This is a genomic window from Acidicapsa ligni, assembly GCF_025685655.1.
In the GTDB taxonomy this organism is placed as follows: Bacteria; Acidobacteriota; Terriglobia; order Terriglobales; family Acidobacteriaceae; genus Acidicapsa; species Acidicapsa ligni.
Genome location: NZ_JAGSYG010000005.1, coordinates 1 through 57,671, shown reverse-complemented (window position 1 = coordinate 57,671; position 57,671 = coordinate 1). Strand labels below are relative to the sequence as shown.

General features: G+C 54.2%; 42 protein-coding genes (1 of these 42 running past the window's edge). 23 read left to right on the top strand and 19 right to left on the bottom strand.

From position 1 onward, the window contains the following. From OHL19_RS17145 to OHL19_RS17130, 4 genes are all read left to right on the top strand, one after another. Positions 1 to 256 carry the 3' portion of an ArsR/SmtB family transcription factor gene (locus tag OHL19_RS17145; RefSeq protein ID WP_263359000.1) on the top strand. The gene continues 68 nt to the left of window position 1, outside the view, so 256 of the gene's 324 nt are visible here — the last part of the coding sequence; its start codon lies beyond the left edge, outside the window; it ends in the stop codon at positions 254 to 256. Beyond that, the gene (locus OHL19_RS17140) at positions 253 to 684 is read left to right on the top strand and encodes an SRPBCC family protein (RefSeq protein ID WP_263358998.1); all 432 of its coding nucleotides are present in this window, start codon (positions 253 to 255) and stop codon (positions 682 to 684) included. The genes OHL19_RS17145 and OHL19_RS17140 overlap by 4 nt, the downstream gene beginning before the upstream one ends. Before the next feature lie 2 nt (positions 685 to 686). Then, positions 687 to 1,082 carry a DoxX family protein gene (locus OHL19_RS17135; RefSeq protein ID WP_263358997.1) on the top strand — a complete coding sequence of 132 codons (396 nt, stop codon included), beginning with the start codon at positions 687 to 689 and terminating at the stop codon, positions 1,080 to 1,082. 488 nt (positions 1,083 to 1,570) lie between these two features. Then, positions 1,571 to 3,409: an ABC-F family ATP-binding cassette domain-containing protein gene (locus tag OHL19_RS17130; RefSeq protein ID WP_263358995.1), complete on the top strand. Its 1,839-nt coding sequence runs from the start codon at positions 1,571 to 1,573 to the stop codon at positions 3,407 to 3,409. 93 nt (positions 3,410 to 3,502) lie between these two features. Here the strand turns inward: OHL19_RS17130 and OHL19_RS17125 are convergent, their stop codons facing one another. The 5 genes from OHL19_RS17125 to OHL19_RS17105 all read right to left on the bottom strand — a co-directional run bounded on the left by OHL19_RS17125 (position 3,503) and on the right by OHL19_RS17105 (position 11,348). After that, positions 3,503 to 3,694: a Thivi_2564 family membrane protein gene (locus OHL19_RS17125; RefSeq protein WP_263358994.1), complete on the bottom strand. Its 192-nt coding sequence runs from the start codon at positions 3,692 to 3,694 to the stop codon at positions 3,503 to 3,505. 142 nt (positions 3,695 to 3,836) lie between these two features. Continuing rightward, positions 3,837 to 5,009 (bottom strand): MlaD family protein, encoded by a 1,173-nt coding sequence (locus OHL19_RS17120; protein ID WP_263358992.1) that lies wholly within the window; start codon positions 5,007 to 5,009, stop codon positions 3,837 to 3,839. Between the two features lie 8 nt (positions 5,010 to 5,017). Next, complete coding sequence (locus OHL19_RS17115; protein ID WP_263358991.1) at positions 5,018 to 5,833, bottom strand: ABC transporter ATP-binding protein; 816 nt, start codon at positions 5,831 to 5,833, stop codon at positions 5,018 to 5,020. A 63-nt stretch (positions 5,834 to 5,896) separates the two neighbouring features. After that, positions 5,897 to 6,685, bottom strand: coding sequence for an MlaE family ABC transporter permease (locus tag OHL19_RS17110; RefSeq protein ID WP_263358990.1), 789 nt, complete (start codon positions 6,683 to 6,685; stop codon positions 5,897 to 5,899). 250 nt (positions 6,686 to 6,935) lie between these two features. Continuing rightward, positions 6,936 to 11,348: an NHL repeat-containing protein gene (locus OHL19_RS17105; RefSeq protein WP_263358989.1), complete on the bottom strand. Its 4,413-nt coding sequence runs from the start codon at positions 11,346 to 11,348 to the stop codon at positions 6,936 to 6,938. Between the two features lie 338 nt (positions 11,349 to 11,686). Here OHL19_RS17105 and OHL19_RS17100 point away from each other — a divergent pair, with 338 nt between their 5' ends. Then, a complete protein-coding gene (locus OHL19_RS17100; RefSeq protein ID WP_263358988.1) occupies positions 11,687 to 16,429 on the top strand; it encodes a 2-oxoacid:acceptor oxidoreductase family protein in 4,743 nt (1,580 codons plus the stop codon). 117 nt (positions 16,430 to 16,546) lie between these two features. Continuing rightward, positions 16,547 to 18,376, top strand: a complete 1,830-nt coding sequence (locus tag OHL19_RS17095; RefSeq protein WP_263358987.1) for a phosphoenolpyruvate carboxykinase (GTP) — start codon at positions 16,547 to 16,549, stop codon at positions 18,374 to 18,376. A gap of 313 nt (positions 18,377 to 18,689) precedes the next feature. Here the strand turns inward: OHL19_RS17095 and OHL19_RS17090 are convergent, their stop codons facing one another. After that, positions 18,690 to 22,139: a TonB-dependent receptor gene (locus OHL19_RS17090; protein ID WP_263358986.1), complete on the bottom strand. Its 3,450-nt coding sequence runs from the start codon at positions 22,137 to 22,139 to the stop codon at positions 18,690 to 18,692. A gap of 235 nt (positions 22,140 to 22,374) precedes the next feature. Between OHL19_RS17090 and OHL19_RS17085 the strand changes: the two genes are divergently transcribed. Continuing rightward, a complete protein-coding gene (locus OHL19_RS17085; protein ID WP_263358985.1) occupies positions 22,375 to 23,559 on the top strand; it encodes an MFS transporter in 1,185 nt (394 codons plus the stop codon). Between the two features lie 103 nt (positions 23,560 to 23,662). Beyond that, positions 23,663 to 25,744, top strand: coding sequence for a PP2C family protein-serine/threonine phosphatase (locus OHL19_RS17080; RefSeq protein WP_263358984.1), 2,082 nt, complete (start codon positions 23,663 to 23,665; stop codon positions 25,742 to 25,744). Between the two features lie 25 nt (positions 25,745 to 25,769). Here the strand turns inward: OHL19_RS17080 and OHL19_RS17075 are convergent, their stop codons facing one another. From OHL19_RS17075 to OHL19_RS17055, 5 genes are all read right to left on the bottom strand, one after another. Further along, positions 25,770 to 28,373, bottom strand: a complete 2,604-nt coding sequence (locus OHL19_RS17075; protein WP_263358983.1) for an Ig-like domain-containing protein — start codon at positions 28,371 to 28,373, stop codon at positions 25,770 to 25,772. 260 nt (positions 28,374 to 28,633) lie between these two features. Further along, positions 28,634 to 28,855: a UBP-type zinc finger domain-containing protein gene (locus tag OHL19_RS17070; protein ID WP_317890588.1), complete on the bottom strand. Its 222-nt coding sequence runs from the start codon at positions 28,853 to 28,855 to the stop codon at positions 28,634 to 28,636. An 89-nt stretch (positions 28,856 to 28,944) separates the two neighbouring features. Next, on the bottom strand, positions 28,945 to 29,682 hold the full coding sequence (cobA, locus tag OHL19_RS17065; RefSeq protein WP_263358981.1) for a uroporphyrinogen-III C-methyltransferase: 738 nt from the start codon (positions 29,680 to 29,682) through the stop codon (positions 28,945 to 28,947). Between the two features lie 8 nt (positions 29,683 to 29,690). Next, the gene (locus OHL19_RS17060) at positions 29,691 to 30,317 is read right to left on the bottom strand and encodes a precorrin-2 dehydrogenase/sirohydrochlorin ferrochelatase family protein (protein ID WP_263358979.1); all 627 of its coding nucleotides are present in this window, start codon (positions 30,315 to 30,317) and stop codon (positions 29,691 to 29,693) included. Between the two features lie 220 nt (positions 30,318 to 30,537). Continuing rightward, positions 30,538 to 31,890 (bottom strand): hypothetical protein, encoded by a 1,353-nt coding sequence (locus OHL19_RS17055; RefSeq protein ID WP_263358977.1) that lies wholly within the window; start codon positions 31,888 to 31,890, stop codon positions 30,538 to 30,540. Positions 31,891 to 32,043: 153 nt separating this feature from the next. On the opposite strand from OHL19_RS17055, the gene OHL19_RS17050 reads away from it, so the two are divergent. The 3 genes from OHL19_RS17050 (at position 32,044) to OHL19_RS17040 (ending at position 35,483) form a co-directional block, all read left to right on the top strand. Next, entirely contained in the window at positions 32,044 to 33,276 is a 1,233-nt protein-coding gene (locus OHL19_RS17050; protein ID WP_263358976.1) for a GumC family protein, read from the top strand. 148 nt (positions 33,277 to 33,424) lie between these two features. Then, positions 33,425 to 34,510, top strand: coding sequence for a GDP-mannose 4,6-dehydratase (gene gmd, locus OHL19_RS17045; protein WP_263358975.1), 1,086 nt, complete (start codon positions 33,425 to 33,427; stop codon positions 34,508 to 34,510). Next, positions 34,494 to 35,483 carry a GDP-L-fucose synthase family protein gene (locus OHL19_RS17040; RefSeq protein ID WP_317890587.1) on the top strand — a complete coding sequence of 330 codons (990 nt, stop codon included), beginning with the start codon at positions 34,494 to 34,496 and terminating at the stop codon, positions 35,481 to 35,483. Before gmd ends, OHL19_RS17040 begins: the two co-directional genes overlap by 17 nt. Here the strand turns inward: OHL19_RS17040 and OHL19_RS17035 are convergent. After that, on the bottom strand, positions 35,456 to 35,671 hold the full coding sequence (locus OHL19_RS17035) for a hypothetical protein (RefSeq protein ID WP_263358974.1): 216 nt from the start codon (positions 35,669 to 35,671) through the stop codon (positions 35,456 to 35,458). The two genes, OHL19_RS17040 and OHL19_RS17035, sit on opposite strands and share 28 nt — an antisense overlap. A gap of 39 nt (positions 35,672 to 35,710) precedes the next feature. Here OHL19_RS17035 and OHL19_RS17030 point away from each other — a divergent pair, with 39 nt between their 5' ends. From OHL19_RS17030 to OHL19_RS17000, 7 genes are all read left to right on the top strand, one after another. After that, positions 35,711 to 35,944, top strand: coding sequence for an acyltransferase (locus tag OHL19_RS17030; protein WP_263358973.1), 234 nt, complete (start codon positions 35,711 to 35,713; stop codon positions 35,942 to 35,944). After that, positions 35,931 to 36,878 (top strand): NAD-dependent epimerase/dehydratase family protein, encoded by a 948-nt coding sequence (locus tag OHL19_RS17025; protein ID WP_263358971.1) that lies wholly within the window; start codon positions 35,931 to 35,933, stop codon positions 36,876 to 36,878. Before OHL19_RS17030 ends, OHL19_RS17025 begins: the two co-directional genes overlap by 14 nt. Then, positions 36,854 to 38,062: a glycosyltransferase family 4 protein gene (locus tag OHL19_RS17020; protein WP_263358970.1), complete on the top strand. Its 1,209-nt coding sequence runs from the start codon at positions 36,854 to 36,856 to the stop codon at positions 38,060 to 38,062. The genes OHL19_RS17025 and OHL19_RS17020 overlap by 25 nt, the downstream gene beginning before the upstream one ends. A gap of 42 nt (positions 38,063 to 38,104) precedes the next feature. Further along, positions 38,105 to 38,929: a glycosyltransferase family 2 protein gene (locus OHL19_RS17015; protein WP_263358969.1), complete on the top strand. Its 825-nt coding sequence runs from the start codon at positions 38,105 to 38,107 to the stop codon at positions 38,927 to 38,929. A gap of 138 nt (positions 38,930 to 39,067) precedes the next feature. Next, the gene (locus OHL19_RS17010; RefSeq protein ID WP_263358968.1) at positions 39,068 to 40,387 is read left to right on the top strand and encodes a hypothetical protein; all 1,320 of its coding nucleotides are present in this window, start codon (positions 39,068 to 39,070) and stop codon (positions 40,385 to 40,387) included. A 1-nt stretch (position 40,388) separates the two neighbouring features. Next, on the top strand, positions 40,389 to 41,609 hold the full coding sequence (locus tag OHL19_RS17005; protein ID WP_263358967.1) for a glycosyltransferase: 1,221 nt from the start codon (positions 40,389 to 40,391) through the stop codon (positions 41,607 to 41,609). A gap of 65 nt (positions 41,610 to 41,674) precedes the next feature. Next, a complete protein-coding gene (locus OHL19_RS17000) occupies positions 41,675 to 42,601 on the top strand; it encodes a glycosyltransferase (protein WP_263358966.1) in 927 nt (308 codons plus the stop codon). A 65-nt stretch (positions 42,602 to 42,666) separates the two neighbouring features. Here OHL19_RS17000 and OHL19_RS16995 read toward each other — a convergent pair whose 3' ends face one another. The 4 genes from OHL19_RS16995 to OHL19_RS16980 are packed head-to-tail and all read right to left on the bottom strand — an operon-like array spanning position 42,667 to position 47,815. After that, the gene (locus tag OHL19_RS16995; RefSeq protein ID WP_263358965.1) at positions 42,667 to 44,097 is read right to left on the bottom strand and encodes a cytochrome c3 family protein; all 1,431 of its coding nucleotides are present in this window, start codon (positions 44,095 to 44,097) and stop codon (positions 42,667 to 42,669) included. 18 nt (positions 44,098 to 44,115) lie between these two features. Continuing rightward, on the bottom strand, positions 44,116 to 44,499 hold the full coding sequence (locus OHL19_RS16990; RefSeq protein WP_263358964.1) for a c-type cytochrome: 384 nt from the start codon (positions 44,497 to 44,499) through the stop codon (positions 44,116 to 44,118). Beyond that, on the bottom strand, positions 44,489 to 46,834 hold the full coding sequence (locus OHL19_RS16985) for a hypothetical protein (RefSeq protein WP_263358963.1): 2,346 nt from the start codon (positions 46,832 to 46,834) through the stop codon (positions 44,489 to 44,491). Before OHL19_RS16985 ends, OHL19_RS16990 begins: the two co-directional genes overlap by 11 nt. A gap of 27 nt (positions 46,835 to 46,861) precedes the next feature. Further along, positions 46,862 to 47,815, bottom strand: a complete 954-nt coding sequence (locus tag OHL19_RS16980) for a DmsE family decaheme c-type cytochrome (RefSeq protein WP_263358962.1) — start codon at positions 47,813 to 47,815, stop codon at positions 46,862 to 46,864. A 439-nt stretch (positions 47,816 to 48,254) separates the two neighbouring features. On the opposite strand from OHL19_RS16980, the gene OHL19_RS16975 reads away from it, so the two are divergent. The 4 genes from OHL19_RS16975 (at position 48,255) to OHL19_RS16960 (ending at position 51,890) form a co-directional block, all read left to right on the top strand. Continuing rightward, the gene (locus tag OHL19_RS16975) at positions 48,255 to 48,905 is read left to right on the top strand and encodes a Crp/Fnr family transcriptional regulator (protein WP_263358961.1); all 651 of its coding nucleotides are present in this window, start codon (positions 48,255 to 48,257) and stop codon (positions 48,903 to 48,905) included. A gap of 472 nt (positions 48,906 to 49,377) precedes the next feature. Beyond that, on the top strand, positions 49,378 to 49,620 hold the full coding sequence (locus OHL19_RS16970) for a hypothetical protein (RefSeq protein ID WP_263358960.1): 243 nt from the start codon (positions 49,378 to 49,380) through the stop codon (positions 49,618 to 49,620). A 169-nt stretch (positions 49,621 to 49,789) separates the two neighbouring features. Further along, on the top strand, positions 49,790 to 50,782 hold the full coding sequence (locus OHL19_RS16965) for a bifunctional enoyl-CoA hydratase/phosphate acetyltransferase (RefSeq protein ID WP_263358959.1): 993 nt from the start codon (positions 49,790 to 49,792) through the stop codon (positions 50,780 to 50,782). A 76-nt stretch (positions 50,783 to 50,858) separates the two neighbouring features. Further along, the gene (locus OHL19_RS16960; protein ID WP_263358957.1) at positions 50,859 to 51,890 is read left to right on the top strand and encodes a zinc-dependent alcohol dehydrogenase; all 1,032 of its coding nucleotides are present in this window, start codon (positions 50,859 to 50,861) and stop codon (positions 51,888 to 51,890) included. A gap of 133 nt (positions 51,891 to 52,023) precedes the next feature. Here OHL19_RS16960 and OHL19_RS16955 read toward each other — a convergent pair whose 3' ends face one another. After that, the gene (locus tag OHL19_RS16955) at positions 52,024 to 53,079 is read right to left on the bottom strand and encodes a HoxN/HupN/NixA family nickel/cobalt transporter (protein ID WP_263358955.1); all 1,056 of its coding nucleotides are present in this window, start codon (positions 53,077 to 53,079) and stop codon (positions 52,024 to 52,026) included. Positions 53,080 to 53,218: 139 nt separating this feature from the next. On the opposite strand from OHL19_RS16955, the gene OHL19_RS16950 reads away from it, so the two are divergent. After that, positions 53,219 to 55,735: a TonB-dependent receptor gene (locus OHL19_RS16950; RefSeq protein ID WP_263358954.1), complete on the top strand. Its 2,517-nt coding sequence runs from the start codon at positions 53,219 to 53,221 to the stop codon at positions 55,733 to 55,735. A gap of 41 nt (positions 55,736 to 55,776) precedes the next feature. Here OHL19_RS16950 and nikR read toward each other — a convergent pair whose 3' ends face one another. Together nikR and OHL19_RS16940 are read right to left on the bottom strand one after the other, a co-directional pair. After that, positions 55,777 to 56,217, bottom strand: a complete 441-nt coding sequence (gene nikR, locus OHL19_RS16945) for a nickel-responsive transcriptional regulator NikR (RefSeq protein WP_263358953.1) — start codon at positions 56,215 to 56,217, stop codon at positions 55,777 to 55,779. Positions 56,218 to 56,377: 160 nt separating this feature from the next. Next, positions 56,378 to 57,319, bottom strand: coding sequence for a hypothetical protein (locus tag OHL19_RS16940; RefSeq protein WP_263358952.1), 942 nt, complete (start codon positions 57,317 to 57,319; stop codon positions 56,378 to 56,380). Between the last annotated feature and the right edge of the window lie 352 nt (positions 57,320 to 57,671).

Sequence of the window (57,671 nt, the reverse complement as noted above, 5' to 3'; positions counted from 1 at the left end):
CCTCGCCCGCGATGGCGAACAGACCGTACACGCTCTGACCGTCCATGCCGGCGTTTCGCAGCCGATGGTTTCCAAGCATCTCACGGCACTCAAGCGCGCAAGGTTGGTACATCATCGGCGCGACGGACGCGAGACGCATTACAGCGCCCAGCCTCAGGCTCTGGCCCCTCTGGTCGACTGGATGAATCTCTATGCTGCCTTCTGGCGCGACCGATTTGATCAACTCGAAAACCTGCTCGAAAGGATAGACAAATGACCGATCAAATGACCGATCCCACCACACAAACCCTCGTCATTGAACGCGAAATGCCGCATTCCCCGGAAAAGATCTGGCGCGCCCTCACGCAAAGCTCCCTGATAGAGCAGTGGTTGATGAAGAACGATTTCCAGCCGGAAGTAGGTCACGAGTTCAGCTTCCGCGCCACGCCCGTGCCCAATTGGAACGGAGTCATAGACTGCAAAGTTCTGGTCGTCGAACCGAATTCACGTCTCTCTTATAGCTGGGGTTCTTTCGGTTTGGAGACCGTAGTCACCTGGACGTTGACTCCATCCAAGAACGGCACGCATCTCCGCATGGAACAATCCGGTTTCCGTTCAGAAAAAGATGCCAGCTACAAGGGAGCGACTTACGGATGGCAACGGTTCATCGCCAGCCTTGAGCATGTCGTTGCGGAGGCCAACTAACCATGCAAACAAAAGCCATTGCCTATTGGATTACGACCATACTCGTAGCGTTTTTTATCGGAAGCGGGGGAGTTGTCCAGATGGTGCAATTTCCCGGCAACTCTCATGGCGTGGTGCCGGTTCTCGGCTACCCAATGTACTTCATGGCCATCCTGGGATTTTGGAAAGCGCTTGGAGCCATCGCGATCCTCGTGCCGCGTTTTCCGCGCCTCAAAGAATGGGCGTATGCCGGAATCTTCTTTGACCTGACAGGCGCAGCCGCATCCTGCGCAGCGGTTGGCGGCTACGGCGTTTACGCCTTTCACATCATCGCCCCTCTCATACTGGCCGGTTTTACTGTGGCATCGTGGGCGCTACGGCCACAGAGCCGCATCCTCGGCGCCCTCGCCCGTCAGTGAGAGCGCCAAAGATCGATCGGAATAGCACCAGGTAAAGCACGATTCCGAGAGTTCCACCTACCGTGAACAACCATCCAACCGCCTTGCACCATGCCATCCCGAATCGCTTACCAAAGGGCGGTTCAGCTCCGAAAGTAAAGATCCGCAACGCGCGTTCAGGTGCCATGATCATGTACCAGCCAAATCGTGCGGCAGCAGCGGCAAAGATAAGCATCAGAACGTGAGCAAATGCGGATTGCATAGAACCTATTTTAGATGACTCCCGAAAAGCCAGCCTGTCGAAACGAGGGTGAAAAAAACTTTGTTCAAGGTGCACAAGAGATTGGGCATTCGACGATCTGTCGACGCGCGAATCGAGTGCCTACGGATAGCGTAAATACATTGGAAAGCAGTTGACAGGTAGAATTGAAATAGACACTGGATTTTGTGGCTCTTCAGCTATGAGCCGGAATACTAGTCGGGAATTTCTAGAGAGAGAGCAAAACACTTTGGCAACATTATTGAACGGACAGGGACTGACGAAGTCCTTTGGGGCTACTGCGCTCTTTCGTGAAATTGGATTTGTGGTAGATGAAGGCGATCGCATTGGCCTCATCGGACCGAACGGTTCGGGAAAATCGACGCTGCTCGGCGTGCTGGCGGGAGTGATCGATGCCGACGACGGCGAGGTCGCACGCAAGAAGCTGACCAAGCTGAGTTATGTAGCGCAGGTCTCCGAGTTTCCAGCAGGAGTAACCGCGCGCGATGTCGTGCAGCAGGCGCTGAAGCGCGCAGGCGTTCACGAAAGCGAGTGGGAAGGCCGCACCGCGGAGACGCTGGGACGCGCCGGCTTTGAAGATTTTGACACCGAAGCCGTGACCTATTCCGGCGGATGGAAGAAGCGGCTTTCAATTGCGCAGGCGCTGGCGCAAAAGCCCGACGTACTGCTGCTGGATGAGCCGACCAACCACCTCGATCTGGCAGGCATTGAGTGGCTGGAAGAGTTGCTGGCGGGCGCTGCTTTTGCCTGCGTCGTGGTCAGCCATGATCGCTACTTTCTGGAGAACGTAGCGACGGAAATAGTAGAGCTGAACAAGCAGTATCCCGAGGGATTGCTGCGCGTGCATGGAAATTACAGCGAATTCCTTGAGCAGAAAGAATTGTTTCTGGAGTCGCAGGCCAAGCGGCAGGAGTCGCTGGAGAATCGTGTCAAGCGAGAGATGGAGTGGCTGCGCCGAGGCCCCAAAGCGCGTACGACAAAGAGCAAGGCGCGCATCGGCAGTGCAAATGAGTTGATTGGCGAGCTGAAAGAGATGAAAGGCCGTGGGCAGGTTTCGAGCGCCGGCATTGATTTCTCAGCAACCGAACGCCAGACGAAGCGGTTAGCCGAACTGAAGGATGTACGCTACAGCATTGGCGAAAAGACTCTGCTGAATAAGCTGAACTTCAACATCAGCGCCGGTATGCGCGTCGGTCTCGTTGGTCCCAACGGAAGCGGCAAAACAACTCTGCTGCGCTTGCTGCTCGGGCAGGCCAAGCCTGACTCGGGTGAGATCAAGCTGGCGAATATGCTGCGCATTGTCTACTTCGATCAGAGCCGCGTACTCAATGAAAAAGTCACACTGCGACGCGCACTGGCGCCCGAGAGCGATTCGGTCGTCTATCAGGATCGCGTGATCCATGTTGCTTCGTGGGCGTCGCGCTTTCTGTTTACGGGCGAGCAGTTGAATCAACCCGTAGAGCGGTTAAGTGGTGGAGAGCGTGCTCGTGTCTTGATCGCAAATCTGATGCTGCAGCCTGCGGATTTGCTGCTGCTGGACGAGCCCACGAACGATCTCGATATTCCTACGCTTGAGATTCTTGAAGAGAGTCTGCTGGAGTACACCGGCGCATTAGTGCTCGTCACCCATGATCGCTATATGCTGGACCGCATTTCTACTGTAGTGCTCGGACTCGACGGCATGGGCGACGCAGAGCGGTTTGCAGATTACTCGCAATGGGATCAATGGCAGTACAAGCAGAAGCAGATCGCGGCAAAGGGAACAGGAAATTCTTCTCGAGCCGCCGCTGCATTGCAGCCGGTGAACGCGGAGCAAAGTGCGGGAGAGCCTGGAAAGAAGAAACTCTCTTACATGGATGCGCGGGATTACGCGACGATCGAGGCACGCATCGCAGATGGCGAAGAGTTGGTTGCCACCAGGCGCGCAGTCCTCGAACAGCCGGATGTGGTAGTTGATCCCGTTCGACTGCAAGCGGCGATTGGAGAGATGGAAGCCGCGCAGACAGCTCTCGATACTCTCTATACGCGATGGGCCGAGTTGGAAGCAAAGCAATACGAACAGCCCTGAAGACGCGTGCTGCAAGCAGCTTCGCGTATTTCAGGGCTGTCCATGATCACTTCGTAATTCTTGATCCCTCTATCTATCCATTCCCTTCGGCGGTCAATGCCCGACGCGAATGGTAGATAGCTGCGAAATCAATCCAAAAATCTGCAAAAGCCAAAGCACAACAACGATCACAACCACGGCATTCAATATGCCCTTGATCGTCGATTGCATTGGGATAAAGCGGTTGACAAGCCAAAGTAAAACACCGACTACGATCAGTACCAGCAACACATGAATCAACGGCATAATTTTCCCTTTCAAGTGAAACGAAGACTGACCGGGGTCCAGAATAGTTCTGGTCAGATAGCGCCGGTCAGTAGTTGAAATTGATATTCCATACAATGAGAAGCAGGTTGCGGCAAAAAGGCAGCTTCGCGGTTGATTGTTCTTACTTCTGCTCGGTCTTCGGCGGAGCATCCGTTGGCGTAGGTGCTGGTGATTTCGATGGCGACTTGAGAGCAGGCATCGCAGTGCCTGGCGGATAAATGAGAATCTTGATTTCACCCCAATCGTCCTTGGAGTTTGTGCCACCCTGCTTGCCGACGGAGATCGTTTTGAGCTTCGTATCATCAAAGCCGTAATGCTGCACAAGATAGTCGCGAATGACCATAGACCGTGCCTGTGTAAGCTTGACCAGGTCGTCCGAGTTGCCTATCGTGCCGGCCGATACCTGGATGACAGCGGCACCGAAGTCTTCGTTGGCGAGAGCCTCGCCTGCTTCCTTCAATGACTTTTCGTTCTTGAGTTTAGCTGAGTCCGGCTTATCGAATAAGTGCTTCGCAGAGAAGGTGAAGTCTTTGCTCGTCGCCACGCTCGGCAGGCTCACGATTTCATCTCGCCCGAGATCGCTTGAATCCTCATAACCACGGTTTTTGAAGTAGCCGCGCAACAGGAAGTTATGCTTGAGCGCTTCCATGTTGTCCTGAAAATCGGTGATGCCTGTCTGTGCTGCGGCAACTGTGCTCTTCGCTTCTGCGCTTGTTGCTTCGAGATTGTTATAGAGTGCGCGATCGTTGACGAGAGCGCCCGCAGTTCCCTGCCCGTGATCGACTTTGGCGCTGACGGATTTAAGATTTTCAGTCACGGATGCAATGTTGTTCATCGCCGTTTGGCCCGTCGCCAGAAGACTGTTTGCCTTGTCCAGAATCGCCGCCATTTCCAACGGAGGAACGCTGTTGATGATCTGCCCGTCCTTCACGTCTGCCTGTCCAGGCGAGCCAAAGGAGAGTGATACAAACTGATTTCCCAACAGGCCTTCGGTTTGAATGGAAGCGATTGAATCCTGTTTTACGATGGTATGAGTAGCCTTGTTCAGCTCCATTGTTACCGTGACTTTATCCGCCGGATTCGTAGGCAGATCGATAGAGCGGATCGTGCCGCTATGCACACCGCCGATAAGCACATCCGCACCGGATTGCAGGCCCGCCACGTTCGCGAATTTTGCTCGCAACGTATAGGTCGGTGTGAACAGATATTTTTTGCTTCCAATGATAAAGATGCCCAGGACAAGGACAGCAAGTGTTCCAAGTATGAAGGCTCCTAGCCGCGCGGTTCTTGACATAGTTTCTCCTACGAGTCCCGATGCAGAAATTTCGATACGAATGGTTCGTCGCTCTTTTGCAGATCCTCAAAACTTCCTTCAATGACGATCTTTCCTTTATCCAGCAACGCAATGCGCGTCGAGATACTGCGAGCACTGATCAGGTCATGCGTAACCACGATTGAAGCCATCTGGTGCTCCTGTTGCAACTTCACAATCAACTCATCGATCTCGCCGGAGCCAATTGGATCGAGGCCGGCAGTGGGCTCATCTAGCATCAGAATGACTGGGTCAAGCGCCAGTGCTCTTGCCAGGCCAACTCGCTTCTGCATGCCACCTGAAATGTTAGATGGCATCTTGTTGAGATGCCCCTCCAGGCCTACTTCTTTAAGCAGCATTTCAACCCTGTCATGCACCTCTGCCTTGGCGATATCCGGGCGGTGATGGATGAGAGGAAATGCCACATTTTCTTCAACAGTTAGAGAGTCGTACAACGCCGCATGTTGAAAGAGAAAACCCATCTGTACGCGGACTGCGCGTAGCTGATCCGGTGTCGCTTCGGCCATGTTCTGGCCGAGGATTGTAGCCGCCCCTTGATCCGGTTTTTGCAGACCTACGATGATGCGCAACAGAACGCTCTTGCCCGTGCCGCTGCGCCCCAGCACCGCCATCGTCTCTCCTCTGCGAATAGTGAATGAGACCCCATCGAGCACCTTCTGTTCACCAAAAGATTTATGAACGTCGTCGATAACAATCGCGTCGACGAACCCCTCTGCGTCTTTATGTCTGGCCTGAGTTAGCACCGCGGGAGTTAAAGCCGCCGGGTTATCCGAATTCACTTGCATATTTCTCCCGCTATTTCTGGTGCCATTTCTGACTCGTTGTTTCTGACACGTAAGATCGAACACCTACGGAAAGATAAGGATGATCAGCTTGACGAGAACCACGTCAGCCAGAATCACGAATAACGAAGACAGCACTACGGACGTTGTGGCAGAGGTTCCAACACCCTCAGCTCCCCCCCTCGCCCGCATCCCCTGGTAGCACGCGATGAGGCCAATGATCAGGCCAAAGACACAGGTCTTGAATGTCGGCGGAAGAAAGTCTTTGAAGCTCGCGTTGTTGAATCCGGTATTGATAAATCGCATCAGCGAAATGGGCTCGATCAGCGTATTCGTCACCCATCCCATCAGCACTCCGCAGAACGATGCGGCAAGTGTCAGCAGTGGAAGCGCGAGGATACAAGCAGCAATGCGTGTAACAGCGAGCAGCTTGTATGGATCGACTGCCGATGCCTCAATCGCGTCGATCTGCTCAGTTACTTTCATCGCAGCCAACTCAGCGCCGATGCCTGCACCAACACGGCCACTGACCACGAGGCCCGTGATGATGGGACTCATCTCTGTGACTACAGCAAACACGATTGTTGTAGGCAGCAGTGACTTGGCGCCGAAACGCACCAGGCTATATCGGGTCTCAAGCGCGAGAACAACTCCAATCGCCGAGCCCGCAAGGGCTACGAGTGGAAGTGATCTCGCGCCGATTTCATCTAACTGACGAACAAACTCAGACCACTCAAACGGCAGCGTAAAAGCTGCCTTGAGAACCTGTGCAGTGAATATCCCTAACTCACCGAACCACTCCAACACCGCAGAGATTGGGTTGGTGCGCATCTGGATTGAGGGGGATGTAGCCATCGCATTTGTCCGCTTTTGAATTCACTTGAGAGCAACTGGAATTGTGGCGCGTCCTCTTGCGTGGTGCGTGAGGGGCGGTCGTTTGTAAGCTATCTGACTGTAATAAACGCATAAACCCCTGTCTGACCAATACGGCTCACTGCTTAGTGAGTTTCATTCGCGATGCAATCAAAGGTAATGCCTTTTGCAATTAAACAAGCAGGGTCGCTGTTTCTCATACGCATTGAAGGCTCGACAAGCGTGTTCAAAGTTAATTAGCAGACTGAAACTGCCATTCGCCCCAGAGATTAGGCACAAGCTCTGCTTCGCTCGGCACATCGGATGTTATGCCTGTAGCCTTGTTATTCCAGTAGACACGCTGTGTCGTCTGCGTTCCATTACCGCGCAGAATTCCCACATCAGCCTTGATCTTTTCACCTGCGACAGGCTTGAGTCCGATGGTCTTAAGGGGGATGGAGAAGGTGTAATTGCCAGCACTGGAAGATAGCTCCACGAGACCACTTACATCCTCTACCTGGTCGAGCGTGATCGTTCGCGATGGAGATGAGAACGGCACTGGATCTTTTGTCCCCGATACGACAGCGCGATACAGCATTGCCTTGGTCTGTCCTGCAACTTGATAAACCAGCAGGCGAATATCACCCGCAACAGGCGACTGGCGTTGTGGATTTGCATTGGGGTTGGCTCCGATCATGAGATCAAGCGCGCCACCAGTCTTGAATGGAGCATTGGCTACACCACCCGCGTTTTGCAGCAGTTTGGGATCGCCGGAGTGAAAGGACGCGAACAGACGATCGCCTGCAATCGTGATAGCGGCCTCGACAAGATCCGGTTTTTGGCTCCAGCCTACCTGGGTAATGCGGCGATCTATGGTTGCCCACTTCGCATCTTTCATCTTGCTCGCGACTGCATCCAGCGTGGGTGTTGAACCTGTGCGAACAGTTACCTGCAGGGAGTTCTCTCCGGAGGCCTGCTGCCGCGCCAGTTCATGCTGCGTCATGTATCTCTGGGCATCGAGTAACTGTCCGGATGTTAGATCGAGAGAGAACGTAGGCAGATGACGCATCGTGTTCAGCCCATCGACACGCACAATGCTGGTTCGCCCACCGTCGATTACATATACGTTGCCATCGGGAGTCTGTGTCAGTGTTGGAAAAAAGTTCTCATCATGCAGCGTTAGATCGTTCAAAAGCATATTGCGCTGGGGCGCGGGCATGGCCCATGACTTACCCGATCTCGAATCCTGAAAGAGTTGTGTAATAAAGAAACCATCTGCAGTAAAGAGATACATATCTCCAGCGTTGCTGTTGATTCCCCACACCGGGCCTACGTCCGGTGTAGATGGATGAATGAAGTCTCCAAGCAGGCGCGTCGTTCCAATGAGTTCGCCTGGGCGATCAGGCACAGGAGCGCTGTGAGAAGGATGCAAGCCGGGCCACAGGCTGGGATAACTCCAGCGATGGTTATGGCTATCGACACCACCTACACTCTCGCCTGCAAAAGGCAGCGGTGCCGTGGTGAGGACAGTCTGTTGCGGAGCATAGAGAGCCTGTCCACCTCCATCTCCCTTCGGTTTTTGCACGCCGTCTACGATGACCTCGCCTTTACGAACGTCGTAAGCCGGAACGCCATCCGCAGTAAATGTGGCAGGCTGATAACGCATCGCCTTGCCGTCGACGAAGGCGTCTATCACCGAGAGATCGGGCATAACTGTGATGGAGCGCGTGTCGGCCTTGACGAAGATAACCTCTTCAGGATCGACCTTGCCGTTGCCGTTCGCATCGGACCAGGAGAACTGCACTGCATCTTGAGGAGAGCTGCTCGCAGGGTTAACGCCCTGCGGCCAGCGCGGCTTGAATGCATCTGTCTGCAGAACGGGCCAGTCATTTGCTTTGCCCAACGCTGCTACCGGATGGAGCGTTCCATTCTCATCAAGAAAAATCATGCCGACGCTGGCGCCAAAGATCGGATAGCCAAGATAGCAGTTGGTGAAATAGCGATGATGGCCGTGATAGATAACTGTAGTGGGCGCGCCAAATTTAGGTAGAACAAGATCGTCGCTACCGGGCCGATAGAGAATGGAATCGATTGCATAGTTACCCGCCTTCCAGTCCAGCTTGAACTGCATAGCATGGTAGTAGAAGAGCGTCTTATCGGTAGGATCAATGGACCCGCCGCCGCCATACTCAGACGGCCCATAGAAGGCTTTCAGAAATCTTCCATCAAGAGTCCAAAGGCTGACGCGCTTCGGCTGAAAGTCTTCTTCAGTGACCCATAGATGGTTGTTGCTATCGACGGCCATGCCTTTGGGATTATTCATGTGCTCTGCATCATAGGGACCAGCCTGCGATGGCCCGGCACGACCAATGGAGCGCAGCAGCTTGCCTGATTCAGAGAAGACTTTGACCTGGCTCGAATTGCCGCGATCGCTGATGTACACGTTGCCGGATGCATCGAGCGTTAATCCCGCCGGGTCTTCGAGTCCACTGCGAAGAATGCTCTCTGGCTTGGGCAATTGCTCCGGATGAAAGTTCGTCGTTGCATTCGGAATTACATAGCGCAGAAGCGTTTTGCCAGAGAGGACAAGCAGTCGGCCCTGTGCATCAAAGATCAGACCGCGTGGACTTTCGACTTGAATTGCTCCAAGAGACTTGCCCGAGGCAGCATCGATGAAAAGCAGTTGATTCATGCGATTCAGGCTTACAACGAGTAACTTATTCTGAACTGCGAGTCCATCCATCTGAAGCATCCAATTGATCTTTCCCGTTGTATCGCGATCGACTTTATCTCCAGGATCAAAATTGTAAACAAGGACCGACTTATCGCCATGATTAGTAAGAGCCGTAATTCGAACTATGCCCTTGCTGTAATTCGTACTCTTACTCGCTTCATCACGCCAGGATGCACCCACATAGGCATAGGTGTTTGCATCCGCCTGCGCACCCTTATCCTGGGCGATAAATGGAGCAGCCGTCCATGAGCCGCCAACCCAGCCGCGGCCTCCTTGCTTGTTGCCATCGAGATCGACCCACGCCAGGCCGGACCCGCCTTCACTTACATAACTACCTAGATAGACGAGTGGCTTACCGCCAGGTGCTTTATCCGCAGGCAGAAAGAGTGCACTGGATGGCGGAGTGTGATTAGTGAGCCATCCGCCTTTGCCGTCTGCCGTATCCCACGCGGGATGCCCCGCGTTATAGATGGAGAATTCGTAGTGAAGATCGATAGCTTTATGAAACAAGCCGCGCACCTCATAGTGGCCCGGTGCGACAAAGTGCGTAGGGATAAGATAGACACCGTGCGCGGCAGCATCGGGATTGCGTTGCAGATCGTCCGTACCATCCCACCACACAGTGTTTGCGCCTGCTTCAAACCACGTGTCGGAAACCAGGTTGCGAACGCGATTGCCTTGCGCATCGTCAATCACAAGGCTTACATAGCCCGGCGCATCGAGAGTAAATCTTACGGGGATGGGTGGATGCGGACCGGCAGCAGCCAGCGCAGGCAACGCAGTTATGTGAAGCTCGCCTGATCCGAGTAGGCTGAGAGCCATGAGTTCACCAAGCCATACGCGTGTGCCATTCTTCGTTTGACCGGCAAGATGCTGATGATGCGACTCGTCTGTGACTTCAGTCATGCGCAGACGGATGGCACGTGTCTGCACCGTCTTGCCGAAGTCCATCCAATCAACGCCCAAGGCGCGTGGATATTGGCTGCGCAGCGCATATTGCTGGCCCACGGAATGCCAGTCGGACTCAGGCGCATTTTGCGGTGCAATGGTGTCCGGGCCTTGAAACGTCTGCACGTCGGCGGCATTGAAGCCAGCCCAGAGAGCTGCCAATCCCTGAAGCGCAATGGGCTTGGGCCACGTAAGCACAATCCATTCGGGATCGGAAGCAGTGACCGCGTGATGAAAGTCAGGGCCGTTATCCCAGAGATGCCAGCCATTGTATTGTTCATCGATCAGCAACGAGGCCTTGCTGTTGTTAGAACTGGTCGCGACTACTGCCTGTGGTGCCAGGTTAGCTAACCGGGTTGATAGCAGATACACGCCGCCGAGTGTGCCTGGATAACTCGGATCAGTAAGCGCCGCAACGTGAGTAAAGCGAATGGCGCGTGTACTCGTATTGCTGGGCAAAATCCAGAGCGCGAAGGTACCCGTCCCGACATCGGATGTGGATAGCTCATGGTTGACGATATGCTGGGCGGGAATCCATTGGCTGTCATCGGCAAGGTTGCCGGGATACTTTGCGCCGGGCCGCAGAACGCTGATAACATCGCCGCCGCTAACCAGGATAGATCCAATCGAAATCGGGCTGGCGAAACCGAGGCGCAGGTGACGTGGGCCGGGCTGATTGGATACTCCAAACTTCAGAACAGGCCCCCACGGACCGACCGTCTGCGTCCAAAGAAGCTGTCGTAACAATGTAGGATTGGCCAGCGGATGTTCCGAGCCGTCAAACCACTCCCCCGCAGCGGCAGGATCAAAGTTGTTGAGAGCTAATGGAGTTGCAAAGGGACCACTCAGAGGCTGAAGAGGAGCAGGACCTGCAGTTGGGGCCGGAGCGGCAGAAAAAGATGGACGCGACCAGAGTAGCAATCCCAGAAAAAACGGAGCCAGAAGTAAAGCAAAAGTAGGATGCACGTGAACTCTGAATTTCATATTCCTCTTTTATCGAGCTTTTTCTGGTTAGATGTTTTCTGGTTGGATGCAAAAATCGCTGGATGCAGAAATCGCTCTTTTGTAAAGATGCTCCAACTTCCCCTGTAAGTCCAATTGATTGGACGGTTTCGGCGAATAGCGGGATGTCTCTCCATGCGGATTTTACGTCTATCCCAGCAGGTAACACGGTTATTTGCGGCACCTAGTCCGCTGGAATTACAATCCCATGCACGGTGTGCCTTATAGATTCCTTAGATCCCATCTGGATTTAGGCGCCGCGACCGTAACTGGGTTCAGTCAAAATCAGGGAACCATACGCTTGCTTCAGGGAGAGAACCATGACAATCGATGCACGCAAAGGGGCACGTTACCCCGGCATTCGCATTACCGCCAACGGCAACCAGTTGATTGCGTATCACACGGAAACACGCATTGCCGATGCGGGTGTGTTCTATCCCATTACCCCGTCGACTGAGGGTGGAGAGCTGTTCCAGCAGGCGTATGCGGAAGGCAATCTGAATGTCTTCGGGCATAACACGATTGCGATCGAGACCGAGGGAGAACATGCTGCCCAGGGTGGTGCGATTGCTCACTCAGTTTGCGGCAAGCGCGTCGTGAATTTCACCTCGGGGCAAGGCATTGTGTATGGCGTGGAACAGTATTACCACGCACCGGGTAAATGTTCGACGATGGTGCTCGAAGTGGGCGCGCGTGCGCTCACCAAGCATGCTCTGAATGTGCATTGCGGTCACGACGATATCTACGGTGCACTCGATACCGGTTGGATCATGATCTTCGGTAAGGACGCGCAGCAGGCTGCGGACCAGGCGCTTGTCTTGCGCCGCGTAACCGAATTGAGCTTGACGCCGGGCATGAATATTCAGGATGGCTTTCTGACTTCGCATCTGGAGCGAACGTTCTACAAGCATGAGTCCGAGTTGATTCGCGAGTATCTGGGCGCGCCTGAAGATCTGATTGATACTCCTACAGAAGCGCAGCGGACTCTGTTCGGACCGAAACGTCGGCGCGTACCGGCGATGATCGATCTTGCAAACCCATTGCTGCTCGGCCCGGTGCAAAATCAGGAGCACTACATGCAGGGAATCGTGGCGCGGCGAAATAACTTCGTCGAGCCCATTCTCGAAATGCTGGAAGCGGCTTACAAAGATTTCGGCGAGTTGACAGGCCGCGTGTATGGACTGCTCTCCGAACACAAATGCGAAGACGCGGAGACCGTGTTTGTTTCGCTTGGTTCAGCGGCTGAGAACATCGAAGCCGCAGTCGATTATTTGCGCGAAACGCGTGGTGCTTCGGTTGGTTCGATCCATGTGAATGTAATTCGTCCTTTCCCTGAGGCGGCGATTGTAAAGGCGCTGAAGGGCAAGAAGAACGTGATCATCCTGGAGCGTACAGACGAAGCGATGAGCGGCGACAATCCGCTGGGACGCGATATCCGCACTGCTCTGAACAAGGCTGTGCAGGGCGCGATTCTGTATGCTGGCCGTCCTGAGGAAGAAGCGCTCCCTGCGATGACCGCTGCAGAGATGCCGCGGATTTTCTCCGGCACATACGGACTTGGTTCGCGTGACTTCAGGCCGGAACACATTATCGCTGCCTATGAATACGCGGCTGCGGGACGCGCACGCAAGGATGGAAAGACCGCTGCCGATGGTGCTTCCTTTATCGTGCTGGGCATCGATCATCCTTACAGTGTGAATTCGACCGAGACACCTTCCCTGCTGCCGGAAGGTGCGGTTGCAGTGCGCTTCCATTCCATTGGCGGATGGGGCGCGATTACGACCGGCAAAAATCTCGGCGCAATCATTGGCGATTTGAACGATCTGTTGTTCGATCGCGATGGCATTGTGGATGACCTTGGCAATCCAAAGGAGATCATTCACGTCAGCGCGAATCCAAAATATGGTTCGGAGAAAAAGGGTGCGCCGACCAGCTACTTCATGGTAGCGGCAAAAGATCGCATTCGCGTGAACTGCGATTTGCGGCATGTCAATGTAGTGCTGTGCTGCGATCCGAAGGCGTTCACGCATACCAATCCGCTGGATGGCATGGCCGAGGGCGGCAGCCTCGTATGGGAATCGGAAGAGACCGGCGAGCAGGCATGGGAACGGTTGCCGCAGTGGGCGCGCAAGCAGATTGTAGACATGAAGATTCGTGTCTTCACGCTGCCAGGATTCAAGATTGCGCGTGAGGCTACCGACCGTGCCGATCTGCAACTGCGCATGCAGGGCAATGCGTTCCTCGGCGCGTTCTTTGCAGTGTCTCCGCTGCTTGAAGAGTTTGGAATTGATCAGGACAAGTATCGCGAGGTTGTCTACAAGCAGTATGTAAAGAAGTTTGGCAAACTGGGCGATGCAGTTGTGCAGTCAAACATGGAAGTCATGACCAAGGGCTTCGAGCTGGTAGCGGAGATCGCTATCGGTGAGTTGTCTGCTCCTGATCGCTCCAGCCTGCGCGGTGCTGCATTACTGCCCGTGCTGATCGAGGCCGAGACTGGTGGAAGCTGCGGAAGTGGTTGCCGTTCTCATGCGTTGCCTGCAGGGCAAAAGGATCGGGCGCCGATCAATCTGCTTACGACTTTCGATTCCGAGTTCCGTTCGAACTATGGCTATGATCAGCCAGCCACACCGCTCTCCGCGTTGGGCATGATCGCTGCGGCCACCGGTGACACAGCCTCGAAGTATGTAGCGCGCCGCGAGACTCCGCTCTACATCCCGGAGAACTGCACACAGTGCATGGAGTGCATCGCCGCCTGCCCGGATACCGCACTGCCCAATACTTCGCAGGAGTTGGAGACCGTGCTGCGTACTGCTGTGATGCGTTATGTGACGGACTTCGGCGATCGTGCGAAGCTGCTTTCGCTGGTGCCGCAGATTGAATCGATGGCGCGTGTATCGATGAATGAAGCGGTAGCCAAGAAGCTGACGATTCCGATGCCTGAGATCCTGCTGAATGTAACGGAGACTATCAGCACAGAGAATGGTGGAATCAGCGAGCAGGCGAAGAGCCAGTTCGCGAAGATCATCTCTCAAGTGCCGTTGGCTTACACCAAGGTGAACGCGATCTTCTCTTCGCCGGAGCGCAAGAAGGCTGGCTCGGGCGGCGTGTTCTCAATCTTCGTATCCGATCTTTGCAAAGGCTGCGGCGCCTGCGTCACGGCCTGCGGCGATCATGATGCATTGCGCATGGTGGCGGAGACAGAAACAGTCAATGCCGAGCATGAGACTGGCACTGCGTTCCTCGACCTGTTGCCGGATACTTCGCAAAAGTTCCTTGGCCTGTTCAATGCTGCTTCGCCTGCGGATTCAAAGACAGCTACACTGCGCAACCTGCTGATGGTTCGCAGCAACTACGATGCGCTGGTCTCCGGAGATGGAGCCTGCGCTGGTTGCGGCGAAAAGAGTGTGCTGCGTGCGATAGCCGCGGTAACCGAAGCCTACATGCGGCCGGTATATCACACCAAGAGCGATCGTCTTGTGGGCAAGGCCGGTGAGTTGGAGAAGACTGGTCCAGCAAAGCTGGCTGCATTGGCAGAAAAGAACCCCGAAGAGTATGCGTTGTTGAAGCAGTTGATGGCACATCTGATTCTCGGTTTGGGCGGCGAGAATACTGAGGATACGAAATCGCGCATTGCTGCTCATGAAGCGGCCAATGGCGCAATTACGGATCTGCAGATCATCGACGCTCTGGCTGCGATTCTGCTTACCGAGGCCTTCAATCACAAGAGCCTGCAGCCCATCGATGGACGCTTGGCGAATGGCATGAGCGTCATGGCAATGGCTGCGCATACGGGTTGCAATACCGTGTACGGATCGACTGCGCCAAACAATCCGCACCCCTATCCGTGGATGAACTCGCTCTTCCAGGATGGTGTGACCGTGGGCTGGCTGATGGGCGAGAGCTTCATCGTGGATCATGCGCGCCGGTCTGTCATTCCCGAGCGGCTTACGGATGCGATTCTGACACGCGATGAGAATGTAATTTCGCCGCGTGAATACTATGAGTTCACGCACTTCACAGATGCGACGATGACCGATCTGGAGATCGTTGAACTGCCCAAGGTCTGGGTGGTCGGCGGCGATGGCGGCATCGGCGATATCGGCTACCAGAACACCAGCAAAGTCATCCTGCAGAACCGGCCTAACGTCAAGGTACTGATGCTGGATACGCAGGTTTACTCCAATACTGGCGGGCAAAACTCAGACTCGACTCCGATGCTGGGCGGCAACGATATGAACGTCTTTGGTTCGGCGACTCAGGGCAAGAACGTCGAGAAGAAAACGGTTGCCGAAACCTTCCTCGCGGGACATGGATCGCCCTTCGTAGCTCAGATCTCGATGGCCAATGCACCGAAGATGTATCGCGCGATTCTCGACGGACTTGAGTATCGCGGAACGGCGTTTATCCAGTCGTTTACGACTTGCCAGCCAGAGCATGGTGTGGCGGATGACATGGCGTTGATGCAGGCACAGCGCGTAAGGGATTCGCGTGGCGTACCGGAGTTCATCTTCAATCCGCGACTTGGTGAAACGTACCAGGAAGCGATTGACGTGAAGGGCAATCCGATGCCGGATATGGATTGGTATTCGACGAAGGATAAGGAGACAGGCGAAGTGAGCCGCTACACGGTTGCTCACTGGTGCGTAACCGAAGCACGCTTCCGCAATCACTTGAAAAAGGTGAAGAAAGAAGCCAGCGAGAAGATGATTTCGCTGGACAACATGCTGGTGCGGATTACGCAGCAGGATGCAGTTTACCGGCGTTATCTCGACCCAGCGCATCGTTCCTTCATCCCCGACTTTGGCGTGTACATTACGCTACCCGGTTCAAAGGGACTGGAGTATCGAGCGATCTCGCGGCAGCTTGTGTTGTTCTGCGTGGAGCGTCGCAAGGCGTGGCGTATGCTGCAGTCGAAGGCTGGCATTACGAACAAGGAGTACGTGGCGCAGAAGGCGATTCTGGCCGATGTGGATGCAGGCAAGCTCCCAGTAGCCGACCTGCTTGCACGCGGAGATGAACTGTTGCAGGAGCGGCTTGGCAATCTAGTTCCCGCGAAGGTGTAAGGCTCGCGTTCACAACAACTTTAACCATGAGGGCTACCATCGATACGATGGTGGCCCTTTTGCTTGCATAGGCGCGACTGATAGTGTTTTGAGGCAGTCTCAAAGGATATTTCCATTATGACTAGTTCTGCTACTGACATCCTTGCTACACCCCCTACGACAAACAAGCACCTTATCCGCTGGGTTGAAAAGATGGCTGATCTTTGCCAGCCTGACAACGTTCATTGGATCGACGGCAGCCAGGAAGAATATGAGCAGCTCTGCGATCAGTTGGTAAAAGCTGGCACGTTTTTTCCGCTGAATGAAGAGCTTTGGCCCGGATGTTTTTATGCTCGCTCCGCGCCGAATGACGTCGCGCGCGTAGAGGACCGGACATTTATCTGTTCTCTGTCGAAGGACAATGCCGGGCCTACGAATAACTGGGAAGATCCGTTCGTGATGCGGCGAAAGTTGAAGCAGCTCTTTCGCGGATCGATGCGGGGGCGGACGATGTATGTGCTGCCTTTTTCGATGGGACCGGTGGGCTCGCCTATGTCGCAGATCGGTGTGCAGCTCACGGATTCCGCATACGCGGTGGTGAATATGCGCATCATGGCGCGCGTGGGGGCGCCAGTGTTTGCTGAGATCGATAAGGACATCAAGCGCGTCGTGCCTTGCCTGCATTCCGTGGGTGCGCCGTTGCTGCCGGGGCAAAAGGATGTTTCGTGGCCTTGCAACGACGAGAAGTACATCGTGCATTTCCCTGAGACGCGTGAGATTTGGAGTTATGGTTCGGGCTATGGTGGCAATGCGCTGCTGGGCAAGAAGTGCTTTGCGTTGAGGATTGCTTCGAACATTGCCCGCGATGAAGGTTGGATGGCGGAGCACATGCTCATTCTTGGTGTCGAGAGTCCGACGCATGAGAAGACTTATGTTGCAGCGGCTTTTCCTTCCGCTTGTGGAAAGACCAACTTTGCGATGCTGATTCCGCCCGAGGGCTTCAACGGGTGGAAGGTCTGGACGGTGGGCGATGACATCGCGTGGATCAAGCCGGATGCCGCCGGCAAGCTGAGGGCGATCAATCCTGAGGCTGGATTCTTTGGGGTTGCGCCGGGGACGAGTGCGAAGACCAATCCGAATGCGATGACCACACTGGCGCGAAATACTATTTTTACGAATGTCGCGCTCACTCCCGAGGGCGGAGTGTGGTGGGAAGGCATGACGGAGAAGCCTCCGAAGGAGTGCCTGGATTGGCGCGGTGAGAAGTGGACTCCGGCGATTGGCAAGTCTACGGGCAAGCCAGCGGCGCATCCGAATGGTCGGTTTACTGCTCCGGCCAGCCAGTGTCCGAGCATCGATTCCGAGTGGGAGAATCCGGAGGGTGTTCCGATCTCCGCGATTATCTTTGGCGGACGTCGGGCTACCACGATGCCTCTGGTTTATCAGGCTTTCAACTGGTCAGCCGGTGTTTACATGGGCGCGACGATGGGCTCGGAGACGACCGCGGCGGCTGGCGGCGCAGTGGGCAAAGTGCGGCGCGATCCGATGGCGATGCTTCCCTTCTGCGGCTATCACATGGCCGATTATTTTCGGCATTGGTTGAAGATGCAGCGGAACCTTTCTTCTACCCCGCGGATCTTTCATGTGAACTGGTTTCGCAAGGATGCGGATGGGAAGTTTTTGTGGCCCGGATATTCGGAGAATATGCGAGTGCTGAAGTGGATTGTGGATCGTGTTCGCGGACGGGCGTTGAGCAAGGAGACGCCGATTGGATGGACTCCGTTTTACGACGATATTCATTGGGACGGATTGGATTTTTCGCGGACTACATTCGATGCGTTACAGACTGTGGACCGGGATCAGTGGAAGCAGGAAGTAATGGGGCATGAAGAGCTGTTTCTAGCCCTGCATGATCATCTGCCGCCGGAGATGATTTATGAGCGCGAACTTTTAATTTGCCGGTTGTAGCGCGACCCCGATTGCAGAGAATTACCCAAGGTGCATGCACAATGAAGTCAGCGCATCGAATGGAAAGCGGCATCGCAACAAGCCTTGGAGCAGCAAATCAGGGGGGCAGAAAAACATCTACATAGCCCCCCACCCCCCATGAAAACTGAAAAGTTACTGAAAAATTATTGGAATTAGAATCCGCAAATTTCTATACCTCTGTCGGTCGCGCTTATATTGGAGGGAAATTGAGCTTAGAAGCAAATCCCCTTCGCGAATGACAGCCAGAAAGGCAACTGCAAAGGCAAGGACAGCTGCAACTCCAGCAGTTATTTCAATAGATCATTTTCAGGGAGAATTGGATTTGGCGGCTGGTGCCTGCGGTTTTGCTGATTTCTCCGAAGCCGGAGCCGTTGATGGTGTTTGAAGGCAGGCCCATGTTGACTATGTTGAAGATGTTGAAGAACTCGGAACGGAATTGCAGGTCTACGAGTTCTGCGCCGCTTTTGCGTTGGCCCAACGGAGTATCTTTGATCAGGGCGAAGTCGAAGTTATAGTAGGCGGGGCCGCGGAAGGTGTCGCGTCCCAGGGTGCCGAAACGGCCCTGGTTCGGACCCGATCCACCGGCGATATTGATGGGGATATAAAAGTAGGATTTGTTGTTGGCTCCAAGGCCGAAGTAGTCTTCGCGGACCTTGCGGGCGGTGGAGAGTTTGGGCTTGCCTATCTGGTCGGGCCGGTCTACTCCTGCGGAGCCGTAGCCGGTCTGCTGCACGCCGGAGTAGATGGTGAAGGGCGAGCCGCTGGAGATGGTGGAGATGCTGAGCAGCTCCCATCCGCCGGTGGCTTTGCGGCTGACGGAGTGAAGGAAGCCGATCTCTTCGCCGTGCAGGTCCTGGGCGAGGCTGAGGGTAAATCCGTGGGTGACGTCGAAGCTGGATGGACCTTTTTCTGGATGGGTATCATAGGGATTTTGCGGGAAGCCCTGAACGACTGCTCCGGTCGCCCCGGTACCGCCGATGACCTGGCTGGTGTCGTCGATAGATTTGCCCCACGTGTAGCTGGCCTGGATACCGGGGCCGCCGTGAGGAACCATGCCCGATAGCGACGTTTGCAAAGCGTGATAGCTGGAGTGCGCGGTAGCGGTGATCTGGTTTTCGACGCCAAGACCGCCGATGACTGCGCCTGACTCGTTGAATTCGGTGTCGGGCGCGAAGCCCGGGCTGGCATATGCGTATCCGTTGGGGAAGCTGGTACGCGGCAGATGATTGGATGTCGTGCCCACATAGCTTGCGTCCGCGGTGAGATTGCCGATGCGGCGTTCGAGGCCTGCGGTCCAGGTGTAAAGTCGGGCATCGGAGAAGTTGCGAGCGATGCCGCTGAGGTTGAGGTCGCTGACGACTCCGCTCTGGCTCAGGTTGGCGATGTCTTTTTCGTAACGATCTACATCCATGACGGTGTTGGCTGGCACTTTCTTGGGGTCATTGGAGGTGAAGATCTTTTGGCCGCTGGTAGTGTAGGGATCGGGCAACTGGGCAGAGGTGATCTGGAAGCCGTATGCGACGGGTGCTCCCTGGGCGGCGACCAGCCTGGGATAAACAGCGAAAGGTGTGGAGCCGGTGAGGAAATTATCCTGCCAGATGTTAGGCGGGATGATGGTGATGCCTGCCCCAACGTGGACCTGGAGCTTGCTGGCTGGCTGCCAGGTGGCCTGGATACGCGGTCCCCAGCCCTTCCAGTCGGTTTGATAGCCGGGCTGCGGGTTGACTACGAATTGCTGTTTGCCATCGATACGCAGGAAGCCGGAGGTGCGGTGGGCTCGTTCGGTGATGGGGGTATAGACCTCCCAGCGCACGCCGTAGTCGAGTGTGAATTTGCCGGTGACCTTCCATGTGTCCTGAAGGAAGGCGCTGTAGGAGTTGCGATTGATGGCGGCGGGACCGATGTGTGGGCCGTCGGAGAATTGCGGGGAAGCGATAGCCACGGTGTAGGCGGCGGGGCTGCCGGTAAGCACTCCGCTGAGGGTGTCGGGCAGCAGGCCGCCGTAGGGAACGTCGTGGGTTCCGCTTGCGGAGGGAATGGCTTCAATGGAGTATGCGGAGCCGCCGCCGAAGTCGTATTCGCCGTTAGGACTGGTGCCGAAGTAGGTGGTGTCGCGGTTGAGGCGAGCTTCGACGCCGGCCTTGACGACGTGGCCGTGCCTGGTCCATGTAACGAGCTGGCGACCGTGAAAGAGATTTCCGTAAGCCTGCATGACGGAGCCGCCTGCGGAGTTGAAGGCCTCAAAGGTTGCGTCGCTGAACTTGACCGCGGGGTCGATGTGATTTGGCGTAGGAAAGCCGGGGGTGCTGCGGGTGATGCCGATGAGGGATTCAAAGACCAGGCGGGGCGATGCGGTGTGCGTCCAACTGCCCATGACGTTGCGCTGGTGATCGATGTACTCAATTCCAAAGGATGGGTCGATTGCGGTCTGATCGGGATTGGTGGTGGGGCCGGTGAGGTTGTCGAAGTTGACGCGCGCGAGGAACTGATCCCGAGGGGTAAGGGCGTGGTCGATACGCAGCGAAAACTGGTTGGCGTTGGTGACGACTTTGGAGGGAGCGGCGTAGGTGTTTACGCCATACGCGCCCGTTGCGAGATTGGGCAGCGGATAGCGGGCGAGGATGGGAAGCATCTGCTTGTTGACGTTGATGGTCAACGTGTCCGTAACGTCTGAGCCGTCGGGCTGCTTGTAGGTGACCAGATCCTGAACGACGGGCGTGCGCTCGTCAGCAGTGGGAACAGGGAACACCTGCGTGGTGCCGAGTACCTGACGGAAGCCCTGGTACTGGAAGAAATAGAAGGTCTTGCCTGCTCCGTTATAGATGTGCGGCAGCAGGATGGGGCCGCCGTTGGTAAAGCCGAATTCATTGCGGCGAAAAGGCGGGATGCGTCCCGGATAAGCGATGGAGGCGTGATCGAAGTAGTTGCGCGCGTCGAGTGAGGAGTTGCGGATGAATTCGAAAACGGAGCCGTGGAAGCCGCTGCTACCGGAGCGGGTGAGGATGTTGGTGAAGCCGGCGGCGCCGCGACCGATCTCGGCAGGCATCCAACCGGAGCTGGATTGAATCTCCTGCACCGCATCGACGTTGAAGTTGGAGAAGGTTGCGCCGCCCATTTCAGGATCGCTGGTATCTGCGCCGTCCATGGCGAAGGTGGCGCTGACGCCGCGCTGGCCGTTGATGGCGAACTGCGCCGTGAAGTTGGTGGCTCCGTTGGCATCGGTCATGGTTCCGGCGGCGAGCAGAAGGAGTTGGCTGAAGTCGCGTTTGTTCAACGGCAGTTCGCTTACGGAGCGGCTGGAAAGCTCTTCTCCTCCGGAGGTCGCGGACTGGGTGTTTGCAGCTTCGCTGAGAAAGGAGAGAGCGAGCGTGTTCTGGGCAGAGATGGTCAGGGACCAGGAGTGCGCTGTGCCGGGGAATTGGAGCGGCTCGGCATAGGTGACTGTTTTGCCGTTGAGCAGGACTGAGAGCTGGTAGCTTCCATCGGCAATCGAGGCAAAGTGGAAGTGGCCATCGGGGCCTGCGGCTGCGATGATGCCAGGGCCTTGCGCTGGTTTCAGACGCACGGTGGCTGCGGGAATGGATGCTCCTGCCTCATCGCGCAGGGTGCCGGAGACAGTTTGCGTGGAGGGTTGCTGGGGGCGTGCGGGGTTGCTGGGAAAGCAGAGAAAGACAAGCAAAGAGAGAAGAGAGAATTTGACAGCAAGAGAAACGCACTTGCGAGGCGCGAATGAAACTTCCAATGTTTCGACCTTTCGTGCTGGTAACGATTCGCGTATACGCAGTCGTCGAGTTAGCCAATTCGAAGATGCACTATCTTAACCGAGCGTAATAGGGCCGTCTACGATTTTTGATATCTTGCGAGGCTTGGCAATCCGCTACTTAGACAAGCGCTGTTGCCTTGTGTAGATTTGGGTGCGGAGCGCCTGAGTTGAGATTTGCAATGAAACGGATTCGCGGAGTCGGCGGGGAGATCGGTTGAGATCGTTGACGCGACGCCTGCTTGAGTCGGCGAATGGCGAGGGGTGGGGCTCTCTACTGATTCTGCATGGCGTTTTTGTGCTGACAGGCGTGGGCGTTACGCTGCTTGGTTCGCTGCTGCCGGTGCTGGCGCAGCGTTGGGCAATTCCGGATGCTCATTCCGGAGCTTTCTTCGCTGCACAGTTTTCTGGATGTTCGCTGGGAAGCTTGTTCGCTATCGGACGCTTTCGCCGGACCCTGATGATCGGTCTATCGCTTACTGGATTGGCTGCGATATTGCTGCCGATAGCTGGAGCTTTGTCGGCGCTCGGATTGTTTTTCGCGTTTGGATTGGGGCTGGGATTGACCATGACTTCGATCGCGTTGCTGGTGGGGCAGCGATTTGAGAAGCATCGTGGAGCTGCGCTCACACTGCTGAACTTTTCCTGGGGTGTTGGCGCTGTGGTTGGTCCGTTGGTTGTGGCTCGTGTGCTGTCGGCACACACACTGATATGGCAGGGCTATCCGCTGGTTTTTCGCATGATGGCGATTGGATGTGCGTTGTTCCTGATTGCTGTTTTTGTGGGCATTCCTGAACCGCATGATGTGCCGCGCGGAGAGAAAAAATCAGGGAGGCAGTCCCTGGGACTGGTGGCGTTTTTCGCCGCTATGGGCTTTCTCTATGTAGGCGTTGAGACGACGATGGGCGGATGGATTTCGATTTATTCGAGCAGGATGGCAGGGGTGAATCTGGCGAGAGCTGCGGCAATGGGTTCATTCTTCTGGATGGCTCTATTAACGGGGCGAGCGTTGGGGTCGGTCGCGTTGTTGCGAATAGCGGAGCGACGGCTTTATCCGATGGCCCTGGCTATGGCTTTCATTGGAATCGGTGTAACTGCAAGCGCACATACACTGACGTGGGTAGCTGTGGGCGCATGTATCAGCGGGGTTGCGCTGGGGCCGATCTTTCCTATGAACTTATCCCTGTATCTGGAGCGGGCTGGCGCATTTTCAATGGCCGGGCTGGTGCTTGCGTTGTGTGGCTTTGGGGGATCGCTACTGCCCTGGCTGACGGGCGTGGTATCGAGCAGGAGTGGCGCGCTGCGGTCGGGCTTCTGGGTTCCTGCGGGGGCCAGCTTATTGATGCTGGCGATGTTAGCCGGGCTGCGGATTTGGGATGGTAGAGTTCGAAATATCCGGTGAAACATGCGTTGAGATATGCGGTGGCTAAAGCGAGTAACTTATTCCCGAGTTAGTGCGATCTTCTTCTTCGAAAATACTTCTGTTCTGGTGGTATTCTCGGCTGGTGCGATACCGCGTCGCCATCAGCGCTTTATTTGTATTGATAGCCACTTCGCTTGCCGGTCAGCAACCGGCAGAGAAGCCTGCCGCAAAAACTGTGCCTACGCTGGTTGTGCGCGGCGTGGGCAGAGGCGTGGTTCCGCTGGATGGCTCATGGCAATTTCATTTAGGCGATAACTCGCGCTGGGCGACTGCTTCCTTCGATGACTCGAACTGGGAGCAGATTGAGGTCGATGCTCCGTGGGGCGCGCAAAATCATCCATCCTATGCGGGGTTTGCATGGTATCGGCGTCACCTTGAGGTGCAGCCGACTTCGGGAGCAACACAGGATTATCGACTGCTAATCAGCCATGCGGAGGACGCGTACGAGGTCTACTGGAATGGCGTTCTAATTGGAAGCTATGGGAAGCTGCCGCCGCATCCCTCCTGGTATTACGCCGAGTTTCCACGTTCGTTTCCGCTGACTGGTTCAGCTTATGGCGTGCTGGCTATTCGGGTTTGGAAAGCACCGCTGGAGTCTTTTTCTTCGGAGTATTCGGGTGGGCTTTACGCTGCGCCGTTAGTGGGCGATCCGGACACGATCACGCTGAAGGAGAAGGCCACTTATTGGAGTTATGTCAGGGAAGATCTCTTCGATTATTCGCTCATACTGCTGCGTTGTTTTGTTGCTTTGCTTTGCGTCATGTTATGGACACGAAATCGGCGCGAGCATCTCTTTATCTGGGTGGCAGTGCTGACGGCAACGCCGGTGGCGCTGGAGATGTTGCAGCGGTTGTTCCTGATCCCCTTCTCTTATGGCGTGGCGCGCTTTTTAAACCAGCCGTTGTATGCGGTTTACCACATTTCCCTATGGTTTCTACTGGTGTGGCTGCTGCGGCTTAATGACAATCGCACGCTGGTTCGATGGACGAGGATACTGGCCGGTTGCATGCTCATTGCCGGTTTTCTGGATGGAGCGCTGGCTTACTTCTGGGGCTCGGCCGGGTTGTGGATGCAGTTGGCTGATGGCTTTCTGACAACGTTCCTTATGCTGGTCGAGATATTTCCCTTTGTCTTGATTGGTGCCGGATTCAGGCGCAGATTGGATGCTTCCCGCTGGGTGGTTGCAATTAGCGCCACGTTATTGCGCACGATCGATACGGTGGCGGATGCGAGCGCACTGGGCCAGCGTTTTACGCATTGGAGCCTGTTCTCGGACATTATCGACACGCCGCTTTTCGTGATCCAGGGAGTGGCTTTTCGCGCGGAAAAAGTCGCGTCCATCGCGCTATTTCTGTCCATTCTTTTTGCCGTGTATCGTTATGCGCTGGAGCGGCAGGTGCGGCAGAATGCGCTGGAGCAGGAGATGCAGAGCGCGCGGGAGATTCAACAGGTACTTATCCCTGAGACGCTGCCATCGCTTGTAGGTTATGCAGTTACGAGTGCATATCAGCCGGCGCAGGAAGTGGGTGGCGATTTCTTTCAGATCCTGTCGAACCCGGATGGATCGACGCTTATTGCTCTTGGCGATGTAAGTGGCAAGGGACTGAAGGCTGCGATGAATGTCTCCATGATCGTTGGAGTTTTGCGGGCGTTGTCCGATGTCAGTTCAAGCCCGAAGGAGATTCTTGGCGGCCTCAATCGTTGCCTTTGTGGCCGCATGCAGGGCGGGTTTACGACTGCGCTGATATTGCGACTGGGGGCCGATTGCGATCCGGCGGGAAGCGTAACCATCGCCAATGCCGGGCATCTGCCGCCGTTTCTTAACTACAAGGAACTTATGCTGGAGGGGTCGTTGCCACTTGGCCTGGCTGCCTTTGCGTCGTATGACGAGATAACTCTACGGCTTCATCCGGGCGACTATCTCAGTCTTTACACCGATGGATTGCTGGAAGCCAGAAGCGCAAATGGTGAGCTATACGGCTTTGAGAGAATGCACCGGCTGCTTGCTGCTCATCCGACAGCACAGCAGGCGACTGAGGCGGCTGTGGCCTTTGGACAGGAAGACGATATTACCGTGCTGACGCTGACGCGGCTTGCGGCTGGCGAGGAATCATCCACTTCCCTTGTGGCGCCGTTTCTGACGCCACAAGCAGTAACTCGCTAGAAGGCTGGCAGTAATACCGGCAGTATCAATGCCTATTTCCTGGCGCGGTAGTTACAGTGAATTTTTCTGTGCGCGGTGGTGCAGTTAAGTAACTACCTTGCGCGGGATAACTCACAACTACGGTGTGCGATCCGATTGATGGCTTGTGCAGTGAGAACAAGGCCAGTCCTAAGAACGTCGGCACTTTTACGGGCGCGGCGTTGTCATAGCTGTAAGTGATGTATCCCTGAACGAGACCGTTGGGCGTGAGAGCGCCGACGATGCAGGTGTAGTCCTGCCCGTAGGCCAGCGAGGGATTCGAGCACTTTACGTCCAGAGATACGGGAGCGGGAAGGACGGTCAACGTTACGGGAGCGGAAGTGCCGCCGGGCGTGGATGTGTCTCCGGAGTAGACGGCGCTGATGCTGTGCGAACCCGCTGCGAGCTTATCCAGATGGGCAGTGGCCTTGTCGCCAGCCAGGCGCAGGGTCTGGAGCAGCTTGGTTCCGTCGAGGATAGTTAGGGTTCCAGATGGAGCGTGCGAGTGGCGGGATGTTTGCTTTTTGGCTGAGACATTAGACGACGGAGCGATTGTTGGAGTAATTGCAATGGTGAGCGTTGTGCCGCCGGGATAGGTGACCGTGGATTTGCCGAGTGAGAGATGTATCTGGCCATCATACGGAGAGACAACCTGATAGGTCACGGTGGATGAGGATGTATTTCTAGCGGCGTCTATCGCTTGCACGGTGAAGGACTTTGTTCCGGTGGACGAGGTATCTACCGTGGTAGTTATCGTGCCGGTGTTAGGCGTGGTACCCGGCGGGTAAGTCTGGGTGCCGCAATGGATAACTCCGGAGAGCGAATCGGTGCAGCGATAACTTGCGGTTACTACCTGGCCTTGTAGATAGGCTCCTTGCGACGATGGCGCGGGCGACAGTGTTGGGCCAGAAGCTACGACGGGAGCTACGGTATCTATGTTGATGGGGAAAGTGTAGTAACTGGTGAACCAGCTTCCTCCACCTCCCTGGGTGAATTTCAACTCCAGGGTTCCGGCGCAATCCTGCGCGTAGTAATGCAGTAGATACGTGCCATCGGCGAGGCTGGAGAGAGTCTGTGGAGACGGGGCAAACTCTGTCGCAGGGCTGCCTGGATTCGCGAGCGTCGGGCAGGGGATGTTGTTTGATAAGACGGTATCGCTGGTGATTGGATCGCCGGGTACAGGCACATTTTTGGCTGTTGAGATTCCGTACGTAATGCTTTGAATTGGAGAGGCGACGAAGTTCGCGGCTCCGGTGAGATTGGTGCCTGCCAGATTGGGCGGCTGACTGGATAGAGTGACTGTCGCTATCGATTTGTTGATCCACCCGCCTGGCTGTTGGCCTGCAACGGCTACGGTGGTCAGGTCTTCTGGAATCTGCGCGATGACGATGAAGGTGGAGTTAGGGTGCGTGGTGCGGCCGGTGCCGGTGTATTCGCCGGGGCCGGTAAAGCTGCTGAGGAGATTTTGCGGGCATGGCAAGTCCTGCAAATTTGCTGCGGGATCGAAGCTGCAGGGACCACCGGTCCAGCCTTCGGTAGCCATTAGAAATCCAATGCCTTCATGGAATGTTGGCCCATTCGGTGTTGAGATGTCGGGAAGAATGAACGATGGGCCATCGAAATTGTCCCGGAAGACTTCGTTGGGCAGAGATGAAACCGGGCATTGAGCGCCGGTTGCGGTGGAACCGGTTCCTACTGTGCATGTGAGTGTGAAGAGCTTGCAGCCTGCTTGTCCGCTGGGCAACAGTTCGCCGGAGTGGATGAGGCAGGTGGATGTCGCGAAGGACGTTTGCGGTGTCAGTGTCGATTGATAGAGGGCGGGATCCAGGGGCATGTCTGCGACTGACGGAATTGTCTGATCGGCGATGGTGAGTGTGCCAGCGGCCTGGGCCAGGGTGAGGTCGTACTCCAACTCAACCTGCTGGTTGGTGAGGGGGTTGAATGGGAATCCCTGCGATAACTGCTCTGGTGTTGGATCGGTTTGAGGAATCGGGTTGCCGGAGATAACGGCGGGGCCGGTAACTCCGCCCTGGGTGCAGTTGGTGTTGAGATATAAAGTTGAGCTGGCGAGATAGAAGCCTTCATCCTGAAGATCTATCTTTACCTGGACCGGGCCGCTCGCGAGGCTGCCGCTGATATCGATGGGAGCGACTCCCCACGCGGAGACGAAGTTATCGGGATCCTCGCCGTTGAGGTTTTGCGCGCTTGCCGCATTCTCATAGCCGAGGGTGAAGCAGTTTTGGAATGGCCCGTCGGGGGAGTTATTCACGCCGCCTTTGCATAGGTTGGTCGGACCGGTGCTGGTTGCGCCCCTGGTTACGGTGAGATTGATGTTGTTATCTACCAGCACATTTCCAGTGCTGTCGGGCGTGGAGGAAAGTATTGCCGTAATTGGGCTGGCGGCACAATTGAGATTGAGCGTTGTGCTGTTGAAGTTCACCGCACTACTCCCGGTGCCTGTTGTTGAAGCGGAAAAGCGCACATCGATGGGCCCGAAGAGTTGGATCGAGTTCTGAGCGGGCAGGCTCTGGGCAGACAGAGCAGGAGCAATCAAAGCCATACAGGCTGCAGCGCTCGCACTGAGTAATAAACGGCCGAACTTGACGTGCATATACTCTCCTACGGCTTGCGCCGCCCACGGAAACGTGAAGAGGAACGCACCGAAACGCTCTCGATGGAGAGCATCCATGCGTAACACTCAGTTTTCCTGGAAACAAATCCAAAACTTGCGGGGGAGGAGATTCACAGCAGAAAGAGCTTAGGTGTAAGGTGTACCGATGTAAGTAAGCGATGTCAACTGGAAAGTGCAGTTACGATCCAGAGGTGCGGTGTGGTGAGTGGGATGTTTGCTTATCGCCGAGGCGATTTCCGTTAATCGATATAAGTATCGTCGATGTAACACCAACGCCATTTGTCGCCACGCTCGGCGGATTGAATGATCGGATGATTGGTTGCAGTGAAGTGTGCGCGTGCATGGCGATTTTTGGATGAATCGCAACAGCCTACATGGCCGCATTCGAGGCACATTCGCAGATGGACCCAGCTATCGCCGGTCTTGAGGCAGTCTTCGCAGCCCTTGGAAGAAGGCTTCACCTTTTTCTCATGATCTTTTACGTGTAGACAGGTCGCCATATTCTTCCCTTCGTAACTGCTGTGTTGGAGTAACAACGTTCGATTACAGGCTACTCCAGTTGCGCGCCTGCGAACAGACCCTCGTTACCTTTTGCGAAAAAGAGCATGATGGTTGGGGATGCGAGTGGTTTCGCGGTATGCAGTTCGCTTAATGGGCACGACTCCAGTTGCTGCGCTGGAGTGCCGATGGAAGAGACGATTGTGCATTGTGTCCCTGGGGTCCATCCGTTGGAGATCAGTTCTGCCTGGATGGCTGCATAGTCTTTGCCGGGCATGTATAAAACAAGGCTGGTTTCTGGAGTTATTCCCGCAAGGCCATTGGTCTGACCGGTGGCCAGGTGCCGCGTTGCGAACAGGACACGCGAGCTGGTGATTCGCCCGGTAAGTGGCTGGCCTACCAGCGCGGCAGCAGCGAAACCGGCCGATACTCCGGGGACTATCTCGAATGGAATTTTCGCCTCGGCGAGCGTAGCCAATTCTTCGGCTGCGCGGCCGAAGAGTAGAGGGTCGCCGCTCTTTAAACGCACGACGCTGTGACCGGAGTGAGCGTAATCGACCATCCAGAGATTGATGTCCTGCTGGGTGATGGCCTTCTGACCACAGCGTTTGCCTACGTTGCGGACGAGCGCCTGGGGAGGGGCGAGGGATAGGATCTCCGCGGAGACTAGATCGTCATGTAGCAGGCAGGAGGCCGATGAGATGAGTGCGTGCGCACGCAGGGTCAACATATCCAGCGAACCGGGCCCTGCGCCTACAAGATAAACCATGCCTGGACTCGCGATTTTCACGGCGTTCCTCACTTCTCTTTTGTATCTAACAGACGGTCGAGCGTCTGCTGCACGGGGCAGTCGGACGGGGCGCAGGTTTCGCGACGAGCGAGCAGATGCAACGCTTCGGTACGTCCGCTGCTGAGGGGAAACGCGGCCAGCATACGTGCGCGGGTTTTGCCTAACTGGTCAAGCCATTGGCCGGTATCTTCGGGCAGAAGCGAATCTATCTCCTGACGCAGGCGCTGCGCGAGGGCTGGGCTTTTTCCAGCGGTGGAGATAGCTATCTGCAGATCGCCGCGTCGCACTACGGAGGGATAGAAGAAATCACAATCGGGAGGATCGTCCACGGAGTTACAAAGGATTCCGGCAGCCTGCGCGGCAAGGGCTACGCGATGGTTCACATGCTGCTGATCGGTCGCTGCGATTACCAGAAAGACGCCGTGCAGATCCGATTCATTGAAGTCGCGTTGATGCCAGAGGAATGAGCCTGCCTGGGCCTGGATTGCGAGATCGGGCTTGGCTTCGGGGGCGACGACTGTAACGGCTCCTCCTGCTCGGAGGAGACTGGCAATCTTGGGCGCAGCAATGGTTCCCGCGCCTACGACGAGGCATGGACGGCCCTGGAGTTTAAGGAAGATCGGAAGCATTTCCATGGAAGCTAGCGCCTCTTCTTTCAGGATTGCATATCGCCTGCGGGAGGTGCATCCGCCGTGCTTTCGGGGAATCGTGCGTGATAGACATGGCGATGGCTGAGGTACTACGCAATTGGATGCGTAGCACCTCAGGATTACTGTGCGAGAACGTTATTAAACCAGGAACGTTATTGAATCAGGAACAAGCTTGAAGCACGAGCAACTGTGGATCGCGGCGCCCTTACAAAGGGGGCGGCGAATAGGTGTGGAGAGATATTGATTCCCGCAGGAACAAATCTTCCGGCTCATAATTTCCGTTTAGTCTCTGTCGCTTGATAACAACATCTTCATTGACTGGTCCAGGGCTCAAGGTAATAGAGGTTTCCCCATGTTCCCATCGGCGCATGCCTTCCACTGTTAGATCTGTTCGAATACGGAGTAACTTGAAGCCTGCGTAGTCGCTGCCGGCATTGAAGCCGACTGCAAAGAACGCGACCAGAGTTATCGCAGCCAATCGAAGATACCTGGTGTTCAGTCTGCTGTGCCATTTACCGATTGCATACAGATAGACGAAGATCAGCATCAGATTTGAATACATTCGATATCGGGACACCAGGCTTTGCGATACTCCGAGATCGGAGCGAAGCCCGGAGACAGCGATGGCCGTGATGATGATGAACGTCATGGAATAAAAGATTGCGGGATTTCGCTGATAAAACTTGTCCACTATGCTGTATATGAAAATCAGGCAGAGACAGGTTCCGAGTATTGCCGACAAAGCGTAATCCTGATATCTGGCTATCGAGGCTCCTAGAAATGAGAGCGAGTAGAGCGGCGACAAATGATAGATGGAGGAAGTAATCGAACCGTCGGAGTGGGCCTGCGATCTATGAAAATCATACTTATAGAGATAGAAGGCGAGAAACACAATCGATATACCTATCCATGAAGCAAGCCTCGCAAATCGCCGAAACTGAAGAAGCATGATGCCGCCTATGGGGACAACAAAAAAGCCGTTTCCCGATGCGGCTATTGCAAATGCGAGGGAAAGCAATCCCCAATAGAATGCCGAGGTTTGATCCTTACTCAGAAGATAGATGGTGATAAGAGCAAAGAGAATTACTGCTACATGCTGCAGTGAAGACATTGGCCAATTCAAGAGTGAGTAATATTGAAACTGAAAGAGGAGCCACGAGACGGGAATAAACAAGACCAGCTTTTCGGAGATGGTTCGACTGTCTGCCCGCCACATAAGGTACACGACAAAGAAGAGCGGCAGGATGAGGGCATTTCCGATGGTAGACAGAACTGAAAAGTTGATCTGCCCGAAGATCAAATATTGAATTACGGAAAGAGTATTCGCCACGATGAGCTTGTATTCGTTGTGCTGCGCGGTCAACACGAGCATGACTTTCTCGTGAAAGGTGCCCAGGCGAGTCCAACTATTTACCAGTGCCAGTACCCCGGTGTAATCGTCTAAAAAGGGCATGTTTATGGTCTGGCGCGCGAGCAATCCGTAAAACATGGCTATCGGCAAAAGGATCAGCCCCGCCGAGAGAGATTTCCATGGGCGTCGATTTTGATTCGGAATCATCCGGTCATTGTACTTGTTTCCTGTCGTACGACAACCAGAGTCAGATCCTGCTTTGCATGGAATGCCGCCCGTCGTGACCGGAAAATCATTCCATGCAATTGGCTTGATGGATGGAATGGGTGGGACTACCGTTAAAATGGCGGTTGGAGAATAATGAGCATGAATTCGGCAGCGGTAAACGATCAGACCCAGCAGAAAGCGTCCGCGGACGTGCCATCGGAAGACATACATCTGCTGTCGTTTGTAATTATTCTGTCGAGGCGGAGGAAGTTTATCCTCTGGTTTACCGCTGGGATGGCGGCTCTCGCCGTGGGCGTGGTGCTTTTGCTTCCGAATAAATACACGGCGATTACGAGCCTGTTACCCCCGAGCCAGAGCTCTTCGGTGAGTTCAGCGTTGATGGGCCAACTTGCAGGCTCGGGAGCGCTCGCTTCGATGGCGGGTTCAAGCCTGGGACTCAAGAGCCCCGGGGATTTGTATGTTTCCCTGCTCCGCAGCCGGACGGTCGAGGATTCGATGGTCAAACGGTTTGGGCTGATCTCCAAGTATCACGTAAAGAAAATGTCCCAGGCTCGGGATGCCTTTGAATCGCACACCAAGGTCGTGCTTGGTACAAAAGACGGGCTAATCAACATCAGCGTGACCGATCTTGACGCCGAGCAGGCATCTGAGCTGGCCAATGGCTATGTCGATGAGTATCGGAAGCTTTCCGCTAACCTTGCGATTACTGAGGCTTCGCAACGTCGCGTTTTTTTCCAGCAGCAGTTACAGGACGCGAAGCAAAATCTGGTTACGGCTGAAGACGCGATGAAGAGCATGGAACAGACCACGGGCATTCTGCAAATCGATAGCCAGGCCCGAGCCCTGGTTGAGTCTGCAGCCAACCTGCGCGCGCAGGTAGTGGCGAAAGAGGTTCAGATCCAGGCGATGCGCTCTTACGCGACAGAGAACAATGCATCCATTGTTCTATATGAGCAGCAATTGGCTGCGCTCAAGAGTCAGTTGGCCAAGCTGGCTGGTGGGGATCAGGACTCCGGGGCGGATGTGATGGTTCCCAGGGGGAAAATGGCTGGCGCGGGCATGGAATATGTTCGCAAACTCCGGGATGTGAAGTATTACGAGACTATCTTTGAACTTATCTCGAAGCAGCTTGAAATGGCTAAATTGGATGAGGCCCGCGAGGGATCCATGGTGCAGGTGGTCGATGTGGCTGTTCCCCCCGACACCAAGTCATCGCCGAAGCGTGCCATTATTGTCATCGCGGTCGTATTCATTGCCTTTGTCACGGCCTGCCTGTGGAGTATCTTTGCTGAACGCTTTCGTCTTGAGAAGGATTCCTCAAACGACCGCGAATATGTCGATGCATTGCGTGCTACTTTTCGATAAGGGACAGGCGGCCCGGGTGAGTTTCGGCTATTGCGGAATCTATAATCAGGGCGGGTATTCCTCACGGATCGCGCGATATTTGAGCCATCCAATTGCGATATAGTTAAGCAGTTGGCAAAACTATTGTTGCTGTTTTTTCAGGATCAATGTGGCAAAGATTGCGTTAATTACCGGTATAACTGGGCAGGACGGAGCCTATCTCGCTGAGCTACTTCTCCGCAAAGGCTATGAGGTTCACGGCATCAAGCGCCGTAGCTCTCTGTTCAATACAGATCGCGTAGATCATCTTTACCAGGATCCGCATCTGGGTAAGAGAAACTTCGTCCTTCATTACGGGGACTTATCCGACTCATGCAGCCTTCTTCACATTATGCAGAAGGTGCAGGCGGATGAAATATACAACCTGGGCGCGCAGAGCCACGTTGCAGTTTCGTTTGAACAGCCGGAGTATACGGCAAATGTGGATGGCCTGGGGGCACTGAGAATCCTGGAAGCCATCCGGATACTGGGAAGCGAAAAGAAGACGAGGTTCTATCAGGCTTCGACCTCGGAGCTGTACGGCCTGGTGCAACAGGTTCCGCAGACTGAGAAGACTCCGTTTTACCCTAGATCGCCCTATGCGGTAGCAAAACTCTACGCATACTGGATCACCGTGAACTATCGCGAGGCGTATGGCATGTATGCCTGCAACGGCATTCTCTTTAATCACGAGTCGCCATTGCGTGGGGAAACGTTTGTGACCCGGAAGATTACCCGAGGACTGGCACGGATCAAGCTGGGACTGCAGGACAAGCTCTATCTTGGCAACCTGGACTCACTGAGGGACTGGGGTCATGCGCGAGACTATGTGGAAATGCAGTGGCGCATGCTGCAGCAGGATAAGCCTGAGGATTTTGTAATTGCAACGGGGATTCAGCATAGTGTGCGAGATTTTGTTACGCGCGCGGCTGAAGTGCTCGATATCCGGCTGACCTGGCAGGGGCACGGCGTTGACGAAAAAGCTGTAGACCAGACGGGCGCAGTCGTCGCGATGGTGGACCCGAGATACTTTCGCCCATCCGAGGTTGAGACTCTGCTGGGTGATCCGAGTTATGCACATGAGAAGCTCGGATGGAAGCCTACGGTGAGCTTTGAGAACCTGGTGAAAGAGATGGTTGAGGCCGATCTGGTATCGGCCAAAAGAGATCAACTGGTCAAAAAGCATGGATACGATGCTTATGAATATCATGAATAGTTCCCGTCTTACAGGCTCCAAGGTATATGTTGCAGGGCATAGAGGCCTCGCTGGTTCCGCCATTATGAGGCGACTTGGCAAGGAAACCTGTGCCGATATCGTGACGCGGACTCATGAGGAGTTGGACCTGACAGATCAGGGAGCAGTCAATCGCTTCTTTTCTGAAGAGCGCCCGGAATATGTTTTTCTTGCTGCGGCGAAAGTTGGCGGGATTATGGCCAACAATACGCGCCCTGCGGAATTCATTCACGACAACCTGGCCATCCAGAACAACGTTATAGGAGCGGCTCACGGGTTTGGAGTGAAGCGGCTTCTGTTTCTTGGCTCAAGTTGCATCTATCCGCGCGATTGCCCTCAGCCAATTCGCGAAGAATATATGCTTACGGGGCCATTGGAATCCACGAATCGGCCATACGCAGTCGCCAAAATTGCGGGCATCGAAACGTGCTGGGCATTTAATCGTCAATATGGGACGGAATACGTTGGGGCCATGCCGACCAATCTTTACGGCCCGAACGACAGCTATGATCTGACCAATTCGCATGTGCTGCCGGCACTGTTGCGGAAGATGCATGAGGCGAAGGAGTCAGGAGCCTCAGAGGTGCAGGTTTGGGGCACGGGCCTGGTACGACGAGAGTTTTTGTACTCGGACGATATGGCGGATGCGTGCATCCATCTCATGAATTTACCGGATGAAGTTTACAGCTCGATTGTGCGTTCTGAAACAAGGGCTCCCCTGCTTAACATTGGCTGCGGTGAGGATTTGACGGTACGGGAACTTGCTGAACTCATCCGGGAAGTGGTTGGTTTTAAGGGGCGGTTAGCGTTTGACACCTCCAAGCCGGATGGAACGCCACGGAAGCTGCTGGATGTGTCCCGGATGAAGGAGCTTGGCTGGCAGGCTACTGTTCCTTTACGGGAGGGGATTGCCGCGGTTTATTCGAGTCAGAGGGGTTTGGGAATCCGCGATTGAGGCGTTTTTCCTGCTCTGTGCTTTGGGGCGATTTGTGGTTTTGCTGGGAGAAGCAGATTCCCTTCGGGAATGACAGACAGAACGGCAGCGGCAACAGCAAAGGCTGAGAACAGAAGCAGATTCCCTTCGGGGATAACAGACAGAAAAGCAAGGGCAACAGCAAGTTCAAAGGCAATATCGTCGATCACAACTCTCATGCGCTGGGCTGGGCACAGCGGAGGCAGGATGTGAGGGACTGGTATCATGGAAAGAAGGACTGGAAGACTGTCATTCTAAAGCCAGTACGAATCTGCGATAAGTCCTGGATTGGGCTGAATGCAATCGTACTGAAGGGCGTTGAAATCGGCGAAGGAGCTGTGGTAGCGGCAGGCTCTGTAGTTACAAAGAATGTTCCGTCATGGACAGTTGTTGCAGGCAATCCGGCGAAAGTGATTCGAGAGATTCCCGTTGAAGACCGATAACTCAGGTTTGACTGAACGGGCATTTGTGCTTGTAACCGGGGCGCACGGATTTCTGGGACGCCATGTAGCTCGCTTGCTTTCTCGGCAGGGCGAGACCGTTCTTGGGCTGGGGCATGGTGACTGGTCTCGGGAGGAGTGGGAATCCTGGGGTCTGAGTGGATGGCGGCGGGCTGATGTAACGCGGCAGACACTTGAGGAATACCAAGAAACTCCATCGACAATCATCCATTGTGCCGGTGGTGGATCCGTCTCTTTTTCCATTGAACAGCCTCTTGCGGATTTTGAGCGTACGGTAGAAACGACGGCTCATGTGCTTGAATATGTGCGCACTGCCGCACCGTCCTGCCGCGTGGTGTACGTCTCCAGCGCGAGCGTATACGGCAATGTCGATCAATTCCCGATCCGTGAAGACTGCCATGCTGCACCGATTTCGCAGTATGGGGTGCACAAGCTGATGGCGGAGCAACTGGTGGCCTCTTATGCTCGCCAGTTTGGAACTTTTGCTGCCGTCGTACGGCTTTTCTCCGTATACGGATGCGGTCTGAGGAAGCAGCTATTGTGGGATGCCTGCCGCAAATTTGCGGCGAATGACACTACTTTTATGGGCACAGGAGCCGAGGTTCGGGACTGGCTTCATGTAGAAGATGCGGCCGAGCTTTTACTTCTGGCGGCTCAGTACGCTTCGCAGGACTGCCCGATTGTGAATGGCGGGAGTGGTGAGGGAGTTGCGGTGCGGGAAATCCTTAATCACCTGGGAAGCAAACTCAATTCGAGCAATCCCACGCCCACTTTCACCGGTCAATGGAGACAGGGAGATCCAAGCCGCTACATCGCTCATATCGAACGGGCGAAGAGTTGGGGTTGGAGTCCAAAGCGCCACTGGGAAGAAGGCGTGGACGAATATGCTGCATGGTGGACGAAGAATTCACAGTGAACACTGGCCGCAATATTAGAGTTGGATTTGTTTTACCCGCCGGGCATTGGCTTGGAGGGAAAAACTACCTGCGCAATTTGTTTGGCGCGCTTCATGCACTGCCAGGCAATACGATAAGTCCGGTCATCTTTACCGGCAGGCGGCAAGTGGATGCATCGGCTGATTTCCCGGGGATCGAGATCGTCGCTTCCTCTATCCTCGACCGAAAAAGCCCTGGATGGATAGCGAGAAAATCGATCCAAGTTTCGACATCCAGAGACATTCTTTTGCAGAGGTTGCTGCTGCGGCACGGTGTCTCGATCCTGTCGCACTCCTTTCATCTTGGAAAGACTGCTTCGATCAAGACAATCGGGTGGATTCCTGATTTTCAACACGTGCATCTACCTGAGTTTTTCCTGCCCAAAGAGCGTGCCTATCGGGACAGGGAGTATCTCAGTATTGGCTCCGGTTGTGACAGGGTGGTTGTGAGCAGTGAGTGCGCGCGTGCCGACTTGTTCTCGTTTTCTCCCGAATATGGGCATAAAGCAGAATTGCTGCGGTTTGTGGCTAATCCTGTCCCACTTACGGGTGCGGCACCTCTGCCGGAGCTTCAAAAGATCTACGGGTTTGAGGGACCGTATTTTCTGCTGCCCAACCAGTTCTGGGCGCACAAAAATCATCGCGTCGTGATTGGCGCGCTCGGCATGCTTAAGCGGCAGGGCAGGCCGTTCCTGGTCCTTGCGACTGGATCTACCGGGGATTACCGCAATCCGACGTTCTACTCTTCGTTGATGCAATACGCAGCGGAATGCGATGTTCTGGACTGCTTTCGTGTGCTTGGGCAGGTTCCATACGAGCACCTTGCCGGCCTTATGCAGCATGCAATCGCCTTCGTCAATCCCTCTCGATTTGAAGGCTGGAGTACGAGTGTCGAGGAGGCTAAGTCGATGGGAAAACAGATCGTGCTTTCCGATATTCCGGTGCACCGCGAACAGGCTCCGGCTCGCAGCTTCTTTTTTCTGCCGACCGATCCGGATGGTCTGGCCCAGGCAATGCAGGCTGCGTACAATCAATATGATCATCAACAGGATGCTGCCATGCAGGACGAAGCCAGATCTCGTTTTCCAGAACGGCAACAAGAATTTGCAAAGACGTATCAAGCCATCATCAGCAGGGTGGCAGGAGAGAAACCACCCTCGTTGTGATGAAGGTAGTCCTGCAGGAAATGTGCTTTTACACGGTTCATAATGCAAATTGAAGAAAAACCCATATCCGGCGGCAAGCGTTTGAGGGGGATTAGCGCGGAGAACAAGGCTAATCAGCCGCTAGTCACCGTAGTCACCGCTGTCTACAACGGGCAGCCCTATGTCGAGGGATGCCTGGAAAGCGTATTGAACCAGGACTATCCGAACATCGAGCATATCGTGTTGGATGCCGGGTCTAAGGATGGAACGATCGATGTGCTTCGGAAGTATGACGATCGCATTGCGTTCTGGCGCAGCGAGCCGGATAAGGGCGTATACGATGCCTGGAACAAGGCTTTGCTGGAAGCGCGCGGAGAGTGGATCTGCTTCCTCGGTGTGGATGACGAGTTTTTGCCGGGCGCCGTGAGCGCTTACATGAAGCTTGCGATCCAGAATCCAGAGGCAGAATACCTTAGCTCCAAGGTACGAGTGATTCACGACACAGGCTACGAGAGAATTATCGGAGCGCGTTGGGCGTGGAGGGCTTTTTCAAACCGGATGTGCACGGCCCACGTCGGAAGCATGCATCATCGAGATCTCTTTCGCAGACTGGGTAAGTTTGACACCTCTTACCGCATTGTCGGCGACTATGAATTTCTGTTACGGGCAAGAGGCCAACTTCGCGCAGCTTATATGCCAGTGATTACCGTAATGATGAGGTATGGAGGTATCAGCAGCGATAAGAAAGCTCTTGAAGAGCAGGCTGCGGCCAAGATAGCGGCGGGCGGAAGAAATAAGCTGCTTGCCGACCTGGAGCTGCGGTATGCGAAGGCTAAGTATTTGTTGCGTCCACTTCGCCATGCATGGGGAAGAATGATGGCCAGGTAGTCTGGTTTCCAGAGGCAAATCCGGTGATTCGCCAAAGCCAATCAAGTCTCTATGATTGTTAATTACAGCGCTCCCGCTCAGGGATGAGCCATTTGCGTGCCTGTAGATGACTGAGGGCCGGCTGAGAGGGTAAAAAGCATGTTGCAATTTTGGTTTGTCGTCAACACATTATTGTGGAACATCGGCGCCAAACTGGGCGGAAGCAACATTGGCCTGAATGTCGTCATACTTTTTGCCGCGGGAGTCATCTGGTTTGGAAAGAGCTGGAGAATTGCAATTCGCTCGGCAAATATTCTGCTCGGTTTTTCTGCTTATGTTCTTATCTCTCTCGTCTTGGAATTAACAGGCCCCTGCAACGATCACCTGCAAAAGTCGCTTATCAGCACACCTCTATTGATTTTTCTGGGACTGCTGGGTTTAGAAATCGGCCGTAAAGCGAGCTATCGCGATTGGCTGAATTTGCAAAAAACTGCATGGTGGTCGATGGTTGCAGCCTTCGCTGCATTTTTCTTTGAAATGCTTGTTCCTGCTTTATTTCCGGAACAGGCAAATTATCGATCCGAAGGTAAGTTTTCGGGCTTTTTTTCAGAGCCTAGTCATGCCGCTTTCTCTTTGTTCCCCTGTATTGTCATTCTGCTGGCATCAGGAGACAAAAAGATGCGGCGAAGAGGCGTGGTCTCTCTTTTCGGACTCTTCCTCATTTCCCGTTCCTCGACGCTGATTGCTCTTGTTCTTATCTTCCTTCTCTATCGGCTGGCGATTCAAGGGAAAGTCCGTCAGGCGGTAATTTTTACTCTTGCAATTGGATTGCTCATAGGGGCAGGCGCGGCAATCGATTTCAAGCGCTTTGTACTCCCCACGGTGGACAGGGTTGCTGGAATCGCGAATCCCGGGGCAACAGAAAATATTTCGAGCCTGGTGTATTTGCAGGGCTGGGAAGACGCCTGGTTCAATCTACAGCGTACACATGGTTTAGGCCTTGGAATCAACATGATGGGGTGCGGTGTTGCTCCCAATGTTCCGGCCCGCTATGCTTTAGGTCTAGCCGACCTGGATGGGTTAAATGCCGAGGATGGCTCTTTCCTGTTCTCCAAAATCGTCTCGGAAACGGGCGTGGTGGGAATTCTGTTTTTCGTCATAATTATCTGGCGCTGGGTTCAATTGGAAAAAAGGCTTCGTCTACTGCCAATGGATGAGGTTCGGTTTGCAGTAACGACGCAGACTGCGCTGATATTTTGCTTTGTGGCGTCTAGTTTCATTCGCGGCGCAGGCTACTTTTCCGGATGCCTCCTGTTATGGATAGTTACCGTCGGCGCTGCATCGTCCTGGCAATCGAGCCTCACGAATCAGCCGCGTCGAAAGCGTCGCTTCTTCCTTTGGACGCGACGAACCAGGGACAATACGAAATCAGACGGTGATGGTCCACAACTTTCAGCGGCCAATCCCGGGGGCGAATAGAATGCGCGTGGTTGTTCTCGCTGATTATGGCCACATTACCGGAGGGGCATCCCAGGTTGCTGTCGGCAGTCTCAATAGCCTTGCGGAAGCGGGGATGGATGTAGTTTTTGTCTCGGGAACTGGCCCTGTCGACCCTACGATTCATCGAGACAAAGTAGAAATCGTCAACTTTGGACTGTACGACATTCTGCAAAATCCGTCGAAGGTCGATGCCTCGATCAAGGGTATTTGGAACTCACAATCTGCGGAACGCGTCCGCGAAGTGTTAGCAACATGCGATCCGGCCGACACTATCGTTCATCTTCATACCTGGACGAGATCTTTGTCTTCAAGCGTGGTGCATGCTGTTGCGAGTCTCGGATTCAAAATGGTATGCACCCTGCATGATTACTTTGCAATCTGTCCTAATGGGGGTCTCTATATTTTCCCTGAGGAAAAGCATTGCCAGTTACGGCCTATGTCTCTCAGTTGCGTAGCTTGTAACTGCGATACTCAAAGTTATGCCCAGAAGTTATGGAGAGTTGGCCGACACTTAGTGCAGCAACAATTGGGCGGCATCCCATCCCAGATAAAATATTTCATCACGGTATCGGACTATTCCGAGAAACTTCTTCGCCCGTGGCTTCCTTCCAGCAGCGAATTTTTCCGAGTCAGCAATCCCATACAGGTTGTACGAACGGCGCCAGCACCTGTTGGCAGTAATCATGCGTTCACTTTTGTCGGCCGACTCTCGAAAGAGAAGGGTCCGGATTTATTCGCCGAAGCAGCGCTATTGGCAAACGTACCCGCTGTTTTTGTGGGATCAGGCCCTAGGCTGGAGAATGTTGCTGCGATTAATAAATCCGCCACGCTGCTGGGCTGGAAAGATCAGGCTGGCGTGGCGAGTGCATTTCAAGGGAGCCGCGCACTGGTCTTTCCTTCGCTATGGCACGAGACGCAGGGCCTGTCGGTCCTGGAGGCTGCGGCATCGGGTGTTCCGGCGATCGTCTCTGATGCATGTGCGGCAAGAGAGGCGATCATCGATGGAGAGACTGGGCTCTTATTTCGGTCAGGAGATGCATCGGATCTATCTGCCAAACTGACGCTTCTCGATCGTGATGCGGCGTTTGCTGCGCGGATTGGGTCCAATGCATATAACCGCTATTGGAGCGCGCCTTCTACATTGGAGTCACACACAAGCCAGCTTATTGCCTGTTATCAAAAGATCCTGAAGCGCGACTAACTGCAGGCGAAGAGGGTTGCAGAATCAACCTGTTGCGGGCTTGAGCATTGATAAACTAAGGAAGCATGTTCAACGTAATCATACCGACTCTGAACGCCGCAAAAGACTGGCCTCTTTTCTCACAGGCGCTGCTCGCTTCTGTACGGCCGGAGCAGGTGCTGATTCTCGATTCGGAATCGACTGACGGCACGGTGGAGTTGGCGCGCATGGCTGGTTTTTCAGTCGTAACGATTGCGCGCTCGGAGTTCAATCATGGAGGGACGCGGCAGCGCGCGGCTACGATGCTTCCCTCGGCAGAGATTCTTGTGTATCTCACGCAAGATGCGGTGCTGGCGACATCGGACGCGGTAACAAAGCTGCTGGCCGCTTTTGAAAATCCAGCGGTGGGCGTGGCTTACGGGCGGCAGCTGCCACGGCCCGACGCGGGCGCAATTGAGGCGCATACGCGTGAGTTCAACTATCCGGCCAGCCCGGATCTGCGGGATTTGACCAGCCGCGGACGTTTGGGAATCAAGACGATATTTATATCGAATTCGTTTGCAGCCTATCGGCGTTCGGCATTGATGCAGGTTGGTGGATTTCCTTCGACCGTGATTTTTGGCGAGGACACTATCACAGCGGCGCATCTGCTATCTGCCGACTATAAGCTGGCCTATGTGGCGGACGCTTGTGTTTATCATTCGCATGCCTACTCCTGGAAGCAGGACTTTGCTCGAAGTTTTGATATCGGAGTTTTGCATAGTCGCGAAGGCTGGCTGCTGGAAAAGTTTGGGCGAGCCACGGGCGAAGGCAAACGTTTTGTGATTTCAGAATTACGCTATCTCTGGCAAAAAGATCCCAAACAGATGCCATCGGCAGTCATTCGTACTGGGCTGAAGGTTCTGGGTTATCGGCTGGGCATGATGGAAGCAAAACTTACGCCGGGAGTTAAGCGCCGCCTCAGTATGCATCCGCATTTTTGGAAGCAGCCGCGCTCGAACCCGTCACTATAGGCTGCAATTCTGCCGTGCGTTTTGCATGACAGAAAGCGTCTTACTTTTCGGTTCTTCGAACGAAGCTACTGCATACCCATCTCCGTGAGAAGCTTTGGACTTGGCTCGTCTACGGCCAGCAGGTTGTGACACATGGAGCAGTCATTGGTAATGCTCTTCCCTACCTTGGTATTGTGATTGCCGTCATGGCAACGGAAGCATCCGGGATAGTCATTGTGGCCGAGGTTATTTGGATGTGCACCCCAGCCAACCTTCATAAAAGGAAAGACATTTCTCCCATAAATACCAGCCAATGCCTTTGCGCCCTGATCAATTTGTGTACGCTGGCTGTTCCAGATAAGCGGGTACTGAGAACGATAGAAATCTTCGAATCCTGAAGTGATTTTTTTGTTCGCTTCTTCTTCCGACGCATAACTCGCCTTGATCAGCGCGAGCCCTTGCTTGTGAGCGAATGGAAGGGATGCACTTGGAGAGCCAAGAGCCATATCTTTATTCAGAGCCTCCTCTGGTGTCTCAAAGGAATGAGCGGCGCGGTTGTGGCAGTCGATGCAATCCATCACATGCTTCTGGCCAGTGACTGCTGCTTTTGAATCGGTGGAGATGAACTCAGTCACCGAACCATCCTCGTTCTTTTTGCTTACCCAGGGAATGGTCTGATTTGTTGCGTCTGTAGATACGTATTCAATATGACTCAAGTGGGCTCCGTGAATCCCGCTCAAGTTGCCAAACTGATTTCGTCCACCGATATGCATCAGCACTAACGAGCGTGTGATCGAATTTTTCTCGTCGTCTGCATACGTGGATTTGACAAGCAGCTTATCGGTAGAGAGTCGCTCAGGGTTATGACAATTGACGCAGGTATCGCGCGCGGCAGGAACCTTGCCATCTGCCATGATGGGCCGCGGATAGTTGTGCAGGATCACCATCAGTAGCTGCTTGGTGCCATTAACCTTCGCATGGATGTATCCGGGCACGCCGGGCGCAACGTGACAGTCCGTACAAGCTACGCCAGCGTGTGGCGCGAAATGATAAGCGCTGAACTCCGGCTTCATTACGTGACAGGTCTGGCCGCAAAAACTGGGCGTATCCATGTACGCGACTCCGCGATAACTCGCGGTACCTACGATGATGAAGTTGATAAACGTCGCAATGATCACGAAGTCTATTCCGTGACGAAAGACAGGATCAGCGAAATCAACCTTGGGAAATATCGAGGGCAGTTGATTGGTGGCCTTCAAGTGACGGCGTCGGAACCATATGCCGATTGGAATAAGTAGCAGTCCAAATATGAAGATTGCGGGCAGGCAGAGGTCGAAAATAATGCCCAGGTAGGGATTATTTGAGCCGCCATGACCGGCAACTGCCACGATCCAAAAACCAATGAGGGTCATGGCGGAGGCGCTGGTAATAGCGCCACCGACAAGGCTTATTGGGTTGTTGCCGAAGAACAAGGCTGGCCTGAGCCAGTTCTTGCTGAAGTTGCTCAAGAGAGTCATGTCCGCTTTGTCCAATCGCTATTTCTTCTGCAAAGTATGAACGTAGGCAATTACCGACTTGATATCTCCGTCAGAAAGCTTACCGCTATATGCGGGCATTTTTCCTTTGCCATTCTTGGTGGCGGCAATAAGGTCCGCGTCCGATTGATTGAGGATCTGAGGATCGTTGAATGGGATTGCTTTCATTGCCTTGCCTGCGGGCGTGTTTCCCATTCCGTCAGCGCCATGACACATCTGGCACTTAGCGGTGTACGTGCTTGCTCCCGAAGCCTGAGCGAACATAGGCACAGTTGCTCCTAACATCAGGCAGATGGTCATAACCTTCACAGCTTGCATGGGGATGTTTATAACTCTCTTTTGTGTACTTACAACGGTATCCAGTATCTGAATGTTAGTACGCATAGTGAACTCCAATGGTGTAGATGTTGCCGTGAAAGTTGCGTGGCGCTGTTGGTCCCACAGATGATTGTTCGCCATAGCCGTAGTAGTTGTAATCGCCTTTGAACGTCCATGCAGGGGTAAGTGTCCAGGCCACACTGCCATAGGGAGACTGGTACCGGGATTGCAGCGAGCCGGGTACTTGTAATGGATTGAGTTGCTCCGTCTTACCGCCAACCGCACTCACGCGATAGCCGAAGCTGGATCGGAATCGTTTGATGGGAGTCAGCACAATAGCAGCCGATCCATATTGTGATGGTGCATCGTAGTAGCTGTTGCCGTAGTAAGCGGAGGTAGCGGTTGAAGTATTGACGGCATTGCCACAGTCCACACCGATTGGCATCGGTGTTGCACCGACGGGCGCTACGCTGTCATCGAAGCAGTTCACCGACTGCGAGAACACATCGATATACCCATAACCGATATCGACTCCAACGTGTTCGTTCGGTGCCAGGGAAGCGGATCCCGAGATGCTACGCGTGTGCGCGAGGTAGTTCACTAACGTGACGTTGTCGCGCTTTTCAAGATCGTTGAACGTGCCGGAGAAGCTTGCCCAACTCTTCGGCTTGTAGGTCGTGCGAACAATATAGTGCTGGAATTGACGTGGACTGGTTTGTACATATGCAGCGTCGGCCCAGCCTTGTTCGAATGTGACGTTAACTCTCCACTCTCGGATTGGCCGCAGGACTAAGCCGAATAATGCGCCTTGTTCGTGGATATCAAAGGTGTAGTCCCGACCAGTTGGCAAAGCATCGGTAGCGACGGATTGTACGAAGCCTATATTGCGTGCACGATAGCGATAGCCGATCGAGAGTTCGGCCCAGCCAGAGGCTTGCCATGCAGCGGTGAGAGTATTTGTCTGCGTTTTCTGACCGAGAAAATTGTTAGCGGTAGTGATCGCTGGAGCGCCTGCTGCTCCAGGAGCCACCAGCATCGAAGCGCCAAGTTGATCGACCTCGGAAAGATATCCAGTCCCCGGTTGACGAAAGTTCTGGAAGTCATACTGATCGGAAAGACTGATTGTCTTTGAGGCATTCCATTCAATGCCATAGTCTACCGATGTATTGATGCGCCTGGTACTGGCACTTCCAGTTGTAGTGGAGGCCCGTTCGGTTGTCCTGCTTTCCAGTCCGTTGAAGTATTCCTGGTAGTTGGCCAGGCTGCTGTTTGCGCCGGTGTAGAGTACGCGGCCGTTCATCTGGATATTTTTCAAGGATGCGCTCTGAAAGCGAAACTCCTCGGTTGGGAAAAGTGTGCGCGTTGGCTCGGAACGTGAATATTGCAGATAACCGTTTTCGCATGGATTGGCGGTTGCAGGTGTGGTTGTACTGCTCAGGATCGCGGGATTGGCGCCACAGGGGCTTGTCGCTTTCGTGCCAGCGGGTGCAATGACGTTGTCGAAACCAAGGCTAGCGGGGACGCCATTCGAGAGTTGTAGATCCAACCCAGCGAGTTGCCAATTGGTATCGCCCTTATAGTGCGTCACATGCTCTTCAAAGGTAAAGGTCGTACGTGGAAAGGGCTTCCAGTCAACGCCGCCCAGCCATGTATCTGTGCTGTTGCGCCAGTTCTGAAAGAGCAAACCCTCGGTACCCATGTGGATAGAGCTATAACTTGGCCCCTGATTGATATTCTGCGAGTAGCCTACTCGAAAACTCAGCTTTGAAATCGGAAGAATCGTCAGGGTCGTATCTGTCATACGCCGAACGGTGTTGAAGAGATGAGTAGCGTTCTCAACTTGCGGGAAGGTGTAGCCGTTGGATACGACTCCCAGGGGAACGAGTGGATTGCCAAGCAGATCGTAGTCGAAGTACTGACGATCGCGCCGGAAGATTCCTTGAAAATCGTAAAGCTTTCCTTTCGACATACGGAGAGTGGTGAAATTATTTGGGTCGCCACCGTATCCGGTACTGCCTTCAAACAGTGTGTCGTACAACGTGTGTTTGGATGTGGGCAGTGCGTGCATCTCCAGCGTGTGATTCAAAATACGTGGGCCCGACTGGAGATTGACCAGCGTGTCATACATGGAGCCGCTGCCTACAGTGTTGGCAATGTGCCCGCCAAGATCAAATGATTGGTGAACGGCATAGCCATCCATCACGGTCATATCTCTCGTCTTGATGCTTACGGAATTGGTTGCCTGCGCAGGAGCATTCACAGCCAGAGTTACAGGACTGGCAACTTGAGCAGCAGAGCTGGATATAAGCATCAACGAAGCCAGCCCGAAGATTGTTGCAATCCGAGCGGAAACGCCAAGGGCCGATCCTGTGCATGCCTCAATCGAGTGAACACGTGTCATCTTGATCTCACCCGCCCATTCCTGAAGCTATTTGAAGTAGATGTTGCTGGCGTTGGAGCCGTGAATTTGTGTATGGCAATTGGTGCAAGCCACATATTGCGCAGATTGATTGTGAACAGGGCCAGTTGGGGAAACAGCATGAGGGAATGCAGCAGTGTTAGTCGCCGAATGGCACTGCAGACAAAGTGTGTTCACGTTGCTTACATTCAACAGTCGCGGATTTTCTGAGCCGTGCGGTGAATGACAGGAGATGCAGCCCTCCACTTTCACAACAGGATGTTCATAGACGAAGGGCCCCGCAGTCTCTGTATGACACTTGGTGCAAATTGCGTTCTGATCTGCGGTGCTTCGGAGCTGCTTGCTTTGGAACGTTCCATGCGGATCATGGCAGTCGGAACACTTCATCAGGCCCTCGCCAACCTTGTGGTGGAAGGGCATGGAGAATTGTGGCTTGATGTCGGTATGGCACTGGAAGCATAGCTGAGGTTGAGCCACTTTAAGTAAGTGCTCTGGCTCCTGGCTTGCATGAACGCTGTGACAACTGACGCAACTAACCTTGGCCTTGCCATGTTCAGATCGCTCAAAGTTGGGATGCGCGCTTTCGTGACAGCCGAGGCACGTTGCATCTACCTGTTTGGCTGAGGCAGTTGCTGGGCTGAAGATCTTAGTCTTGTCTCCGCCGGACTCCACGTGAGCTTTACCAGCGCCGTGGCAACTTTCGCATGTCACGCCTTTGCCGGCGTGCTCCAGCGACAATTTAGCGTGGGGATTCGAGTCGAATTTCTTTGACTCTTCCGTGTGGCAAGTGGCGCAGGTTTCGGAGCCAACATAGTCGGCGGGATTACTCTGAAGATTCGTACTGAGCGGTGGATCTTTTAAATGAGAGTGCTGATTGGCCTCGGCGCCTGCATCGACCACATGCGACTGCCACACGCAGAGAAGTACTCCTGCCATCGCCAAGCCTTTGAGCCAATGTCTCATCTACAAGCACCCTGCTGTGAGCGTCATCCGCTCCTCAGTTGTCATTTCGTTTGAACTTCTATGCTGCACTCATTGCTATGTGAAGGTTAGAAGTGATTCTCAAAAAACTGTTGTGATGGCCATCACAGTTGTCTCACCATCCCTTGCGTAGGATTGATCTTGATTTATCAGTAAGTGATTGAAGAGTGGTGTGGCAGCTATTGCCGACAGAGGGAGCTCTGTGCCGGTTAGATAGAAACTTGCGCCAAGAATCGATACGAGAACGGTTCTCCCAATCGGCATAGTCCCAAATAGAGGGATTATGCACTCGTTATTACGCTTAGTACTCGCACGGTATATATTTAAGCAATCAAGATAGAATTTGATTTGCAGTCGAGGCAACCTCATGCCTAACCGTCCTCTACTAGATTGCGCAAACTGTGAGCATCGCTCCCTACGCATGTTTTGCAACTTAGACGAGCCCGCGCTTGCTGATTACGCGACCATGGGGATAGAAGCAAACTACCCCAAAGGGACAACTCTGTTTCAGGAGAACGACAAAGGCAACGGAGTCTTTGTCCTTTGTACGGGCCAGGTCAAACTATTCTGCACTTCGCGCGAAGGTAAGACTCTGATCCTGAAGATAGCGATGCCTGGAGATGTGCTCGGTCTCGGCGCGGTGATCTCCGGAACCAGGTATGAAGTAACCGCTGAGACGCTTGAGCCTACACAGATTAAAAATATACCGCGAGAGGACTTCCTCCACTTTCTTGAGAAACACGGGCAAGGAAGTTTACATGCTGCGAAGGTCTTATCGGAGGACTACAAAGCTGCATTCTTCGATGCGCGTCGCCTGGCTCTATCCGGATCGGCTGCGGGCCGGCTGGCGGGAGTGTTGCTCGATTGGGGAAAAACGGCTGCTTCCTGTGGCAAGGCCGAGATGCGCTTCACCATGGCTCTCACGCATGAGGAACTCGCCAATCTGGTCGGCACATCTCGCGAGACTGTCACGAGGATGTTGACTCGCTTTAAAAAGGAAAGCCTGATTCAGATGCGAGGATCTTCCATCTTGATTACTGCTCCAGAGCTGCTGGAAAAGCTTTCGGTCTAGCAGCCGATTTATAGATTTTTATAGCAACTTCACAGGGATCGCCTCGGCACGTTGGGCGATTCAGATTCAAGCCGACAGCCCTATCTCCTTAGGCTTTCTTCCTACAGCAACAAAGCTGTGATGAGCATCACAGCGATCAGTGCCGACGAGGAAGAGACTTAGTTCAGGAGAATATTGTGAAACCATTTCACGAATCTTTGACTGACTGTGCTTCGCCCCGTTCGCGGATCGATTGCGCTGACTGCCCCGCGCAATCTGTTTGTCACGACGACTCAATCAAGGGGCAGGTAATGCGTGTGTTGGCGGAGAGACATCCTGCGATTGTTCAGAGCATGCGGGTTGAAGCTTTGCTAGGTGCGGCAAGGATTTCGACTGCTACATCGTGAACGCGCGAGCATTGCCTCGACATTTAATTCCGTGCAGACGGAAACAGCGCCTTGCGTGTTTCAGGTTTAGATCGATAGGAGGAAATATGATCGCCAAAGAAGAAGTATCAGTTGTCGGCGAGCAGACCACGGAACTCAAACAAGTGGGAGTTCCCTTGAATAGCCTTATTAAAACTGAGCGAGCACCCGAGAGCCAGGAAGCCGATGACGCTGAGGAGAACACGGTTAAGAACGTTACTCCTGAAGAACGTCAGCGAATTTTTGAGGCTGCAAGACGCCGCCAGGTACAGCACAACAAGGCTACATCCGGTAAATGGAGCTTGTATTAATCTGCTTCACGTTGCCTGGTAAGCACGGTCGAATAGTTCTTTTATTTCCGGCATCAGCAGAGTCGTGCCGGTGGGCCTCGCTATTGCATTCAAACAACGTGGTTCTACTCAATCAGCGAGAACCACCATTACATCTTGACGCAGGCCAGGCCTGCAAAGGGCATTGTTCATGAGCGATCTTGCGATGTTGATGGAATCGGTCGCGGTTGACCCTCTTATAGATCATCCAGCAGACTTTCATGTCTTCCACCAGTTTTTAGAACGATGCAAGGCTATGCCATCGCTTTCGACTGCGGTTTGCTGGCCTCTTTCCGAAGTTTCGCTTCGAGGGGCGATAGAGGCGGCAGTTGCTGGCATTATCAAGCCTGTGCTTTTGGGGCCTAGGGATCAGTTGCGGGCGTTAGCAAAAACAATTGGCGCAGATATCTCGGGTTATCTGATCGTGAATGCTTCTACGGAAGAACAGGCTGCGCTCATCGGCGTGGGTATGTGCCGCGACGGTCGAACGCAAGCGATGATGAAAGGAAGCTTGCACACCGATGAGCTAATGCGCGCGGTTATAAACCGGGATACCGGCTTGCGCACATCGCGAAGGATCTCTCATGTGTTTGTAATGGATACGCCTGCGTATGCACGCACGGTGCTGATTACGGATGCCGCAATTAACATTGAACCCGATCTTGATGACAAGGTTCATATTGTGCAGAATGCAGTTGATCTAGCGCATGCGTTGGGAATTCCTGAACCTAAGGTTGCTTTGTTATCCGCGATAGAAATGGTGAATCCGAAGATCAAGTCAACGCTGGACGCGGCTGCGCTTTGCAAGATGGCAGAGCGCGGACAGATTACCGGCGCAGTGCTGGATGGACCGCTTGCATTTGATACCGCAGTGAGCGCGAAGGCCGCGCAGATCAAGGGGTTGGTGTCGCCAGTGGCTGGACAGGCAGACATTCTCGTGGTGCCGGATCTTGAGTCCGGCAATATGCTGGCCAAGCAACTGGAGTATCTCGGAGGAGCACAGTTGGCCGGGATCGTATTGGGAGCGAAGGTGCCAGTGATTCTGACCAGTCGTGCAGACTCCGCAGCAACCAGGCTGACGTCATGCGCGGTCGCGTTATTGCTGCACTATGCAAATAGTCCGATCGACAGAGAGAGAATCTGAAGCACAGGTCTATTGAACTTTTCAGGATTGGATGGACTGGCGAACTACAACCGATTGCAGGAAGAGGATTCATATTATGGCAGCAACTATGCAAGTCGCGGCGGTAAAACAATTCGGATCGCCCCTGGTGTTTGAAGAATGGAATGTTCCCTCGCCAGGCCCTAATCAGATTCTCATCAAAACAGAGGCCTGCGGCGTATGTCACACCGATCTTCATGCTGCGAAGGGCGAGTGGCCGATCAAACCTACACTTCCTTTTATTCCAGGCCATGAGGCCATCGGCACTGTTACGGCTGTCGGCGCGAGTGTGACGACGGTGAAGGAAGGCGACCGAGTAGGAGTTCCGTGGCTTTACTCTGCTTGTGGCCATTGCGAGTATTGTTTGTCCTCATGGGAGACGGTCTGCCCGGATGCTCAGTTCGGTGGCTATACGAAGAATGGTGGCTTTGCGGAATATCTTCTCGCCGACCCGAACTATGTTGCTCATGTGCCCAACGGTCTTTCATCGATTGAAGCTGCACCGCTGATTTGCGCCGGTCTCACAACCTATAAAGGAATCAAGGAGACTGAGGCCCGGCCTGGGGAATGGGTTGCCATTTCCGGTGTGGGCGGCCTCGGTCATCTCGCGGTCCAATATGCGAAGGCAATGGGGTTATTGGTTTGCGCTGTCGACATCGATGACGGCAAGCTTGATCATGCCAAGCGTCTTGGTGCCGATCTGGTTTTTAATGCCAAGGCTGGTGATCCTGCTGCTGCCCTCAAGAAGGAGACAGGCGGTGGCGCCCATGGCGTATTGATTACAGCGCCTTCTCTGATTGCATTCAAGCAAGGCATTGGCATGACACGAAAGCGAGGCACATGTGTACTGGTCGGTCTTCCGCCGGGCGAGTTCCCTGTTCCGCTGTTCGACATTGTGGCGAATTGCATCTCCATACGCGGATCGTTTGTTGGAAACCGCAAGGATATGGCGGAGGCACTGTCTTTTGCAGCAGATGGCAAGGTGAAAGCTGACATCGAACTGCAGCCGCTATCTGCGGTCAACCGGATTTTCGAAAGGCTTGAACATGGAGATGTTCCGGCACGCGTTGTGCTCGACCTCACAGCTTAGGCCTTGCGGGGCTTGACGTTCTCCGATGTACATCTATGGACATAGATGTACATCGGCATCTTCGATATCTATCTTCATGCTCTAAGGTCGCGGCGATTGCAAGGAGAGGAGGTGCTACCGTTGGGGAAGCTCTTCAGGTATTCAATTCGAGACTGTCGAAACGACGCCATTTGTAAATTGCTATGGATAGAATCCAGCTCATTGCAAAGAGCGCAATGATGCAATATCCAAGCATTCCGAAGTTATTATTCAGCTCGCTGATCAGGCCCCAGAATGCTCCTGTCTGGCGGAAATGTTTTGCCAGCAATCCGAGGGTTTCTATTCCGCCCACAGCGAAGGCAACTACAACGGAAACGAAGGTGATCGTAACGTTGTAGTAAATCTTGCGAATCGGTTTAACGAAGGCCCATCCATAGGCCCCGAGCATGAGGATATTGTCGGTCGTGTCAATCAACGACATGCCTGCAGCGAAGAGCGCGGGAAAAACCATAATCGACCATAGCGATAACCCTTTGGATACTTCAACCGCTGAAATCCCTAACAAGCCGATCTCTGTTGCAGTATCGAATCCAAGTCCGAACAGGACGCCCAATGGGTACATGTGCCAGCTTTGGCGGATCATTCCGAAAACTGGACGGAATAATCGAGAGAGGAAACCGCGGCTGCCAAGCAGGAGATCGAAGTCTTCCTCGACATAAGGCTCTCCACGCCTGACTCTTTTAAAAGCTTGATAGATGGATCGAAGAACGATGAGGTTTGCGATTGCAATTCCAAATAGAAAGAGACTCGATACGACTGTGCCTACGACTCCTCCTATTTCGCGAACAGCCTCAAAACGGTGTTGCATTGCGAACGCGGTAGCGGCAATGATAATCGAACCGATTACGACGACCGTGGAATGTCCCAGCGAGAACATAAAGCCGACTGCAACGGGACGCTTGCCGTCCTGCATCAATTTGCGCGTGACATTGTCGATAGCTGCGATGTGATCCGCATCGACTGCATGACGCAGGCCAAAACTGTAGGCGAGAAATGCGGTCCCTAGAAGTACAGGGTATCGGTGGAAGGCGACCAACGCCCAAAGCCATGCGGCGATATTGAAAGCTACCAAGAAACCGTATATTGCAATGACTTTTCGCCTGGTATTGCCAGGTGCGTCATTGAGCAAGGCCCGGAATGAGAACGCCATCGGAATGCCCTCTTGATTAAACGCTCGTCGCGTATCAAAGGAAATCTTCCCTGAATTCCGCTTATTCAGTGGTAACACGTTCCCAAAAATCATGCTACCTATACAAACGTACGATATACCCGCTTCGCTCGCGAGGGTAATGTCTACAAATGCAACGTGGTGCTATGACACGCAGAAGCATGAGGTCGATACGTCCTTTGCAGAACTTTTTCTTTTTGCTTATCGGCTAACCACGGCAAATCAATCTATTGAGGCGTTTAGAAAAATGGGATCGCAAGGACGGCAAATCATACTATTTCTAGCTGCGATATTTATAGCCGGCTCTGCGGTGGCACAGTCTGGAGCGACGCGAATCTCCGGGTCTGTGCTTGATCCCGCTGGGATGTCAGTCGTTGGAGCGCACGTTGAGGTTGATTCTGTATCCGGTGCACGGTCAACTGCTACCAGCGGTAGAGACGGAGGCTTTTCGATTGATCTGCCTGCTGCAGGTAAATACACGGTACGAGTGGAGGCTGAGGGGTTTGCCCCTGTCATGTACAAGATGCAATTGAATGTTGATACGCCTAACCTGACATTGCGCCTTCAAAAGATTTCGATAGCTAAGGAAGAGATCGGCATCAACGCGGACGTTAGTCAAATCGATATTGCATCTCCCGATCCGTCACAAAAAATCATGGTGCGTGAAGAGTTACTGGACGCGAATCCTGGTCGTCCCGGAGCTCCTATTTCTATTCCCGGTCTACCGATCGAGACGGCTGCCGGTGGGATCAAGGCTCCGCAATATTTTGCACCAGGGGTTGCCGGGGATCACGGTGAACCGATTGCGCAGTACATCCGGGTTGGCGGCTACCTGGTGCCCAATAACCTTTCCGCGAATGCACATGGCAATGGCTATGCCGACCCTAATATCTACGTGTCGGGAGCGCTGGGTGGAGTGTCAATAGATGACGGTGCGTACAATGTGCTCGAAGGAAATCACTCGCTGAATCTGGCGGCCACGTATCTCCTGCGTCCACAACTGAAACGTTTCGTTACTCTCACGGGGGACTATCGCGATATCGATCTCACTGTAGGTTTAGCGCCCTCAGACCCGGCGAAGAAGGCGTGGCTCGCTCTCGAAGGCAACTACGGGAATGGATTGATGCTCACGCTGGAGCATCGAAAGCAGTTCAAGGGAAATGCGCTGCGCGTCTTCGATCGGGAAAAGCACGAGATCACTGTATTTGGCGATGCGTATTATGGTGTTTCCCATGAGGGTAATCTCGCTCCTGTTGGATTTGGCATGCAGGTGAAAGATACTGTGGACCGGCGGCAGATGGATCAGACGCACACTTTCATACTGGCTGCGAATGATCAGTGGAAGGCTACAGCAAAGGACGAGGTTGCTTTCTCTGGCTATCTTCGCACTTACAATCTGACTTTGTTTTCAAACTTCGGCGAGGGGTTGATTCGGCAAAGCGAGTTTCGAAATGCCCAGGGAGCGGAGGTTCGCGAGACCCATACGTTTGCCTCATGGCTGGAGATGATGGGCGGCGTTCTCTATAACGAAGACGATATTCGTAACGACAATCTCGACCACTATCTGGCGGATCAGCCGTACGTGTATGGCACGTTTCTGAAGGTGTTGGCGAACGATGTGACTATCCGTGAGTTTGCTCCTTATGTTGCTCTGCATGGCGATTTAGGCAAGCATCTGCACTTCTATGCGGGGCTGCGCAATGACCAGGTGCAACTGATCAATACGGACAAGATGAGAGCTGCTTATTCGTTTAACGAATGGAGCCGGTTCGAGAGCCCGAAAGTTACCGCGACATGGTCTCCGGGAACGGGGCCAACGCGCTGGCTGCCTTCGGCGTCGATCAGCCTTGGGCAGGCGTTCTTTACGGAAGACCCACGCACCAATGTCGCGCCTTCCGCGTCGGGCACTGGAGCGGCTGTGTTTGCAAATCCACTGGAGCGCTCCCACTCCTTGCAAGTGGTGCTTGAAAAAGAGTTCTCCGGGACGGATGTTCGCGTGACGGTGAGCAGGACAACAACGACGGCGACTCTTGCCAAGATCGATCCTGACAACGGTTCGGCGGATGACCTGGGACCGAGTACGATCAAGTTTCTAACTGTCAATGTGCGGCACCAATTCAGCTTTGGGAGCTTGCAGGGAATCGTATCCAAGGCAGATGCGCGGTTGGCGACGTTTAACGGAGTCGCCGATACGGTTACGCCGGAAGCACCGCGTACCATTTTCGATGTGCTCACTACGTTGGACAAGCTGCCATTAGGCCTGCATGGACGTGGCGAATACGAATACGTAGGGCACAAGTTTCTGGATGTGGGGAATGCGGCTCATCCGGGCCAATATGAGGCGATTCCGGTGGGTGAAACACGACTTGCACTCGTGCGCTCATTCCTGGATGGCAGGTTGGAACTTGGCGTGGATGGCCTGGTGGCTCGCGGCTACACGGGGCAGACTACCGAGACGTTCGATCCGAACTGGAGTGTGGCCACGAGCTCTACGAACTTGCCATACTGTGCTGCTGGTTCTGGTCCGAGTGGTCTGGCGAAGGACTTCGATTGCGGTACGGTAGAGCGAGCCGTCGGCATACGCATGGTTTCTTATATTGGTGGATCTATCTCCTGGCGATTCGGTTCCACAAGATAGCCACACGCCAGGCTCGTCCTTAGTTCACGCCGCACTGGCACTTAGTGGGAATGAGTGTGTGCGTGGCTCTTCAACTCTTTTCCCGAGTTTGCGAGGACGAGCTTTCCGAGCTCTACACCCTTGAGGGCGCGGATGCGATCTGCCATCGCCTGGATATCTTTGCTGCGACCTTTCATGATGATGACTTCGAGGCAATAATGATGATCCAGATGTACGTGCGTGGCTGCGAGTACCATCGCTCCCGCCGCATGCTGGCTCTCGGTGAGCTTGTCGGCGAGATTGGGAACATGATGGTCGTATACAAGCGTCAATGTGCCTACGACCTGCTTGTTGGAATCTACAATTTCAGCCAGCAACGCTTCACGAATCAGGTCACGTATCGCCTCGCTGCGGTTCTCATATCCGCGTTTGGCAATGAGTCTGTCGAACTCCTTCAACAGATCTTCTTCGAGTGAAACACCAGTGCGACTAAGCTGTGACATAGCGAGTCTCCATGTCGATTGTAAATTGCATCCCTATCTGCTTCGCCTGGAGTGCTTCATCGTTCAGGGAGGTGTGCTCGCGGGTACTGGCTAGGTCTGTCGTACCCGATCCAGAAGCAGGCTGATCCAGATATTTTCTCGGTCACGTCTTCGGTCACGTCTATGGATGTTTTGTTTCGCTGAGTTCTGATACCGCTAACTCTGAAACCGTGCGTGCGAGGCGTGTGCCTTGGGGATCAGCGATGGGATTGAAGGGAAGAAAGATTGCGGTTTCTTCGCGACGGCAGAGGACGTTGCTTGCCACGAGGCGGCGCATTGTGGTGATGGCGGACGAGACGCTGCCACAGTCGAGGCCGATCCAGTTGGCGTAGCCGTGCTTGGTGCTGTGCCTCGTGGCTTGGAGGCCGGTGGCGTCTTCGAGTGCGCGCTCGATGCGCTCGCGGGCTTCTGCATCTTCTGGGCCGATCTCCCATGCGGGTTGCAGCAGTGGGGCTTCGCTGTCGAGCTGGTGGAAGAGGTTTGCGACTCCAAGCTGCTGGAGGCGTATCAGATGGCCGCTCCAATAGTGGGTTGTTTTGGCGGCCACGGTGATGACGTTTTTGATCTCTTTTTCTACGCGAAAGGCAGGCCCGGCAGGCAGCAAAATTGCACCATCTTCCAGGCGTACGGAGACGTTCTCCATGGTGATCGCGCGCAACAGCCACTCGGCCATGGTGTGACTTTTGCAACGTACGCGCAACCAGCCTGGCGAGGAGGATGGCGCTGCCTGCAGGCGGGCAGCGATTTCGATGCCGCGCACGATCTCGTCGCAGACCTTGGCGTAACGCGTGGGCTCGGCGAGGATCGACTCCGGCGTGCCGGGTTCCAGCAGCTTGCCTTTGTGCGGTGGGCCGCCTGCCATAGCGAGGTCACAAAACGAGCCCCACATGCGGTCCCATGCAACGTTACCGTCCACGTCGAAGGCTAACGGGGCCGAACCCATCGAGACGGGCTGGACCTCATCCGTGCGGTCGCGGTAGATACTCGGGAGCAGGGTTTGCAGGCGCTCATCTGCCTGTTGAATGACAGTGGATGTTGTGCGTTGTTTGCTTGTTTCGTTCATGATGATTACTGCCGCCCTTGGGTCAGCCGCTGTTGGGCTGAGCGAATCGATTGCCTGATCTCATGCCCTGATCTCTTGACCGGATCTGATGGCCGGATCTACTGGTCGGACATCTGGCTTCCCTTATGTGCGATTGGGATTGATTCTGGGATTGATTCTGGGAAGCCGAAGGGATGTCGCAAGACAATCCGTGTCCATAGCCATGTCTCTACATTATGGATCAGCAGAAACCGTACACCGTGAGAGTCCTGATCAAGAGTCCTGACTTGGACACTCACGGTGGCATCGTTTGGTAGGCCGGGCATTTTAGCTCCGGCGGTGAATCTGGTTAGCCGTTGAAGGGGCGATCTGC

What these genes read in the sequence shown, in the direction of transcription:
- nikR (WP_263358953.1), bottom strand. Translation starts at nt 56,217, where the DNA reads ATGTCACAGCTTAGTCGCACTGGTGTTTCACTCGAAGAAGATCTGTTG.
- OHL19_RS17000 (WP_263358966.1), top strand. Translation starts at nt 41,675, where the DNA reads ATGTTCAACGTAATCATACCGACTCTGAACGCCGCAAAAGACTGGCCT.
- OHL19_RS17120 (WP_263358992.1), bottom strand. Translation starts at nt 5,009, where the DNA reads ATGTCAAGAACCGCGCGGCTAGGAGCCTTCATACTTGGAACACTTGCT.
- OHL19_RS17020 (WP_263358970.1), top strand. Translation starts at nt 36,854, where the DNA reads ATGGTGGACGAAGAATTCACAGTGAACACTGGCCGCAATATTAGAGTT.
- OHL19_RS17015 (WP_263358969.1), top strand. Translation starts at nt 38,105, where the DNA reads ATGCAAATTGAAGAAAAACCCATATCCGGCGGCAAGCGTTTGAGGGGG.
- OHL19_RS16955 (WP_263358955.1), bottom strand. Translation starts at nt 53,079, where the DNA reads ATGGCGTTCTCATTCCGGGCCTTGCTCAATGACGCACCTGGCAATACC.
- OHL19_RS17060 (WP_263358979.1), bottom strand. Translation starts at nt 30,317, where the DNA reads ATGGAAATGCTTCCGATCTTCCTTAAACTCCAGGGCCGTCCATGCCTC.
- OHL19_RS17135 (WP_263358997.1), top strand. Translation starts at nt 687, where the DNA reads ATGCAAACAAAAGCCATTGCCTATTGGATTACGACCATACTCGTAGCG.
- OHL19_RS17100 (WP_263358988.1), top strand. Translation starts at nt 11,687, where the DNA reads ATGACAATCGATGCACGCAAAGGGGCACGTTACCCCGGCATTCGCATT.
- OHL19_RS16985 (WP_263358963.1), bottom strand. Translation starts at nt 46,834, where the DNA reads ATGACACGTGTTCACTCGATTGAGGCATGCACAGGATCGGCCCTTGGC.
- OHL19_RS17125 (WP_263358994.1), bottom strand. Translation starts at nt 3,694, where the DNA reads ATGCCGTTGATTCATGTGTTGCTGGTACTGATCGTAGTCGGTGTTTTA.
- OHL19_RS17095 (WP_263358987.1), top strand. Translation starts at nt 16,547, where the DNA reads ATGACTAGTTCTGCTACTGACATCCTTGCTACACCCCCTACGACAAAC.
- OHL19_RS16960 (WP_263358957.1), top strand. Translation starts at nt 50,859, where the DNA reads ATGGCAGCAACTATGCAAGTCGCGGCGGTAAAACAATTCGGATCGCCC.
- OHL19_RS16975 (WP_263358961.1), top strand. Translation starts at nt 48,255, where the DNA reads ATGTTTTGCAACTTAGACGAGCCCGCGCTTGCTGATTACGCGACCATG.
- OHL19_RS17005 (WP_263358967.1), top strand. Translation starts at nt 40,389, where the DNA reads ATGCGCGTGGTTGTTCTCGCTGATTATGGCCACATTACCGGAGGGGCA.
- OHL19_RS16965 (WP_263358959.1), top strand. Translation starts at nt 49,790, where the DNA reads ATGAGCGATCTTGCGATGTTGATGGAATCGGTCGCGGTTGACCCTCTT.
- OHL19_RS16990 (WP_263358964.1), bottom strand. Translation starts at nt 44,499, where the DNA reads ATGCGTACTAACATTCAGATACTGGATACCGTTGTAAGTACACAAAAG.
- OHL19_RS16940 (WP_263358952.1), bottom strand. Translation starts at nt 57,319, where the DNA reads ATGAACGAAACAAGCAAACAACGCACAACATCCACTGTCATTCAACAG.
- OHL19_RS17105 (WP_263358989.1), bottom strand. Translation starts at nt 11,348, where the DNA reads ATGAAATTCAGAGTTCACGTGCATCCTACTTTTGCTTTACTTCTGGCT.
- OHL19_RS17110 (WP_263358990.1), bottom strand. Translation starts at nt 6,685, where the DNA reads ATGGCTACATCCCCCTCAATCCAGATGCGCACCAACCCAATCTCTGCG.
- OHL19_RS16950 (WP_263358954.1), top strand. Translation starts at nt 53,219, where the DNA reads ATGTCTACAAATGCAACGTGGTGCTATGACACGCAGAAGCATGAGGTC.
- OHL19_RS17050 (WP_263358976.1), top strand. Translation starts at nt 32,044, where the DNA reads ATGAGCATGAATTCGGCAGCGGTAAACGATCAGACCCAGCAGAAAGCG.
- OHL19_RS17040 (WP_317890587.1), top strand. Translation starts at nt 34,494, where the DNA reads ATGAATATCATGAATAGTTCCCGTCTTACAGGCTCCAAGGTATATGTT.
- OHL19_RS17075 (WP_263358983.1), bottom strand. Translation starts at nt 28,373, where the DNA reads ATGCACGTCAAGTTCGGCCGTTTATTACTCAGTGCGAGCGCTGCAGCC.
- OHL19_RS17140 (WP_263358998.1), top strand. Translation starts at nt 253, where the DNA reads ATGACCGATCAAATGACCGATCCCACCACACAAACCCTCGTCATTGAA.
- OHL19_RS16995 (WP_263358965.1), bottom strand. Translation starts at nt 44,097, where the DNA reads ATGACTCTCTTGAGCAACTTCAGCAAGAACTGGCTCAGGCCAGCCTTG.
- OHL19_RS16970 (WP_263358960.1), top strand. Translation starts at nt 49,378, where the DNA reads ATGATCGCCAAAGAAGAAGTATCAGTTGTCGGCGAGCAGACCACGGAA.
- OHL19_RS17115 (WP_263358991.1), bottom strand. Translation starts at nt 5,833, where the DNA reads ATGCAAGTGAATTCGGATAACCCGGCGGCTTTAACTCCCGCGGTGCTA.
- OHL19_RS17010 (WP_263358968.1), top strand. Translation starts at nt 39,068, where the DNA reads ATGTTGCAATTTTGGTTTGTCGTCAACACATTATTGTGGAACATCGGC.
- OHL19_RS17055 (WP_263358977.1), bottom strand. Translation starts at nt 31,890, where the DNA reads ATGATTCCGAATCAAAATCGACGCCCATGGAAATCTCTCTCGGCGGGG.
- OHL19_RS16980 (WP_263358962.1), bottom strand. Translation starts at nt 47,815, where the DNA reads ATGAGACATTGGCTCAAAGGCTTGGCGATGGCAGGAGTACTTCTCTGC.